General features: G+C 66.2%; 54 protein-coding genes and 1 pseudogene (2 of these 55 cut by a window edge). 34 read left to right on the top strand and 21 right to left on the bottom strand.

All coding sequences use genetic code 11. The features are described 5' to 3' along the window. Positions 1–257, bottom strand: the 5' portion of a protein-coding gene (locus C380_RS22655) for a hypothetical protein (protein WP_015016170.1). It extends 193 nt beyond the left edge of the window; 257 of the gene's 450 nt are visible here — the first part of the coding sequence; its start codon is at positions 255–257; its stop codon lies beyond the left edge, outside the window. Positions 258–496: 239 nt separating this feature from the next. Here C380_RS22655 and C380_RS22650 point away from each other — a divergent pair, with 239 nt between their 5' ends. After that, entirely contained in the window at positions 497–1516 is a 1020-nt protein-coding gene (locus C380_RS22650; protein ID WP_015016169.1) for an aldo/keto reductase, read from the top strand. 193 nt (positions 1517–1709) lie between these two features. On the opposite strand, the gene C380_RS22645 is transcribed toward C380_RS22650, so the two are convergent. Beyond that, positions 1710–2630, bottom strand: a complete 921-nt coding sequence (locus tag C380_RS22645) for an OmpA family protein (RefSeq protein ID WP_015016168.1) — start codon at positions 2628–2630, stop codon at positions 1710–1712. A 121-nt stretch (positions 2631–2751) separates the two neighbouring features. Continuing rightward, positions 2752–3129, bottom strand: coding sequence for a DUF4398 domain-containing protein (locus tag C380_RS22640; RefSeq protein WP_015016167.1), 378 nt, complete (start codon positions 3127–3129; stop codon positions 2752–2754). Between the two features lie 371 nt (positions 3130–3500). Between C380_RS22640 and C380_RS22635 the strand changes: the two genes are divergently transcribed. Further along, on the top strand, positions 3501–4604 hold the full coding sequence (locus tag C380_RS22635) for a mechanosensitive ion channel family protein (protein ID WP_015016166.1): 1104 nt from the start codon (positions 3501–3503) through the stop codon (positions 4602–4604). Positions 4605–4713: 109 nt separating this feature from the next. On the opposite strand, the gene gap is transcribed toward C380_RS22635, so the two are convergent. Further along, positions 4714–5712, bottom strand: a complete 999-nt coding sequence (gap, locus tag C380_RS22630) for a type I glyceraldehyde-3-phosphate dehydrogenase (RefSeq protein WP_015016165.1) — start codon at positions 5710–5712, stop codon at positions 4714–4716. A gap of 88 nt (positions 5713–5800) precedes the next feature. Continuing rightward, complete coding sequence (tkt, locus tag C380_RS22625) at positions 5801–7882, bottom strand: transketolase (RefSeq protein WP_015016164.1); 2082 nt, start codon at positions 7880–7882, stop codon at positions 5801–5803. 123 nt (positions 7883–8005) lie between these two features. Between tkt and speD the strand changes: the two genes are divergently transcribed. From speD to pyk, 5 genes are all read left to right on the top strand, one after another. Continuing rightward, positions 8006–8395: an adenosylmethionine decarboxylase gene (gene speD / locus C380_RS22620; protein ID WP_015016163.1), complete on the top strand. Its 390-nt coding sequence runs from the start codon at positions 8006–8008 to the stop codon at positions 8393–8395. Then, complete coding sequence (locus tag C380_RS22615) at positions 8392–9168, top strand: nucleotidyltransferase family protein (protein ID WP_043565780.1); 777 nt, start codon at positions 8392–8394, stop codon at positions 9166–9168. Before speD ends, C380_RS22615 begins: the two co-directional genes overlap by 4 nt. Next, positions 9165–10562: an aminopeptidase P N-terminal domain-containing protein gene (locus C380_RS22610; RefSeq protein WP_015016161.1), complete on the top strand. Its 1398-nt coding sequence runs from the start codon at positions 9165–9167 to the stop codon at positions 10560–10562. The genes C380_RS22615 and C380_RS22610 overlap by 4 nt, the downstream gene beginning before the upstream one ends. Before the next feature lie 14 nt (positions 10563–10576). Beyond that, positions 10577–11362: a type II CAAX prenyl endopeptidase Rce1 family protein gene (locus tag C380_RS22605; protein ID WP_043567016.1), complete on the top strand. Its 786-nt coding sequence runs from the start codon at positions 10577–10579 to the stop codon at positions 11360–11362. A 107-nt stretch (positions 11363–11469) separates the two neighbouring features. Further along, positions 11470–12906, top strand: a complete 1437-nt coding sequence (gene pyk, locus C380_RS22600) for a pyruvate kinase (protein WP_015016159.1) — start codon at positions 11470–11472, stop codon at positions 12904–12906. Positions 12907–12973: 67 nt separating this feature from the next. On the opposite strand, the gene C380_RS22595 is transcribed toward pyk, so the two are convergent. Both C380_RS22595 and C380_RS22590 read right to left on the bottom strand, forming a co-directional pair. Continuing rightward, on the bottom strand, positions 12974–13537 hold the full coding sequence (locus tag C380_RS22595; RefSeq protein ID WP_015016158.1) for a phosphatase PAP2 family protein: 564 nt from the start codon (positions 13535–13537) through the stop codon (positions 12974–12976). After that, entirely contained in the window at positions 13530–14282 is a 753-nt protein-coding gene (locus C380_RS22590; RefSeq protein ID WP_015016157.1) for a phosphatase PAP2 family protein, read from the bottom strand. Before C380_RS22590 ends, C380_RS22595 begins: the two co-directional genes overlap by 8 nt. Positions 14283–14374: 92 nt before the next feature. Here C380_RS22590 and C380_RS22585 point away from each other — a divergent pair, with 92 nt between their 5' ends. The 8 genes from C380_RS22585 (at position 14375) to C380_RS22550 (ending at position 24434) form a co-directional block, all read left to right on the top strand. Continuing rightward, entirely contained in the window at positions 14375–15079 is a 705-nt protein-coding gene (locus C380_RS22585; RefSeq protein WP_015016156.1) for a response regulator transcription factor, read from the top strand. Next, complete coding sequence (locus C380_RS22580) at positions 15076–16467, top strand: two-component sensor histidine kinase (protein ID WP_015016155.1); 1392 nt, start codon at positions 15076–15078, stop codon at positions 16465–16467. Before C380_RS22585 ends, C380_RS22580 begins: the two co-directional genes overlap by 4 nt. Positions 16468–16558: 91 nt before the next feature. Beyond that, complete coding sequence (gene fba, locus C380_RS22575) at positions 16559–17623, top strand: class II fructose-bisphosphate aldolase (protein ID WP_015016154.1); 1065 nt, start codon at positions 16559–16561, stop codon at positions 17621–17623. Positions 17624–17940: 317 nt separating this feature from the next. Further along, on the top strand, positions 17941–18675 hold the full coding sequence (locus tag C380_RS22570) for a hypothetical protein (RefSeq protein ID WP_015016153.1): 735 nt from the start codon (positions 17941–17943) through the stop codon (positions 18673–18675). A 62-nt stretch (positions 18676–18737) separates the two neighbouring features. After that, on the top strand, positions 18738–20342 hold the full coding sequence (locus C380_RS22565; RefSeq protein ID WP_015016152.1) for a Re/Si-specific NAD(P)(+) transhydrogenase subunit alpha: 1605 nt from the start codon (positions 18738–18740) through the stop codon (positions 20340–20342). A 35-nt stretch (positions 20343–20377) separates the two neighbouring features. Continuing rightward, entirely contained in the window at positions 20378–21790 is a 1413-nt protein-coding gene (pntB, locus tag C380_RS22560) for a Re/Si-specific NAD(P)(+) transhydrogenase subunit beta (RefSeq protein WP_015016151.1), read from the top strand. Between the two features lie 93 nt (positions 21791–21883). Next, on the top strand, positions 21884–23563 hold the full coding sequence (locus tag C380_RS22555; protein ID WP_015016150.1) for a long-chain-fatty-acid--CoA ligase: 1680 nt from the start codon (positions 21884–21886) through the stop codon (positions 23561–23563). A gap of 118 nt (positions 23564–23681) precedes the next feature. After that, positions 23682–24434: a 5'-methylthioadenosine/adenosylhomocysteine nucleosidase gene (locus tag C380_RS22550; RefSeq protein WP_015016149.1), complete on the top strand. Its 753-nt coding sequence runs from the start codon at positions 23682–23684 to the stop codon at positions 24432–24434. A gap of 210 nt (positions 24435–24644) precedes the next feature. On the opposite strand, the gene corA is transcribed toward C380_RS22550, so the two are convergent. The 5 genes from corA to C380_RS22525 all read right to left on the bottom strand — a co-directional run bounded on the left by corA (position 24645) and on the right by C380_RS22525 (position 28957). Beyond that, positions 24645–25631 carry a magnesium/cobalt transporter CorA gene (gene corA, locus C380_RS22545; RefSeq protein ID WP_015016148.1) on the bottom strand — a complete coding sequence of 329 codons (987 nt, stop codon included), beginning with the start codon at positions 25629–25631 and terminating at the stop codon, positions 24645–24647. Positions 25632–25852: 221 nt separating this feature from the next. Next, complete coding sequence (locus tag C380_RS22540) at positions 25853–26641, bottom strand: uracil-DNA glycosylase family protein (RefSeq protein WP_043565777.1); 789 nt, start codon at positions 26639–26641, stop codon at positions 25853–25855. A gap of 53 nt (positions 26642–26694) precedes the next feature. Continuing rightward, complete coding sequence (rimI, locus tag C380_RS22535) at positions 26695–27195, bottom strand: ribosomal protein S18-alanine N-acetyltransferase (protein WP_015016146.1); 501 nt, start codon at positions 27193–27195, stop codon at positions 26695–26697. Positions 27196–27216: 21 nt separating this feature from the next. Continuing rightward, positions 27217–27930, bottom strand: a complete 714-nt coding sequence (tsaB, locus tag C380_RS22530) for a tRNA (adenosine(37)-N6)-threonylcarbamoyltransferase complex dimerization subunit type 1 TsaB (protein WP_015016145.1) — start codon at positions 27928–27930, stop codon at positions 27217–27219. A gap of 46 nt (positions 27931–27976) precedes the next feature. Further along, the gene (locus tag C380_RS22525; protein ID WP_015016144.1) at positions 27977–28957 is read right to left on the bottom strand and encodes a DMT family transporter; all 981 of its coding nucleotides are present in this window, start codon (positions 28955–28957) and stop codon (positions 27977–27979) included. A 90-nt stretch (positions 28958–29047) separates the two neighbouring features. Between C380_RS22525 and dacB the strand changes: the two genes are divergently transcribed. From dacB to C380_RS22500, 5 genes are all read left to right on the top strand, one after another. Further along, a complete protein-coding gene (dacB, locus tag C380_RS22520) occupies positions 29048–30523 on the top strand; it encodes a D-alanyl-D-alanine carboxypeptidase/D-alanyl-D-alanine-endopeptidase (protein WP_015016143.1) in 1476 nt (491 codons plus the stop codon). Positions 30524–30554: 31 nt separating this feature from the next. Next, a complete protein-coding gene (locus C380_RS22515; RefSeq protein WP_015016142.1) occupies positions 30555–30824 on the top strand; it encodes a SemiSWEET transporter in 270 nt (89 codons plus the stop codon). A gap of 133 nt (positions 30825–30957) precedes the next feature. Continuing rightward, the gene (locus C380_RS22510) at positions 30958–32256 is read left to right on the top strand and encodes a lipase family protein (protein ID WP_015016141.1); all 1299 of its coding nucleotides are present in this window, start codon (positions 30958–30960) and stop codon (positions 32254–32256) included. A 163-nt stretch (positions 32257–32419) separates the two neighbouring features. Then, the gene (locus C380_RS22505; protein WP_015016140.1) at positions 32420–33562 is read left to right on the top strand and encodes an SGNH/GDSL hydrolase family protein; all 1143 of its coding nucleotides are present in this window, start codon (positions 32420–32422) and stop codon (positions 33560–33562) included. 25 nt (positions 33563–33587) lie between these two features. Further along, positions 33588–34274, top strand: coding sequence for an OmpW family protein (locus C380_RS22500; RefSeq protein ID WP_015016139.1), 687 nt, complete (start codon positions 33588–33590; stop codon positions 34272–34274). A gap of 77 nt (positions 34275–34351) precedes the next feature. On the opposite strand, the pseudogene C380_RS22495 reads toward C380_RS22500, so the two are convergent. The 5 genes and pseudogenes from C380_RS22495 to purE all read right to left on the bottom strand — a co-directional run bounded on the left by C380_RS22495 (position 34352) and on the right by purE (position 39407). Continuing rightward, positions 34352–35574, bottom strand: a pseudogene (locus C380_RS22495) (IS3 family transposase). A 109-nt stretch (positions 35575–35683) separates the two neighbouring features. Beyond that, positions 35684–36637, bottom strand: a complete 954-nt coding sequence (locus tag C380_RS22485; RefSeq protein WP_015016138.1) for an SGNH/GDSL hydrolase family protein — start codon at positions 36635–36637, stop codon at positions 35684–35686. A 75-nt stretch (positions 36638–36712) separates the two neighbouring features. Continuing rightward, complete coding sequence (locus C380_RS22480) at positions 36713–37729, bottom strand: L-threonylcarbamoyladenylate synthase (RefSeq protein WP_015016137.1); 1017 nt, start codon at positions 37727–37729, stop codon at positions 36713–36715. Between the two features lie 14 nt (positions 37730–37743). Beyond that, on the bottom strand, positions 37744–38916 hold the full coding sequence (locus tag C380_RS22475; RefSeq protein WP_015016136.1) for a 5-(carboxyamino)imidazole ribonucleotide synthase: 1173 nt from the start codon (positions 38914–38916) through the stop codon (positions 37744–37746). Next, complete coding sequence (purE, locus tag C380_RS22470; RefSeq protein ID WP_015016135.1) at positions 38913–39407, bottom strand: 5-(carboxyamino)imidazole ribonucleotide mutase; 495 nt, start codon at positions 39405–39407, stop codon at positions 38913–38915. Before purE ends, C380_RS22475 begins: the two co-directional genes overlap by 4 nt. Before the next feature lie 151 nt (positions 39408–39558). Between purE and trxA the strand changes: the two genes are divergently transcribed. Continuing rightward, complete coding sequence (trxA, locus tag C380_RS22465; protein ID WP_015016134.1) at positions 39559–40467, top strand: thioredoxin; 909 nt, start codon at positions 39559–39561, stop codon at positions 40465–40467. A gap of 74 nt (positions 40468–40541) precedes the next feature. Here the strand turns inward: trxA and C380_RS22460 are convergent, their stop codons facing one another. Then, on the bottom strand, positions 40542–41462 hold the full coding sequence (locus C380_RS22460) for a phosphoribosylaminoimidazolesuccinocarboxamide synthase (RefSeq protein WP_015016133.1): 921 nt from the start codon (positions 41460–41462) through the stop codon (positions 40542–40544). A gap of 223 nt (positions 41463–41685) precedes the next feature. Here C380_RS22460 and C380_RS22455 point away from each other — a divergent pair, with 223 nt between their 5' ends. The 4 genes from C380_RS22455 (at position 41686) to hprK (ending at position 45081) form a co-directional block, all read left to right on the top strand. Continuing rightward, positions 41686–42915, top strand: a complete 1230-nt coding sequence (locus C380_RS22455) for an MFS transporter (RefSeq protein ID WP_015016132.1) — start codon at positions 41686–41688, stop codon at positions 42913–42915. A gap of 242 nt (positions 42916–43157) precedes the next feature. Next, positions 43158–43493 carry a ribosome hibernation-promoting factor, HPF/YfiA family gene (gene hpf / locus C380_RS22450; RefSeq protein ID WP_015016131.1) on the top strand — a complete coding sequence of 112 codons (336 nt, stop codon included), beginning with the start codon at positions 43158–43160 and terminating at the stop codon, positions 43491–43493. A gap of 114 nt (positions 43494–43607) precedes the next feature. Then, positions 43608–44075, top strand: coding sequence for a PTS sugar transporter subunit IIA (locus C380_RS22445; protein WP_015016130.1), 468 nt, complete (start codon positions 43608–43610; stop codon positions 44073–44075). Between the two features lie 49 nt (positions 44076–44124). Continuing rightward, positions 44125–45081, top strand: coding sequence for an HPr(Ser) kinase/phosphatase (gene hprK, locus C380_RS22440; RefSeq protein WP_015016129.1), 957 nt, complete (start codon positions 44125–44127; stop codon positions 45079–45081). Positions 45082–45140: 59 nt separating this feature from the next. Here the strand turns inward: hprK and fur are convergent, their stop codons facing one another. Further along, the gene (gene fur / locus C380_RS22435) at positions 45141–45560 is read right to left on the bottom strand and encodes a ferric iron uptake transcriptional regulator (protein WP_015016128.1); all 420 of its coding nucleotides are present in this window, start codon (positions 45558–45560) and stop codon (positions 45141–45143) included. 89 nt (positions 45561–45649) lie between these two features. Here fur and C380_RS22430 point away from each other — a divergent pair, with 89 nt between their 5' ends. The 6 genes from C380_RS22430 to lptE all read left to right on the top strand — a co-directional run bounded on the left by C380_RS22430 (position 45650) and on the right by lptE (position 51580). Next, the gene (locus C380_RS22430) at positions 45650–46213 is read left to right on the top strand and encodes an outer membrane protein assembly factor BamE (RefSeq protein ID WP_015016127.1); all 564 of its coding nucleotides are present in this window, start codon (positions 45650–45652) and stop codon (positions 46211–46213) included. A 63-nt stretch (positions 46214–46276) separates the two neighbouring features. After that, positions 46277–47116, top strand: a complete 840-nt coding sequence (dapB, locus tag C380_RS22425; protein WP_083871639.1) for a 4-hydroxy-tetrahydrodipicolinate reductase — start codon at positions 46277–46279, stop codon at positions 47114–47116. A gap of 12 nt (positions 47117–47128) precedes the next feature. Next, positions 47129–47809: a MotA/TolQ/ExbB proton channel family protein gene (locus C380_RS22420; protein ID WP_015016125.1), complete on the top strand. Its 681-nt coding sequence runs from the start codon at positions 47129–47131 to the stop codon at positions 47807–47809. Between the two features lie 23 nt (positions 47810–47832). Beyond that, positions 47833–48285 carry a biopolymer transporter ExbD gene (locus C380_RS22415; protein ID WP_015016124.1) on the top strand — a complete coding sequence of 151 codons (453 nt, stop codon included), beginning with the start codon at positions 47833–47835 and terminating at the stop codon, positions 48283–48285. Between the two features lie 99 nt (positions 48286–48384). Continuing rightward, on the top strand, positions 48385–51078 hold the full coding sequence (leuS, locus tag C380_RS22410) for a leucine--tRNA ligase (RefSeq protein WP_015016123.1): 2694 nt from the start codon (positions 48385–48387) through the stop codon (positions 51076–51078). A gap of 4 nt (positions 51079–51082) precedes the next feature. Further along, entirely contained in the window at positions 51083–51580 is a 498-nt protein-coding gene (gene lptE, locus C380_RS22405; RefSeq protein ID WP_015016122.1) for an LPS assembly lipoprotein LptE, read from the top strand. Between the two features lie 24 nt (positions 51581–51604). Here lptE and rocF read toward each other — a convergent pair whose 3' ends face one another. Then, the gene (gene rocF, locus C380_RS22400; protein WP_015016121.1) at positions 51605–52582 is read right to left on the bottom strand and encodes an arginase; all 978 of its coding nucleotides are present in this window, start codon (positions 52580–52582) and stop codon (positions 51605–51607) included. A gap of 188 nt (positions 52583–52770) precedes the next feature. On the opposite strand from rocF, the gene holA reads away from it, so the two are divergent. Continuing rightward, the gene (gene holA, locus C380_RS22395) at positions 52771–53826 is read left to right on the top strand and encodes a DNA polymerase III subunit delta (RefSeq protein ID WP_015016120.1); all 1056 of its coding nucleotides are present in this window, start codon (positions 52771–52773) and stop codon (positions 53824–53826) included. After that, positions 53799–55172 carry an FAD-binding oxidoreductase gene (locus C380_RS22390; protein WP_202950190.1) on the top strand — a complete coding sequence of 458 codons (1374 nt, stop codon included), beginning with the start codon at positions 53799–53801 and terminating at the stop codon, positions 55170–55172. The genes holA and C380_RS22390 overlap by 28 nt, the downstream gene beginning before the upstream one ends. A gap of 377 nt (positions 55173–55549) precedes the next feature. Here the strand turns inward: C380_RS22390 and C380_RS22385 are convergent, their stop codons facing one another. Further along, positions 55550–55834 (bottom strand): hypothetical protein, encoded by a 285-nt coding sequence (locus C380_RS22385; protein ID WP_043567011.1) that lies wholly within the window; start codon positions 55832–55834, stop codon positions 55550–55552. A gap of 100 nt (positions 55835–55934) precedes the next feature. On the opposite strand from C380_RS22385, the gene C380_RS22380 reads away from it, so the two are divergent. Then, on the top strand, positions 55935–56002 hold the 5' portion of the coding sequence (locus C380_RS22380; RefSeq protein WP_015016117.1) for a glutamate-5-semialdehyde dehydrogenase. Its footprint extends 1213 nt past the window's final position; only the first 68 of its 1281 coding nucleotides appear in the window; it begins with the start codon at positions 55935–55937; its stop codon lies off the right edge, out of view.

Raw genomic sequence — 56002 nt, 5'->3', positions numbered from 1 at the left:
GGCGATTCGGTTCGGCTGCTGTAGTGATACCCCTTACCGGATATTTTTCCGTCGGCGGAGAAAAACAGTTCCTCCTCCCCTTGTCGATTGGGCCATTGAGTCTCGATCCGCAGGGGGATTAGTTCCTGCCAGTCAGCTTTGGTGAGGGCGACCCCGCCCTTTTCCGTTAGCTCGGCAACGGTACTTTGAGAAACGGCAAGTCCCGGGATGGCCAGCAAGACCATCGGAAGAACGAGTTTTGTCCAATTGCGCTTCATGGCGACTCCGTAGAGGGTGGGGTGGCAGGGCGTTTCCGTTAGACGGTACCTTTGAATGCCTTGTTCATGGCATGTACAAGATAGCCCATAGTTGGGCGATCTCAAAGCGTCATTTGTTGGCTCGCCCGGCATTTGAGGCTGCTTCTAGCCCGCGCGACCTATTCGTAAAGTCGGAGAGACGAAGGAGGAGAGTTGCTGTACCGTGACCCAGCTTGCCGCGCTTGCCGTAAGCTCGCGGCATGCAACAAAGAAACCTTGGACCTTTCTCCGTCTCGGCCATCGGCCTGGGCTGCATGAACCTCTCACACGCCTATGGCGCGCCGGTGTCTGCCGAGCAGGGCGAGCGCGTGCTGCTGGCCGCGCTGGATGCGGGCGTGACCCTGTTCGACACTGCCACGCTCTATGGCTTTGGCGCCAACGAAACCCTGGTGGGCCGTGTGCTGAAGCAGCACCGCAGCCGTTTCACCCTGGCCAGCAAATGCGGCATGCAGGGCGTGGATGTGAACGGCGACGGCAAGCTGGTGCGCGTGATCGATGGCCGTCCCGCCACCCTGCGCCAGACCTGCGAAGACAGCCTGCGTCGCCTGCAGACCGATGTGATCGACCTGTATTACCTGCACCGCTGGGACAAGAAGGTGCCCATCGAAGACAGCGTGGGCGCACTGGCCGATCTGGTGCGCGCGGGCAAGATCCGCAGCATCGGCCTGTCGGAGGTATCGGCCACCACCCTGCGCAAGGCCCACGCGGTGCACCCCATTGCGGCGGTGCAGACCGAGTATTCGCTGTGGACGCGCAACCCCGAGATCGCCGTGCTGGACGCCTGCCGCGAGCTGGGTGCCGCCTTTGTGGCGTTCAGCCCCGTGGCGCGGGGCTTTCTCTGTGGCGAGCTGCGCGATGTGAGCACGCTCGACGCCAAGGACATCCGCCGCGCCATGCCCCGTTTTGCGCCCGACGCCTATGCGGCCAACCTGGCGCTGCTCGACAGATACCAGGCCATTGCGCGCGATGTGGGCTGCACGCCCGCCCAGCTGGCGCTGGCATGGCTACTGCACAAGGCCGAGCACATCATCCCCATCCCCGGCACCTCCAGCGTGGCGCATTTGCAGGACAACTTGGGCGCCGTCGATGTGCGGCTGGATGCCGCCACCATGGCGCAGCTGGACGCACTGATCAACGAGCGCACGGTGGTGGGCAGCCGCTACAACGCGCAGAGCGCGAGTGAAGTCGATACCGAGACGTTTGAAGACCGCGCAGCGTGAGCGGCGCGGTCTTTGTTGCGTTTATTGATATAGGCCGCAGAAACCGGCGTGGCTCAAGCCAGCGGCCGCCGCGCAAGGGCCGCCAAACCGCATGGGCGGCGCTTCGTTAGCGTGCGATGGCGGCGTCTTCCTGCCCGCAACGCGCAGCGGTGCGAGAGCGGGGGAAGGCGCGCAGCGCCTCAGGGGGTGTGCTTTATCTCCCGCGCAGGATCCCCTTGTCATCTGCAATCACGATCTCCACGCGGCGGTTCATGGCGCGGCCTTCGGGTGATGCGTTATCAGCCACTGGGTGGGCCTTGCCATAGCCGCGTGCGGTGATGCGGCTGCTGTCCACCCCGCGCTGCACCAGCGCATCGCGCACGGCCTGCGCGCGGCGGTCTGACAGGTCCTGGTTGTAGCTGTCGCCACCCACGCTGTCGGTGTAGCCCTCGATCAGCAGCTTGCGGTCGGGGAACTGCTTGAGGAAGTTGGCCAGCTTGTCCAGACGTGGGGCTGCCTGTGCCGACAGTTCGGCCTTGTTGAAGGCAAACAGCACATCGCCCAAGGTCACCAGCAGGCCGCGTTCGGTTTGCTGGGCTTCCATGTCGCGCAGCTGGGCTTCGAGTGCGCGCACACGGTCCTGCGCGGCGTTGGCCTGGGCCATGGCGGCGGTGGCTTGTGCCTGCTGTTGTGCGGCGCGCTGCTCGGCGCTCATCGCCTGTTGCTGGGCCTGTTGTGCGCGCAGGCGGGCGGCATCGGCCTCTTGGGTGCGGGCCTGCAGGCGGATGCGATCCGCTTCGCTTCCGGCCTGTTTGATGTTGGCATCGAGCTGGCGCGCGCGGGCCGTGTTGGTGGCGATCTCGGCACGCTGGCGGGCGATGTACGCTAGGTGGTTGGTCTCAGACGTGTCCTTGTCATCGGCCCACACGCGGTCGGCCTGGGCCAGTGCATCGGTAGCCTGCTTGAGTTCGAGCTGGGCGTACTGGTTGACGGCCGGGTCGCCTGCCGCAGTGCTCACGGCAGTGCGGGCCTCTTCGAGGGCGGGCGACGGGGTGGTACTGGCGCAGGCGGCCAGCAGGCCCACAGCAATCAGGCTGGTGCACAGGGCGGTGGTGCGGTGAAAAAAGCGTGGCATGGTCGGGTGTTCCTTGGGTGTTGGGTGAATTCAATCGCGGGGCCATCGCGGGCCTTGGCGCCGGTGCGCGAGAGGCGCAGCCGCCAGGTGGGGCGCACTGGGCACCGCGCAGGGCGATGGGCTAGCGGGGGGATCGGCGGTTGATTTCTTCCTGCAGTGCGCGGATGCTGTCCTGCACCTGGGCCAGGGTGGCGGCATTGCCCGCGGCGTCGGCGCGGGTCTCGGCCACGCGGGCATCGACCTCGGCCTCTGCGGCCAGGCGGCGCGCGGCCACATAGTCCTTTTCTGCCATGGCCTTCTCGGCCTGGATGAGCTTCTCGCGGGCCTGCTGCAGCTGCACGGGGGCGCTGGTGGCCACTGCCGGTGCCGCCGCCACGCGGTTCACGGTGGTGCGGGTGACCGCCATCTGTTCAGTAGGGGCGGGGGTGGACGAGCAGGCGGCCAGTGCGCCCAGTGCGAGTGCCGCTGTGGCAGTGCGGATCAGTGCAGTTGAATGCATGGTGTGTGGGACTCCTCTGGAGGTTGTTGGAGACGCCGCACCCGTGTGGGGTGGGCAACCAGTGGGTTCTGCTGTTGATGCATTGTTGGGCCCCGCTCGGCGAGCGGGCGTAGGTCCCGCCTCTGTATCGCTGTCGGGCATGTCTTACGAACATTTGCACGCCGGGCGCTGACACTGTGAGTGCGACGGATGTGAAGGCCCGTTGGGGAACTCTCGCTTTGCAGGGGTCTCGATCAAGGGCAATACGCACGCACACCGCGTTGTCCCCAGGCCGCGCCATCTGCTGCCGATGCTTTTGCGCGGACTGCGCGCGCACGCCGTACGCCCGCGTTCACCTATCCCCATTGCACAACGAAGAGGAGAGTTACTGCATGCCGCCATCCACGTTTTTCACCTGGGTCCAGGAGACCACTTTTGCGGGTGTGCCGCTATGGAGCCTGTGTGTGGCCCTGGCGGCGGCTGTCGCTACCTACGCCGCCATCCTTGTGGTGTTGCACTTGCTGACCCGCCGCGCCAAAGGGTGGGCCACGCAGTCACACAGCGGTATGGCACTGACCCTGGTGGACGTGCTGGAAGGCACGAGCCGCACGCTGATGCTGGTGGTGGCACTGCTCGTGGGCGCCAGCCTGCTGGACCTGCCGGGCCGCTGGGAGAGCCGTCTGAGCCAGCTGTGGTTTGTGGCCGTGGCGCTGCAGATGGGGCTGTGGGGCATGCGCGCGATCGGCATCGGCGTGCGCCGCTATGTGGAGCGGCACTCGTCCAGCGGCATGACGCAGGTCAGCGCTTCGGCCACGCTCATGTCGTGGGGGCTGCGCACGCTGCTGTGGAGCGTGGTGCTGCTGGCCATCTTGTCCAACGTGGGGGTGAACATCACGGCCTTCATCGCCAGCCTGGGGGTGGGCGGTATTGCCGTGGCGCTGGCGGTGCAGAACATCCTGGGCGACTTGTTTGCCTCGCTGGCGATTGCGGTGGACAAACCCTTTGAGGTGGGCGACTTCATCGTGGTGGGTAACGTGTCGGGCACGGTGCAAGTGATCGGTCTCAAGACCACGCGCATCCGCAGCTTGCAGGGCGAGCAGATCGTGATGTCCAACACCGACCTGCTCAAGCAGACCATCAGCAACTTCCGCATGCTGGAGCGGCGGCGCATCGTGTTCACCTTTGGCGTGGCCTATGACACCACCCCCGAGCAGGCGGAGGCGATTCCAGGCGTGGTGCGCAAGCTCATCGAGTCGCACCCGGAGCTGCGCTTTGACCGTGCGCATTTCAAGGCGCTGGGCACCAACTCGCTGGACTACGAGGTGGTCTATATCGTCGAAGACCCGGCCTACAACCTCTACATGGACCTGCAGCAGTCCATCAACCTGGGGCTGCTGCGCGAGTTCAAGGCCATGGGGGTGGAGTTTGCGTTCCCCACCCGCACGGTGCACATTGCCAGCACGCCGCCGCAGGCATCCGCAGTGGCCGCGACCTGATTCTGCGGACCAGCGCCGCGCAGGCGAAAAAAAAGCCGGCAGCCTTTGCAGGCGGCCGGCTTGAACAGGGTAGTTACCTCTAGCGCTTTTTCAACTTCTCAAAGAACGCTTACTTGGCGACCACGCGCACCATTTCCAGGCACTTGTTCGAGTAGCCCCATTCGTTGTCGTACCAGCTCACGACCTTGACGAAGGTGCCGTCCAGCGCGATGCCGGCGTCCGCGTCAAAGATCGAAGTGCGGGTGTCGCCACGGAAGTCGGTGGCCACCACCTTGTCTTCGGTGTAGCCCAGCACGCCCTTCAGCGCGCCTTCGGACTGGGCCTTCATCTCGGCCTTGATTTCTTCGTAGGTGGCGGCCTTTTCCAGCTCCACTGTCAGGTCCACCACCGACACGTCGGAGGTGGGCACGCGGAAGGACATGCCGGTCAGCTTCTTGTTGAGGGCTGGGATCACCACGCCCACGGCCTTGGCAGCGCCAGTGCTCGAAGGAATGATGTTTTCCAGAATGCCACGGCCACCGCGCCAGTCCTTGTTCGAAGGGCCGTCCACGGTCTTTTGCGTGGCGGTGGCGGCGTGCACGGTGGTCATCAGACCGCGCTTGATGCCCCACTTGTCGTTCAGCACCTTGGCCACGGGGGCCAGGCAGTTGGTGGTGCACGATGCATTGGAGATGATGGCCTGGCCCGCGTAGGTGTCGTGGTTCACGCCGAACACGAACATGGGGGTGTCGTCCTTGGAGGGGGCCGACAGCACGACCTTCTTGGCGCCTGCGTCGATGTGCTTCTGTGCCGTGACCTTGTCCAGGAAGAGGCCGGTGGATTCGATCACGATGTCGGCGCCGACTTCGTTCCACTTCAGGTTGGCAGGGTCGCGCTCTTGCGTCAGGCGGATCTTCTTGCCGTTGACGATCAGGGTGTTGCCTTCCACGGCCACGGTGCCGTCGAAGCGGCCGTGCACCGAGTCGTACTGCAGCATGTAGGCCAGGTAGTCGGGCTCCAGCAGGTCGTTGATGCCCACGACTTCGATGTCGCTGAAGTTCTGGATGGCCGAGCGCAGCACGTTGCGGCCGATGCGGCCGAAGCCGTTGATACCAATCTTGATCGTCATAGGGAGCCTCTTCAAAGTTGCAAAGTCGAAATCGGGAATCTGCCGCTGCGCGCCCGCTGGCAGCGGGGCACAGCGGGCAGAAGAAGTTTTAGCGGACCTTCTTGGCGGGCTTCAGGCGCGCAGCACCGGTGGCCACCAGCACGGCATCGGCCACGTTCTCTTCGGTGAAGCCGAAGTGCTTGAACAGCACGGGCGCGGGGGCCGATTCGCCGTAGGTGTCGATGCCCACCACGGCGGCGCAGCCGTATTTCCACCAGCCGTCGGTCACGCCCATTTCCACGGCCACGCGCGGTACGCCGGCAGGCAGCACGCTGCTCTTGTACTTGGCGTCTTCACGGTCGAAGGTGGTGGTGCTGGGCATGGAGACCACGCGCACCGGCACCTTCTTGTCGGCCAGCAGGCGCTGGGCCTTCAGGGCGAGCTGCACTTCGGAGCCGGTGGCGATGATCACGGCCGCGGGCTTCTTCTTGAGGCCCACATCGGCAGGCTCGCTCAGCACGTAGGCACCGCGCGAGATGTCGCCCAGGTCGCGCTTGGGCGCGTACGGAAGGTTCTGGCGCGACAGGGCCAGCACGGTGGGCTTGTTGCGGTTGGACAGGGCCACGCTCCAGGCCACGGCGGTTTCGGCCGTGTCGGCAGGGCGCCACACATCGAGGTTGGGGATCAGGCGCAGGCTGGCCACATGCTCGATGGACTGGTGCGTGGGGCCGTCTTCGCCCAGGCCGATGGAGTCGTGCGTGAACACGTGGATCACGCGCTGCTTCATCAGCGCGGCCATGCGGATGGCATTGCGGCTGTAGTCGCTGAACGTGAGGAAGGTGCCGCCGTAGGGGATGAAGCCGCCGTGCAGTGCCACGCCGTTCATGATGGCGGCCATGCCGAACTCGCGCACGCCGTAGTTGATGTGGCGGCCACCGATCTTCTGGCCTTCGGCCACTTCGGTCTTGACCACGTTGCCCTGCATGTCGAAGCGCAGGTTGGGCGTGCTCTTGGTGTTGGTGAGGTTGGAGCCGGTCAGGTCGGCGCTGCCGCCCAGCAGTTCGGGCAGGGCTGCGGTGAAGGCTTCCAGCGCCAGCTGGCTGGCCTTGCGGCTGGCCACGGTTTCGCCCTTGGTGTGGGCGGCCACCACGGTGTCCACGGCCACCTGGGCAAAGTTGGCGGGCAGGTCGCCCTTCATGCGGCGGGTGAATTCGGCTGCCAGCTCGGGGAAGGCCTTGCTGTAGGCGGCAAAGCGGTCATTCCAGGCTGCTTCGGCTTGTTGGCCGCTGGCCTTGGCGTCCCAGCCGGCGTAAACGTCTTCGGGGATGGCGAAGGGCTCTGCCGTCCAGCCCAGGGCTTCGCGGGTGAGCTTGATTTCTTCAGCGCCCAGGGGCTCGCCGTGGGCCTTGGAGGTGTTGGCGCGGTTGGGGCTGCCCTTGCCGATGTGCGTCTTGCAGATGACCAGCGTGGGGCGCTCGGTCTGCTTCTTGGCTTCGGCAATCGCGTCCGCCACCTTGTCGGCATCGTGGCCGTCGATGGGGCCGATCACGTTCCAGCCGGCGGACACAAAACGCAGGGCGGTGTTGTCGGCAAACCAGGGCGTCACCTGGCCGTCGATGGAGATGCCGTTGTCGTCGTACAGGGCGATCAGCTTGTTCAGCTTCCAGGCGCCGGCCAGCGAAATCGCTTCCTGGCTGATGCCTTCCATCAGGCAGCCGTCGCCCAGGAACACGTAGGTGTTGTGGTCCACCACGGCATGGCCTTCGCGGTTGAACTCGGCGGCCAGCAGCTTCTCGGCCAGCGCAAAGCCCACGGCGTTGGTGATGCCCTGGCCCAGCGGGCCTGTGGTGGTTTCCACGCCGGGGGTGATGCCCACTTCGGGGTGGCCGGCGGTCTTGCTGTGCAGCTGGCGGAAGTTCTTCAGCTCGCTCATGGGCAGGTCGTAGCCCGTGAGGTGCAGCAGCGAATAGATCAGCATCGAACCGTGGCCGTTGCTCAGCACAAAACGGTCGCGGTCAAACCACTGGGGGTTGGTGGGGTTGTGCTTGAGGTGGCGAGCCCACAGGCCCACGGCCATGTCGGCCATGCCCATGGGGGCGCCGGGGTGGCCGGAGTTGGCTTGTTGAACGGCGTCCATGGCCAATGCGCGGATCGCATTTGCCATCTGTTGGGATTGCTGGGTGTTGGCCATGGGGGAGTGGTTCAGGGTGGGAGGTTCAGGGGAAACCCGGCATTTTACCGGCGCGGCTTTCACCCGCCTGAATCGGCCAGCAGCGCGCAGGGCGCAGGGCGTCAATGCACTACAGTGCGGGCCATGCAAGGACTGCACCTCACTGCCGATCTCCAGGGCTGCCGCTGCGCCAGTGCCTGGCTGCTGGACGCCACCGCCCTGGGCCGGGCCTGTACCGATGCGGTGCGCGCCGCCGGGCTGCAGGCCGTGGGGCAGTTGTTTCATGAATTTCCGGCCACAGCGCATGGCCCTGGTGGGGTGACAGCTACTGTTTTGCTAGCGGAGTCGCACCTGTGTGTGCACACCTGGCCCGAGCAGCGCGCGGTGACGCTGGATGTGTATGTGTGCAACTTCGGCGCCGACCATTCGGCCAAAGCGCACGCGCTGATGGACACGCTGCTGGCCTTGTTCCGGCCCACGGCCGTGGATCGCCACGCGCTGCAGCGGGGTGCGGTGAGCGGGGTGGCGGCATGAGTCCTGTTCACCACCAGGTGCCCGCCCTGCTGCTGGCCGCCGGCCGGGGCGAACGCATGCGCCCGCTGACCGACACCACGCCCAAACCCCTGCTGCAGGTGCAGGGCCAGCCGCTGCTGCAGTGGCACTTGCAGGCCTTGCTGGACGCGGGTGTCGAGAGGGCGGTGATCAACACCGCATGGCTGGGCGAACAGATCAGCGGGTATTTTTTTAGCGTTTTTGCCTCCAAGCGCAGGAAGAATATGCCTGAGCAGCTATCAATTTCATACTCCCACGAAGGAGTGGACTTTGGTGGCGCCCTGGAAACTGCGGGCGGCATTGCCCGTGCGTTGCCCCAGCTCGGCCCGGTGTTCTGGCTGGCGGCGGGCGATGTGTTTGCGCCCGACTTTGTGTTCGACCGCGCGGCGGTAGCGGCCTTCGAGGCCAGTGACCATCTGGCCCACCTGTGGCTGGTGCCCAACCCCGCCCACAACCCGCGGGGCGACTTCGGCCTGTCGGCCGACGGCCTGGCGCTGAACCTGCCCGCCGACGACCCCGCACCGCGCTACACCTACAGCACCATCGCGCTGCTGCGCGCCGAGCTGTTGGCGCTGCCCTGGTGCGACATTCCGCCGGGCAACCCCGGCGGCATCAAAGCCCCGCTGGCGCCGCTGCTTCGCCGGGCCATGGACAATGGTCGCGTCAGTGCGCAGCTCTACACCGGCCGCTGGACCGATGTGGGCACGCCCGAGCGGCTGGCCGAACTCAACACCCTTTCTTCCGACGCGCCATGAATACCACCGTGCCTGCCTCCGTCTATGCCCAGCGCCGTGCGCACCTGGCTGCCCAACTGGGACCCGGGGGCATTGCCATCATCCCCACGGCGCTGGAGCGTCCGCGCAACCGGGACAGCGACTTTCTGTTCCGCCACGACAGCTACTTCTATTACCTGACCGGTTTCACCGAGCCCGGCGCCTGCCTGGTACTGGCCCACGATGGTCGCAGCACGCTGTTCTGCCAGCCCAAGGACCTGGAGCGCGAAATCTGGGACGGCTACCGCCTGGGCCCGGCCGCTGCACCCGCAGCCTTGGGCGTGGAGGCTGCACATTCGATGGCGGAGCTGGACAGCAAGCTGCCGCGCCTGCTCGAAAACACGGCCTGCGTCTGGTACCCGTTTGCTACGCACAGCGGTCTGGCTGCACGCGTGGAGGGCTGGCTCAACGTGGTACGCGGACGGGTGCGCTACGGCGCCATCTGCCCTGCCGAGCAGAACGACCTGTGCACCTTGCTCGACGAGATGCGCCTGTTCAAGGACGCGCATGAGCAGGACATCATGCGCCGCGCCAGCGCCATCAGCGCGCAGGCCCACATCCGCGCCATGCAGCGCTCGGCCCGCATGTTGCGCGCCGGTGAGGATGTGCGCGAATACCACCTGGATGCCGAGCTGCTGCACGCGTTCCGCGACGCGGGCTCGCAGTACCCGGCCTACAGCTCCATCGTGGCCGCGGGGGCCAACGCCTGCGTGCTCCACTACCGCGCCGACGCGGCTCCCGTGCGCGATGGCGAGCTGGTGCTGATCGACGCAGGCTGCGAGCTGGACAGCTACGCCAGCGACATCACCCGCACTTTCCCGGCCAACGGCAAATTCACCGGCCCGCAGCGCGCGCTGTATGACCTGGTGTTGGCCAGCCAGGATGCGGCTGTGGCGGCCACCAAGGCAGGCGCACGCTTCAGCGACCCGCACGACGCCACGGTGGCCGTGCTGGCCCAGGGCATGCTGGAACTGGGCTTGCTCGACAAGAACAAGGTGGGCACCGCACAGGACGTGATCGATCAGCGCGCCTACTTTCAGTTCTACATGCACCGCACCAGCCATTGGCTGGGCATGGACGTACACGACTGCGGCAGCTATGTGGAGCCCGGCGAGGTGGGCCAGACCAGCGAACGCAAAGACCCGCTGTCGGGCGAAACCATCACCAACCGCCCCAGCCGCATCCTGCGGCCCGGCATGGTGCTGACCATCGAGCCCGGCATCTATGTGCGCCCCGCCGAAGGGGTGCCCGAGCAGTTCCACAACATCGGCATCCGCATCGAAGACGATGCCATCGTCACCGAGACGGGTTGTGAGCTGATCACGCGCGGCGTGCCGGTGAAGGCCGACGAGATCGAAGCGCTGATGCGCGCCTGAGCGTGGGCAAAACCATGGCCGTGGACACCGCTGCCAGAGCCGATGCGGCGCATGCTCCGGCTCAGCCCGGCAAGTGGCGGCTGGGCGGCGCGCTGTGGCTGCTGGGCATGCCCGGCGTGGTGGCGGTGGTCTGGACGCTGCTGCCCACCCTGAAGGCCAACGCAGCCCTGCTGCCGCTGCCGCCAGAGGTTGTGCTGTTGCTCAGCGGGTTGCAGACTTCGGCGCTCCTGGCGCTGGCCGTAGCGCTGGGGGTGTGGCTGGCGCCCCGCGTGGGCCTGCAGGCGCCCGCCGTGTCTTCCTGGTTGACCGGCCGACCCGCAGGGCCTGCGCTGCGGGCCCAACTGCTGCCCGGCATCGTGGGCGGTGTGGCAGGCGCTGCGTGGCTGTGGGTGCTGTCCCGGCTGGCGCCCACGGCGCTCCAGCCCTCCGATCCTGCCAGTGCCATGCCGTTGGTGGTCAAGCTGCTCTACGGCGGCATTACCGAAGAGCTGATGGTGCGCTGGGGTGTGATGACCCTGCTGCTGTGGCTGGGCTGGCGCCTGTTGCAGCGCGGGCAGGGGCGGCCTGGCAAGGGATTGGTGGCTGCGGCGGTGCTGCTCAGTGCCGTGTTGTTTGCCGTGGGGCATATGCCTGCCGCGCAGGCGCTGGCCGGCGTGTTGACCGTGCCGGTGGTGGCGTTCGTCCTGGTGGGCAATACGGTTTTTGGCCTGGTCGCGGGCTGGCTGTTTGCGCGCTACGGCCTGGAGGCCGCGATCATTGCGCATGTGCTGGCGCATTGGTTGTCATCCCCGCTGCTCTGACGCGCTCAGCCGTCCTGCTGTGGAACGGGTAACTCGCATGTAACCGCTTCGTGTGAGAATTGAAACTCGATTACATCCCCAACGACCGAGAGAAAAGAGACATGTCCATGCCTACCCGCCGCGCCACCAAGATTGTTGCCACCCTGGGTCCTGCGTCGAGCGACCCGACGCTGCTGGAGGCGATGATCCGAGCGGGGGTGAACGTGGTGCGGCTGAACTTCAGCCACGGCAAGGCGCAGGACCACATCGACCGCGCTGCCACCGTGCGCGCCGCCGCCCAGCGCGCAGGCCGCGAAGTGGCCATCATGGCCGACCTGCAGGGCCCCAAGATCCGCGTGGGCAAGTTTGCCGAGGGCAAGGTGCAGCTGGAGCCGGGCGCCAAGTTCGTGCTGGATGCCTCGCGCACCGAGCTGGGCGATATCGATGGCGTGGGGCTGGACTACAAGGAGCTGCCGCGCGACGTGAAGGCGGGCGACCTGTTGCTGCTCAATGACGGCCTGATCGTGCTCACCGTGGATGCGGTGCGCGGGGAAGAAGTGCATACCACCGTCAAGGTGGGCGGCGAGCTGTCCAACAACAAGGGCATCAACAAGAAGGGTGGCGGCCTGACGGCGCCGGCCCTCACGGCCAAGGACATGGAAGACATCCGTACGGCCATGAGCTTCCAGGCCGACTATGTGGCCGTGAGCTTCCCCAAGAACGCGACCGACATGGAAATGGCGCGCCAGCTGTGCAACGTGGCGGCTTCCGAGTACCGTCACAAGCCCGGCCTGATCGCCAAGATCGAACGCGCCGAGGCCATCCCGCACCTGGAGGCCATCCTGCGTGTCTCCGACGGCATCATGGTGGCGCGTGGCGACCTGGCAGTGGAAGTGGGCAACGCGGCCGTGCCTGCCCTGCAAAAGAAGATGATCCGCATGGCGCGAGACCTGGACAAGGTCGTCATCACCGCCACGCAGATGATGGAGAGCATGATCACCAACCCCGTGCCTACGCGCGCCGAGGTGAGTGACGTGGCCAACGCCGTGCTGGACGGCACCGACGCCGTGATGCTGAGCGCCGAAACGGCCGCTGGCCGCTACCCGCTCGAAACCGTGGAAGAGATGGCCACCATCTGCGCGGCAGCCGAGGCGGCGGAAGACCACCAGCTGGATGCTGACTTCACCGGCCAGACCTTTGGCCGCATCGACCAGTCCATCGCCATGGGCGCGCTGTTCACTGCCCACCACCTGGGCGCCAAGGCCATCGTCGCCATGACCGACAGTGGCGCTACGGCCCTGTGGATGAGCCGGCACAGCATCCGCATCCCTATCTACGCGCTCACCCCCAAGGTGGCCACGCAACGCAAGATGGCCATGTACCGCAACGTGCGTCCCTTGCTCATGGACACCAGTGCCGACCGTGACACTGCGCTGGACCAGGCCGAGCGCCACCTCAAGAGCCGCAACATCGTGCAAAAGGGTGATGTGTACGCCATCACCTGTGGCGAGCCTATGGGCGCACCCGGCGGCACGAACATGCTGAAGATCTGCGTGGCCAGCTGACTGGCAGAGGGGGCGCTCCCTCACCACTCCTGCGCCACGCCCTCTAGGCGATAGCGCCGGACGGCGGTCAGTGTGCGTTGCCCTGTGGCGACTTGTGCAGCAGCGCTGCCTGCCAGCGGGACGCCCGCGCGGCCAGGGCATGGATGGCCGCTGCGGCCAGCCCCCCGGTGAGCAGGCCCGCCAGCACATCGGACGGAAAGTGCACGCCCAGGCATACGCGGCTCCACACCATGGCGGCCGTGACCGCAGCGGCCAGCCAGGTGAGCCCGCGAACCGGCCGCAGTGCGAGGCTGGCCGCCAGTGCGGCGGCGCCTGCCACATGCATGCTGGGAAAGCCTGCGCGCGCCGCGTGCTCGATCCACTGCACGCCAATGCCCAGTTGCGCAGGTCGCGGCGCCGGTACGGCCAGCCGCAGCAATTGCACCCCTAGCCAGGCCAGGGCCATCGACGCGAGCGCCAGGGCCAGGGCGCGCCGCTGCGCTGCATTGCCCAACACCAAGCTGCCGAGCAGCAGGCCGCCCATCGCAGTGGGCAGTTGCTGCGACACCCACCGTGCCACCGTTACCACGGCAGGCAAGGTGGCGGCGTCGGCATTGAGGGCCTGAAACAAGACCAGATCGATTTCAAGCATGGGAGCCGTTCGCTGGCGTGGTGGTGTTGGCGAAATGCGGAAAGCGGGGCCGCAATGCGGTGGCGGCCAGGTCGCAGAGCCAGCCGGTGGTCCAGCACAGCCAGCCTGTCCATAGCGTATGGCTCATGAAATGGGCGCCACGCACCTGCTGGGCGGCACCCAATACAAACCCTGCCAGCAATGCGCCCGCCAGCCACCAGCGCGCAGCCGTCGGCGCCTTGTGGCGCAGTGCGAAGTAGCCGCCCAGAAAGGCGAATCCCGCCGATGCATGGCCCGCCGGAAAGCAGCGGCCGCTGCCGCCATCGAGCACGCCCAGCGCCCAGTGCGACACATGGCGCGCCACGCCGCCAAACTGCGCCAGGTCCCAGGGGCAACTGGTGGCGCTGAGGTTCTTGGTAATGCTGACCACGGCCAGCGAGAGCAGGGCGCTCACGGCCATTTGCAGGCGCTCGCTGGCGTCCAGCTTGCGCAAAAAGCCGCGCGGCCACCACACGCTCAACGCCAGCAGCAGCACCAACAGCCATCCCAGGCGGCGGGCGCCTTCATGCAGCACCTGCACAAAAAACCACTGGTCCCGCATCGGAAACCCATTGGAGGACCCGAACACCTGCGCAAAGGCCAGGTCTTGGCCCGCCGCATCCCAGGCCACGACACAGGCTAGGGCCCCCAGGGTCCAGAAAAGCAGTGTGTGGCGGTGTAAGGAGGCCTGGGGCGCGGTGGACGGCGGGACGGACGAAGGCTGCATGGGCCGGAAGATAGGCGGCCGTACTTAACGCCGTCTTAAAGTTGGCATCGTCACTGTCACTCCCCTGTCTGATGGGCTGCGACAATGCCCGCATGCGAATACTCGTGGTCGAAGACGATGCGGGCATAGCCAGTGGCCTGCGCAGTAACCTGCAGCAGCGCGGCTATGCGGTGGATGTCAGTGATGGCGTCGCCAGCGCCTGGAGCGCCCTGCGCGCCGAGCGTTTTGACGCGGTGCTGCTGGACCTGGGGCTGGTGGACGGTGACGGCAGCGAACTGCTCAGGCGCCTGCGCCTGACCCCTCCCGCCACCGGGGGTGCATCGGCAACCTTGCCGGATCCCGCCACGCCCGTCCTCATCGTCACTGCGCGCGACCAGGTGCACCAGCGCATTGCGGGGCTGGACCAGGGGGCTGACGACTATCTGACCAAGCCGTTTGATGTGGATGAGCTGGACGCGCGCCTGCGTGCCCTGTTGCGACGCGCGGCGGGGCGGGCGTCGCCCACCATCCGCCTGGGCGATATCGAGCTGGACCCCGCCACCCGCACGGTGCGCCAGCAAGGCAAGCCGGTGGAAACGTCTCCGCGCGAGTTTTCGGTGCTGCTGGTGCTGCTGGAGGCGCGCGGCCGGGTGCTGTCGCGCCAGCAGATCGAGGAGCGCCTGTACAGCTGGGACGCTGCCGTGGAGAGCAATGCGGTCGAGGTGCACATCCACCACCTGCGCCGCAAGCTGGGCAGCGCCGCCATCCAGACCATGCGCGGAGTGGGCTATTTCATGCCGCAGGAAAAGCCCGCGTGAACGCGCCCGCTGCCCCTCGCCCGGCGCCGGGGAGTCGCCCCTCACTCACCCGGCAACTGTTGCTCTGGTCCCTGGGGGCGCTGGCCATTGTCTGGGGCAGCTTCGTCTTCATTGGCTACCAGACCGGTGTGCATGAGGCCGACGAGCTGACCGACGGTCACCTGGCCAGCGTGGCCGCGCTGCTGCTCAACCTGCGGGCCACCGAGGCGATGGAAGGCCCACAGCGGACCGAGCGCACCCCCACGCCCTGGCTCAAGACGCACGACTATCAGCAGACCATCAGCGTGGTGCAGTGGGATGCGCAGGGGCGGGTGCTCTCGCTCACGGGCTCGGTGCCCGAGCCGCCTTTCAGCGATGCCGAGGGGTTTGCCGACCTCACGCTGGGCCCCGACAAGGTGGCCTGGCGCAGCTTTTCGCAATGGGATGCGGGGCGCACCCGCAAGATCATGGTGATGCTGGAGCTGCGCGAGCGTGACGAGCTGGCGGATGACATCGCGGGGCAGCTCATCGAGCCCGGTCTGTGGTTGCTGCCGGTGGTGTCTTTGGCCCTGGGGCTCGCGCTGTGGCGCGGCTTGCGGCCGTTGTACGCGCTGTCGGCCGATGTGGCGGCACTGGACCCCACCAGCGCCCAGCGCCTGGCCTCGCGCCATGCCTGGAGCGAGTTCGAGTCGGTGGTGGCGTCGATCAACACCTTGCTGGACCGCCAGCAGGTCGCCATGGTGCGCGAGCGTCGGCTGGCCAACGAGGTGGCGCACGAGCTGCGCACGCCGCTATCTTCCATCGCCCTGCAGGCCAGTGCCCTGGCGGGGGAGCTGACAGAAGAGGCCCGGGCCCAGGCGCTGGCGCGCATCGGCCAGGATGCCCTGCGCGCAGGACATGTGCTCAACCAACTGCTGGCCCTGGCCCGCGCCAGCCGGGCAGAGCTGCACGAAGCCAAGGAGCCCGTGGACCTGAGCGCCCTGGCGCGGTCGGTGTGCGCCGACTATGCACAGGCAGCGTGGAAGCGGGGTGATGACCTGGGCCTTTCGGCCCCGACCGCGCTGACCGTGCCCGGTCATGCGGTGCTGCTGGACATTGCGGTGCGCAATCTGGTGGAAAACGCGCTCAAGCACACGCCCGAGGGCACCCAGATCGCCGTCCAGCTGGGCACGGCGGACGCTGGTGGCGCCTGGCTGCAGGTGTGTGACGACGGGGCGCGTCCGCAGGCCGGCGGCGCACCGGGCCGCGCGGCGGCGGTGCCGGTGGACAGCCTGCATCTGGGGCATGAAATCCTGCGCCGCGTGGCGGACATTCACGGGGGGCACTTTGGCGCAGCCCCTGCGCCCGCGCCCTTTACCACCTGCTACCGGTTGGATTTGCCATCGCCCTCCGTACCGGCCGCCGGTTAAAATTGCGAGTTACCAAGCGGTTACCACCGCATTGCCGGGCGCTACAGCGCCTCGCCCCCTCCTTCATCAACCCACCACGGACCCCACGACCATGCCCCTCGTTTCGATGCGCGAACTGCTCGACCATGCCGCTGCCAACAGCTATGGCATCCCTGCCTTCAACGTCAACAACCTGGAGCAGGTGCAGGCCGTGATGGCGGCTGCGGACGAAGTGGGCGCTCCCGTCATCCTGCAGGCCAGCGCTGGCGCACGCAAGTACGCGGGCGAGCCCTTCATCAAGCACCTGATCCAGGCGGCGGTCGAGGCTTTCCCCCACATCCCGCTGGTCATGCACCAGGACCACGGCACTTCGCCCAAGGTCTGCCAGGGCGCTATCGACCTGGGCTTTGGCTCGGTGATGATGGACGGCTCGCTGATGGAAGACGGCAAGACTCCTTCCTCCTTCGACTACAACGTCGAAGTGACGCGCAAGGTGGTGGACATGGCGCACAAGGTGGGCGTCACGGTAGAAGGTGAACTGGGCTGCCTGGGCAACCTCGAAACCGGGGATGCGGGCGAAGAAGACGGCATTGGTGCCGTTGGCAAGCTCGACCACAGCCAGATGCTGACCGACCCCGAAGAAGCCGCCACCTTCGTGAAGGCCACCCAGCTGGACGCCCTGGCCATTGCCATCGGCACCAGCCACGGTGCCTACAAGTTCAGCCGCAAGCCCACGGGCGATATCCTGGCCATCAGCCGCGTCAAGGAAATCCACAAGCGCATTCCCAACACCCACCTGGTGATGCATGGCTCCTCGTCGGTGCCCGCTGAACTGCTGGCCATCATCAACCAGTACGGCGGCAAGATGAAGGAAACCTACGGCGTGCCGGTCGAGGAAATCCAGGAAGCCATCAAGCACGGCGTGCGCAAGATCAACATCGACACCGACATCCGCCTGGCCATGACCGGCGCGGTGCGCAAGTTCCTGTTTGAAAATCCCGACAAGTTCGACGCCCGCGAATGGCTCAAGCCTGCCCGCGAAGCGGCCAAGCAGGTGTGCAAGCAGCGCTACCTGGAGTTCGGCTGCGAAGGCCAGGGCAGCAAGATCAAGGGCCTGAGCCTGCAGGCCGTGGCGGCCCAGTACGCTTCGGGTGCGCTGGCGCAAGTGGTGAACTGACTATTGGCACCAGGCCCTCAGGGGCCGTTGCCCAGCCTGGCTGCGTTGTGCTGCCAGGCTTTTTTTTGCCTGTTTGCAGGCGGAGACTGGGGAGTTCTCTCTACAGCAGACAAAGGCGACAGCGCAAAGATTTTCTTCATGTAAGCTCGCGGTCAGCTTGCCCACCGGCAGCGCCGCAAGAAGTGTCCGATACCAGGGCGCTTTCAACACATTTTTCACCAGCGACACCGAGCTGGTTGTTGCATGGCAGGAGCCGTCGAAAGACGGACCCGGGTGCCGTGGGATGATTGAAGGCGAATTCGTATGAACCTTTCTCTATGACTCTGACCATTTCAAAGTTCCGGCGGCTGCTGCCTCTCTTGCCCGTGTTGGCTGTGACGGTGTTCACGGCTGCCTGCGCGCCCCTCACTGTTCCTCCCCAATTCGAATACCCCGTGGGCCGCGCCCGCCTGGTGTTGCCGGCGGGAGCGTGGCAGGACCTGGGTACTTCCGGGGAAGCCGTTACAGGCTCCGGAGGACGTACCTCGCTTCAAACTCGCGACGTAGCGCTGCGTGGTGCGCAAGGTGAATGGCTGGCTGTGCTGCGCGTGCAGACCAACGTCACCAGCGACCTGCGCGGGTCTCCGCAAGGGGTGGGGTACTGCCCGGCTCAACAGGACGTCATGGTGAAGGACGCTGCCGATGGCAGCCCCGTGCGTGCCGACTGTCTGCGTTTCAAACTGTGGGCGAGCAGCCCCAAGTGGCTCGAAAAGAACCGGCCCGACCTCGTTCAATGGATGTCCAGCCGCCAGATCGCACTAAAAGCTCCCTATTCGCATGTGGGGTATCGCTACGTCACCGAAGCGGGTGTCTGGGTGGTGGTGGATGCCTTGGTAGATCAGCGGCTGTTGAGTACACGGCCGCGCAACAACGAAGAACTCCTGGTGGCGGGCCGACCCGCGCAGCAATGGGCCTATGACCTGGCCCAGGCCGTGCGCCAGAGCGCCGGCATGGTGGACGGTCATCTGGCCATCCCGCAGTTCCCCTTCCCCATACCCACCTCCAGGCCTTAGCGCTCAAGACCTCCCTGTCTGGCGGCCTGGCATAACGATTACGAAACTTGAGGAGACCTCTGATGCAGACAAGCCCCGTCCCGCAGCCGCAGCGTATCGGCGTGCCCAGGGAAACCTTCCCTGGCGAAAAGCGCGTGGCCACCGTGCCCGATGTGGTGGAGAAGCTGATCAAGCTGGGCTTTGCCGTCGCGGTGGAGTCCGGGGCTGGGGATGCCGCCAACTTCAGTGACGATGCCTACCGCGCTGCAGGCGCCGAGATCGTCAGCGACGCTGCGGCACTGTGGGCGGCATCCGACATCGTCTTCAAGGTGCGCCCGCCCAGCAGCGATGAAGTGGCGCGGATGCGCGAGGGCACCACCCTCATCGACTTCATCTGGCCCGCCCAGAACCCCGATCTGATGCAGCAGCTGGCCGCCAAGAAGGCCACGGTGCTGGCTATCGACTGCCTGCCCCGCACCCTGTCACGCGCCCAGAAGATGGACGCGCTCACCTCCACCGCCGGGGTCAGCGGCTACCGTGCCGTGATCGAAGCCGCCAACGCTTTCGGCCGCTTCTTCAACGGCCAGATCACGGCCGCAGGCAAAGTGCCGCCCGCCAAGGTGTTCATTGCGGGCGCTGGCGTGGCAGGCCTTGCCGCCATTGGCACCGCTGCCAACCTCGGCGCCATCGTGCGCGCCAACGACACGCGCGCCGAGGTGGCCGACCAGGTCAAGTCGCTGGGCGGCGAGTTCGTCAAGGTGGACTACGAAGAAGAAGGATCGGGCGGCGGCGGCTATGCCAAGGTCATGAGCGAAGGCTTCCAGGCCGCGCAGCGCAAGATGTACGCCGAGCAGGCCAAGGACGCGGACATCATCATCACCACCGCGCTGATCCCCGGCAAACCCGCGCCCAAGCTCATCACCGCCGAGATGGTGCAGAGCATGAAGCCCGGCAGCGTGATCGTGGACATGGCCGCCGAGCAAGGCGGCAACTGCGAGCTCACCGTGCCCGGCGAGGCCGTGGTGCGCCATGGCGTGACCATCGTGGGCTACACCGATCTGGCCTCGCGCCTGGCCAAGCAGTCGTCCACGCTGTACGCCACCAACCTGCTGCGTCTGACCGAAGAGCTGTGCAAGGCCAAGGACGGCGTGGCGGTGGTCAACATGGAAGACGACGCGATCCGGGGCCTCACCGTGGTCAAGGACGGCGCCATCACCTGGCCCGCCCCGCCGCTCAAACAAGCACCGGCGCCCGCACCCAAGGCAGCGGCCCCGGTGGTCGAGAAGAAATCGGGCCATGGCCATGGCACGGGCGCGCCCATGTCCGCCAAGACGCTGACCATCGTTTTTGCCGTGATGGCCGTGCTGTTCTGGGCCGTCGGTGCCTACGCGCCCGTGGCCTTCCTGGGACACTTCACCGTGTTCGTGCTGGCCTGCTTCATCGGCTACATGGTGGTGTGGAACGTGACGCCCGCGCTGCACACGCCGCTGATGAGCGTGACCAACGCCATCTCCAGCATCATCGCCATCGGTGCGCTGGTGCAGATCGCGCCGCCCGATGCGGGTGTGAACGGTCGGCCTGACGGGCTCATCCTGTGGCTCGCCTTTGCCGCCCTGGTGCTCACGGCCATCAACATGTTTGGCGGCTTTGCGGTCACGCGCCGCATGCTGGCGATGTTCCGCAAGTAATCCGATAACGACAAGAACAACGAGGAGCAAAGAACATGTCCCAAAGTCTCGCTACCGTCGCCTACCTGGGCGCGGCCATTTTGTTCATCCTGAGCCTGGGTGGGCTTTCCAATCCTGAAACCTCCCGCCGGGGCAACCTGTTCGGCATGGTCGGCATGGCGCTGGCCGTGCTGGCCACCGTGTTTGGCCCCCGCGTCAGCCCGGCGGGCGTGGCCTGGATCATCGGCGCGCTGGTCATTGGCGGCGGCATTGGCCTGTATGCGGCCAAGGTCGTCAAGATGACGCAGATGCCCGAGCTGGTTGCGCTCATGCACAGCTTGGTGGGCTTGGCGGCCTGCCTGGTGGGGTTTGCCAGCTATGTCGATACCTCCATCCAGCTGCAGGGCGCGGAAAAGATCATCCACGAGGTGGAGATCTATGTCGGCATCCTGATCGGGGCGGTCACCTTCAGTGGCTCGCTGATTGCCTTTGGCAAGCTCAACGGCAAAATCGGCGGCAAGCCGCTGTTGCTGCCCGGCCGCCACTGGCTCAACCTGGTGGCGCTGCTGGTGGTGATCTGGTTTGGCCGCGAGTTCCTGCGCGCCGAGACCGTCGAGCAAGGCATGGTGCCGCTGATGGTGATGACGGTGATTGCGCTGCTGTTCGGCATCCACATGGTCATGGCCATTGGCGGGGCCGACATGCCGGTGGTGGTGTCCATGCTCAACAGCTACTCGGGCTGGGCGGCGGCGGCCACGGGTTTCATGCTGTCCAACGACCTGCTGATCGTGACCGGCGCGCTCGTGGGCTCCTCGGGCGCCATCCTGTCTTACATCATGTGCAACGCGATGAACCGCAACTTCATCAGCGTGATCGCCGGGGGTTTTGGCTCCGGTGCTGGTGCGCCCGCCAAGAAGGGCGACGCTGCCGAGCCGCAGGGCGAAGTGGTACCCGTGGCTGCCGCCGAGACGGCTGAGCTGCTGCGCGATGCCAAGAGCGTGATCATCGTGCCCGGCTACGGCATGGCGGTGGCCCAGGCGCAGCACACGGTCAACGACATCGTGAAGACCCTGCGCGACAAGGGCGTGCAGGTGCGCTTTGCCATCCACCCGGTGGCGGGCCGCATGCCGGGCCACATGAACGTGCTGCTGGCCGAAGCCAAGGTGCCCTACGACATCGTGATGGAGATGGACGAGATCAACGAGGACTTCCCGGACACCGACGTGGCCATCGTCATCGGCGCCAACGACATCGTGAACCCCGCCGCGCAAGACGACCCCACCAGCCCCATCGCCGGCATGCCGGTGCTGGAGGTGTGGAAGGCCAAGACCTCCATCGTGATGAAGCGCTCGATGGCCTCGGGCTACGCGGGGGTGGACAACCCCTTGTTCTACAAGGACAACAACCGCATGCTGTTTGGCGATGCCAAGAAAATGCTGGACGAGGTACTGACCGCGCTCAAGAGCTGACGGGCATAATCCCTCCACAATAAAAGCACGACCGTGCTGAAAACATCGGCGTGCTTGCAGGACCCCCATAAAACCTACCAGGAGACAATCCCAATGACCGACCGCCCGTGGCTGGCCGCCTATCCACAAGGTGTTCCCGCAGACATCGACACCACGCAGTACAGCTCCCTTGTGGCGCTGATGGACGAGGCCTTCAAGAAGTACGCCAACCGCGTGGCCTACAGCTTCATGGGTAAGGACGTGACCTACGCCCAGACCGATTCGCTCTCGAGCGCGTTTGCGGCCTACCTGCAGGGCCTGGGGCTGGTCAAGGGCGACCGCGTGGCCATCATGATGCCCAACGTGCCCCAGTACCCGGTGACCGTGGCGGCCGTGCTGCGCGCGGGCTTCGTGGTCGTCAACGTGAACCCGCTGTACACGCCGCGCGAGCTGGAGCACCAGCTCAAGGACTCGGGCGCCAAGGCCATCGTCATCATCGAGAACTTTGCCACCACGCTGGAGCAGTGCATTGCGCACACGCCCGTCAAGCACGTGGTGCTCTGCGCCATGGGCGACCAGCTCGGTCTGCTCAAAGGGACCCTGGTCAACTACGTGGTGCGCAACGTCAAGAAGATGGTGCCCGCTTACAACCTGCCGGGTGCGGTGCGCTTCAATGACGCCGTGGCCCAAGGCACGCGCGGCACCCTCAAGAAGCCCGACATCAAGCCGGACGACATCGCGCTGCTGCAGTACACCGGCGGCACCACGGGCGTGAGCAAGGGCGCGGTGCTGCTGCACCGCAACGTGATTGCCAACGTGCTGCAGTCCGAGGCCTGGAACGAGCCCGTGATGAAGAAGGTGCCGGCGGGCGAGCAGCCCACCAGCATCTGCGCGCTGCCGCTGTATCACATCTTCGCGTTCACCGTGAACATGATGCTGAGCATGCGCACGGGCGGCAAGACCATCCTGATCCCCAACCCGCGCGACCTGCCTGCGGTGCTGAAGGAGCTGTCCAAGCACACCTTCCACAGCTTCCCGGCCGTCAACACGCTGTTCAACGGCCTGGCCAACCACCCCGACTTCAACACCGTCAACTGGAAGAACCTCAAGGTCTCGGTGGGCGGCGGCATGGCGGTGCAGGGCGCCGTGGCCAAGCTCTGGCTCGAAAAGACGGGTTGCCCCATCTGCGAAGGCTATGGCCTGTCGGAGACCAGCCCTTCGGCCAGCTGCAACCCCACCACCAGCACCGAATACACCGGCACCATCGGCGTGCCGCTGCCCAGCACCTCCATGAAGCTGCTGGACGACGAGGGCCGCGAGGTCACCACGCTGGGCGAGCCCGGCGAAATCGCCATCAAGGGCCCGCAGGTCATGGCCGGCTACTGGCAACGTCCCGATGAAACTGCCAAGGTCATGACCGAGGACGGCTACTTCAAGTCCGGCGACATCGGCGTGATGGATGCGCGCGGCTTCTTCAAGATCGTGGACCGCAAGAAGGACATGGTGCTGGTCAGCGGCTTCAACGTGTACCCCAACGAGGTCGAAGAAGTGGTGGCCAACTGCCCGGGCGTGCTCGAATGCGCCGTGGTGGGCGTGCCCGACGACAAGACCGGCGAGGCCGTGAAGCTCGTGATCGTGAAGAAGGACCCGGCGCTCACCGAAGCGCAGGTCAAGGAGTTCTGCCGCCACGAACTCACCGGCTACAAGCAGCCCAAGGTGATCGAGTTCCGCACCGAGCTGCCCAAGACCCCCGTGGGCAAGATCCTGCGCCGCGAACTGCGCGACAAGAAGTGACGCGGCCTGCCGGCACGTCACAATCCCCAGGCGGCTTCGGCCGCCTTTTTTGCGACCGCGCGGCCCCGGGTGGCGCGGGTGTTTTGTGGCCCCATGACATGACCCCAAGGACTTTTGCATGAGCACTGCCATCCTGAGTGCACTGCCCGAAGAACAAAGCTCGCTGGTACAACAGCTGGCGCACCCGCAGCGGCTGATGCACGCTGGCCGCGCGTTCTGGCGCGGAGAGCTGCACGACCGCCCGGTGGTGCTGGCGCTGTCGGGCATCGGCAAGGTGGCTGCTGCCACCACGGCCACGGCCTTGATCGAGCATTTTGGCGTGGCGCGCATCGTCTTCACGGGCGTTGCGGGCGGGGTCGGCGATGGGGTGCACCGGGGGGATGTGGTGGTGGCCCAGGACTATGTGCAGCACGACATGGATGCCTCGCCGCTGTTCCCTCGGTGGGAGCTGCCGGGCTATGCGCGCACCCGGCTGGCGTGTGATCCGGTGCTGACAGCTATGCTTTTGGAAGCTGCCAGCCTATGCGTCACTAGCGCAAGCAGCCTCTGGGGCTTGAAAAACATCCATGGAGGTGCCCACCGGGCACACCAGGGCCTGGTGGCCAGCGGTGACCGTTTTGTCTCCACCGCCCAAGAGTCCGAGCGCCTGCGCTCCGCCTTGCGCGCGGCCGGGCACGACGTGCTGGCGGTGGAAATGGAGGGCGCTGCCGTCGCCCAGGTGTGCCATGACTACGGCCTGCCCTTTGCCGCCGTGCGCACCATTTCTGACCGCGCCGACGATGCCGCCCATGGTGACTTTGCCCAGTTCGTACAGACCGTGGCCAGCCGGTACGCTGAGCACATGGTGCTGTCGTTTCTGCGGAAACTATGAAATTGATAGCGGCCAGGGCATATTGCACTAGCGCTTGTGGCAGATTTTCCCTCTAAAGAGGACTCCGCCGCATCCCATTGGCTGTTCGCCACGCCACGCTGCGCTGCAACCGGCGCTATGTATCCACCAGCGCCACCGCGGAGCCGGCTTTGCCGGGCCGCTGGAGGCGTCCCCCCGTCGGGGGGAAGGCGCGCAGCGCCACAGGGGGGGCTACTTCAACCAGCCGCGCTTGCGGAAGTACCACATGGGCCCGAGCGCGCTCGCCAGCATCAGGCCCAGCGCATACGGGTAGCCCAGCGACCAGTCCAGTTCGGGCATGAACTTGAAGTTCATGCCGTACACGCTGGCGATCAGTGTGGGTGGCAGCAAGGCGACGCTGGCCACCGAGAAGATCTTGATGATCTTGTTCTGGTTGATGTTGATGAAACCGACCGTGGCGTCCATCAAGAAGTTGATCTTGTCGAACAGGAACGCCGTGTGGTTGTCCAGCGACTCGATGTCGCGCAGGATCTGGCGGGCTTCCTCGAACTGCTCGGAGTTGAGCATCTTGGAGCGCATCATGAAGCTCACGGCGCGGCGGGTGTCCATCACGTTGCGGCGGATGCGGCCGTTCAAGTCTTCCTGGCGCGCGATGGCGGCCAGCACCTCGCCAGCGCGGGTGTCCGTCACGTCGCCGGCCAGCACCTGCTTGCTCACGGCCTCCAGCTCGTCATAGATGTTCTCCAGCGTGTCGGCCGAGTATTCGGCGTCGGCGTCGAACAGCTTGAGCAGCACTTCCTTGGCGTCTTCAATCAGCCCGGGCGCGCGGCGCGCGCGCATGCGCAGCAGGCGGAACACGGGCACGTCTTCGTCGTGGATGGAGAACAGCACGCCCCGACTTTTCAGGTTGGTGTTGTGCTGGTTCAGGATGAAGGCCACGCGCACCGAACGGGGGTCTTCGTCGTCATCGATCAAGAAGTCGCTGCGGATGTGCAGCTCGCCGTTGTCTTCCTCGTAGAAGCGGGCGGATTCCTCGATGTCCTCGTCCATCGCATCCTCGGGGATAGACAGGCCGTAGTGCTGCTTGATCCAGCGCTTTTCTTCGAGCGTGGGGGCTTCCAGGTCCACCCAGATCGGCTGGAACTTGGTCAGCTCCTCCAGGGACTCGATTTCTTCCTGGAACAGCCGGCCATTGGCGAGCGTAAAGATGTTGAGCATGGGCTCACTCCCTTGTTTTTTGGCGTCTGCGGTGTGGGGGTAGGGGTGCTTTCAACCCCACAGCAGTCAAATGCGCCGGGAGCTGAAAGCTACCAACTCGGGTAGGTTTCCAAGGAGCTGTCTCCGTAAAAATTAGGCAAGCGGCGGATTATGGCACCGGGCGACGGTCTCGCCGGTCCGGCGGGGGGCATGGAAGGGACTGGGATCCTGCCAACAGGCTCTCAGCCCTCGGCCTCGGCACTGCGCACCATGGCCAGCGCCCGGCACAGGTCAGCCCAGGCGGCGGCCTTGTTGTCTTGGGAGCGCAGCAAAAAGGCGGGGTCGTAGGTCACCACCGCCGGGCAACCGGCCAGCACATGCGGGCCCGCGCGCAGGCGACCCAGCGGCTCGGTGCGGCCCAGCGCCGCGCGTGCCGCCACATGGCCCAGCACCAGCACCATGGCGGGCTGCAGCTGGGCCACAGCGTCGGCCAGGGCTGCAGGAATATCGGCGCTGGCTTCCGTGCCGGGCGCAGACCGCTCCAGAGCCGCCAGGAACACGCGCGGGTGCCGGTGCAATTGCATGGCCCGCAGCATGTTGTCGAGCAAGCGGCCCGCATCGCCACCCAGGGGCTCGGCGGGGGTCAAGCTCTCGGCCACGATGAGCCAGCCCCGGCCCAACCCGGCGGGCGTTTGCGCCGGGTCGGCGGTGGGGTAGAGCGTCTGGGGTGGGTGCAGCCGCAGGGCGGGCGCGGCCGCGCCTGTGGTGGCAGGTGCAGGGGTCGGAGCCGGCGGTGCGCTGCGGCTGGTGGTGTGGGCTGGTGGCGCTTGAGGGCGCTCGGCGAGCGCAGGGGCCGGGGTCTGTGGTTGTGCGCGCGCCGGCGCCATGGCAGGTGCCGCCACGGCCGCAGGATCTGCTGAGGCGGTTGCCGGGGGCTGGGCGCTGGCCTCCTGGGCGGGGGATGGGCCCCACACGGTGACGCCCATTTCTTGCAGCATGGCGCGCTGTCGCGCATCGAGGTGGAGGCTCATACAGAAAGAAAACAGGCCATCGGTGGTTCAGCAGGGTCGGGTGCGGCGTGGGGTCAGAGCGCCAGGCTCATGACCACAGCGTCTTCGCGTTGGCCGTGCGCGGCGGGGTAGTAGCGCTTGCGGTCTCCCACGCGGCGGAATCCGTGGGTCTGGTAGATCTGCTGGGCGCGCAGGTTACTCGCCCGCACCTCCAGCCACAGCCATTGTGCACCGCGCCCGCGTGACCACAGGGCCAGGGCGTCCAGCAGCACGCGGGCCCAGCCCTGGCGCTGGTATTCGGGGGTGACGGTGATGTTGAGCAGGTGCACTTCATCCACCCCCATCATGGCCACAAAGTAGCCCAGCAGGTGGTCGTCCGCCATCAGCAGCTGCGCCTCGTAGCCAGATGCCAGCGCGTCGGTGAAGTTGCCACGGGTCCAGGGGTGCGAATAGGCGCGCTGTTCCACCGCCAGCACGGCATCCAGCCGGGCCAGGGTCAGCGTCTCGAAGCGCGCCTCGGGGCGGGCGGTGCTGGCGCCGGGCGGCAATGCAGAAGAAGTAGGCAGTGCGCTCATGGGGGATTCATTCACCACATCTCAGGGAGTGGCCGCCGCCTGGGCGGCGCGCAGCGCGGCCCGTTCGGCGGTGGTTTGCGCCACTTTATCGCGGATGTAGCGCGGCAGGGCATCGCCCGCTGCCACGGCTTTACCCGCAGCGATCAGGGCGGGTGCCAGGCGCAGCAGGGCCGTGGCGGTGGGCAAGGCCGCGACGTGTGGCGCGGTGGGCGCCAGCCGGTCGCCATAGGGCGCGCGGGCATTGCCTGCCACCGTCCAGCCTGTGGGCGGCTGCACCGACTCGGGGGCGCCCAGGCCGAAGTCCTCGTCGGTCTGCCAGCGAGCCTCTCCCGGCAACCATTCGCAGCGCGCGTGGTAGACCTCGTCCATGCGTGCATCCAGCACCGCCACCACCTGCGTGCAGCCGTGTTGCTGGCGGGCCTCCTCGGCCACGGCCAGCAGGGTGTCCACCGGCAGCACGGGCACTCCTTGCCCGCCCTTGGCACCAAAGGCCAGGCCCTGGGCCACGGCGCAGGCGGTGCGCAGCCCGGTGAACGAGCCGGGGCCGCGCCCGAACACCACCGCATCCAAGGTGTCGAACGTCAGGCCCGCCTGCGCCATCAGCGCGCGCACCGCTGGGATCAGCGCCGCCGAGGCCTGCGCGCCCCCGGGCCCCTGGTGCTGCCAGACCCCATCGCCATGCTGCACAGCGATGGAGAGGGTGTCGGTACTGGTGTCAAAGGCAAGCAGATTCATGGGCAGGGTCGGGAGGTATGGGGTGGCGCGGCGGGGACAAAGGCGCTCAGGACGCCGCTTTGGCAGCGGCTGCGGGTGCCTGGCTTTTGCGCAGCACCCCCACGAGGATACCGGCGGTGACCAGCAGCAGGCCGGCCACCAGGTTCCAGTGCATCGGCTCATCCAGAAAAACAACTGCGCCTACGGCCGACAGGCCGGGCACCAGGGCTGTGATCATGGTGGAGCGCACGGGGCCATAGTGCTGGATCATGCGTGTGAAGCCAATGCCCGAGACCACCACGGAGCCCCCGCCCTGGAACAGCATCTGGAACGCGATCTCGCTCCACGGTGCCTGGGCCAGATGGCTGGTGACTGCACCCAGCCAGACCAGCAGCGCATAGCTGGGCAGGTACACCATGCAGGCAAACGCGGTGATGGCGATGGTGGCCTGCACCGCGTCGACCGCGTGGCGCCGCGCCAGCACGCTGTAGGTGGCCCAGGACGATGCGGCCAGCATGAACAGCAGGTCGCCCTTCCACACGTCCCCGCCCGAAAACGCCGCCAGCAGGCTGCGCCCGCCCACCAGCAGGTCGCCCGCCACGATCAGCGCCAGGCCGGTGGCGCGCAGCGGCGTGATGTGGTCGCGCAGCAGCCAGGCGGCCAGCAGCGCCGTCCACAGCGGCAGGCTGCCCGGCATGAGCACCGCCGCATGGGTGGCCGGTGCATGGAAGAACCCTGAATAGGCCAGCAGCGCGTACAGCAGCCCGCCAAAGCTGCCCAGCAGCGCCGTGGTGCGCAAGGGCAGGGGCGAGATGCCCGCCAGGCTGGACGCCGGTGCCGAGGCCCCCAGCGCCGCGTGGCGCCGTCGCACCATCCACCAGCCCCAGGGCAGCAACACCAGGCTGGCGCCCACGATGCGCAGCAGCGCAATGTCGAACGGGGTGAGCGTGCGCTGGGCTGAGGCGCGGGCGATGATGATGAAGCCCGTCCAGATGGTGACGGTGACCACGGCCGCCAGCAGGCCGATGGTGCGGGGAGAAAAACGCATCGGTCGATTATCGGCGCCCGCCGCAGGGCGTGCTGGCGTGGGGCACAGTGCGGCGCCTAGTGCAGGTGTGTGGGCGATAGACTCCCCGCCATGTTGTCTGTTTCTGCTCTTTGGCGCCGCCGTGTGCTGCGTGGTGTGGTGGGTTGGGGTGCTGCGTGGCTGATGGCTGCGGGTGGGGTGGGCTCGGCGGGGGCGCAGACGGCGGCACCCGCCGCAGGCACTCTGCCGCCCGAGGTGGAGGCCGCCCTGGCGCGCGCCAAGCTGCCGCGCGAGTCCCTGTCGGTGATGGTGGTGGACGCGCAAGCTGTAGGCAAGGCCAGCCCGCGCCTTGCGCACCGTGCCCAGGTGCCCGTGAACCCCGCGTCGGTGATGAAGCTGGTGACCACCTATGCAGCGCTGGAACAGCTGGGCCCCGCCTATGTCTGGAACACGCCGGTCTATGTGCAAGGTACGGTACAGGACGGCAGCCTGCGCGGCAATGTGTACATCCAGGGCCAGGGCGATCCCAAGCTGGTCATGGAGCGACTGTGGCTGCTGATGCGGCGGCTGCAGGGCCAGGGCATCCAGGTCATCGTGGGCGACATCGTGCTGGACCGCACGGCGTTCGATGTGCCCGACCAGGACCCGGCGCGGTTTGATGGCGAGCCGCTGCGGCCCTATAACGCATCCCCCGACGCGCTGCTGCTGAATTACAAGTCGTCGGTGATGACCTTTGTGCCCGATGCGGCTGCCGGCTTGGCCCGTATCCAGTACGACCCGCCACTGGCCGGAGTGCAGCGCCAGCCCACCGTGGCGCTGGCGGCGCCGGGCGCGGATTGTGGGGACTGGCGTACTGCCCTGCGTGCGGAGTTGTCGGACCCCTCGAAGGTGTCGTTCCAGGGCGTGTACCCTGCTGCCTGTGGCGAACGCGTGTGGCCGGTGGCGGCGGCCGACCCGCGCGGCTTTGCGGCGCGGGCGGTGGAGGGTATGTGGCGCGATCTGGGCGGCAAGCTCACGGGCAGCGTGCGAGACGGCAAGGTGCCCCCGGGCCTCAAGCCCGCGTTTGTGGTCACATCCCCCGCACTGTCCGAGGTGGTGCGCGACGTGAACAAGTACAGCAACAACGTGATGGCGCAGCAGGTCTTTCTGACCCTGGCGCTGCAAAAAAACGGCGTGGCCACGTTCGACGGCGCCCGCGAGGTGCTGCGCCAGTGGTGGCAGGCCCGCATGGGCGATGCGGATCTGCCGCAAGTAGACAACGGCGCCGGGCTCAGCCGCGATGCGCGCCTGACTGCGCAGGCCCTGGCCCGCATGCTGCAGGTGGCCTGGGTATCGCCCGTGATGCCGGAACTGGTGGCGTCGCTGCCGATCACGGGGGTGGATGGCACGCTGCGCCGCAGCCAGAGCCGGGCGGGCACAGCCCACCTCAAGACGGGCAGCCTGCGCGACGTGATGGCTGTGGCAGGCTATGTGCATGCCGCCAGCGGGCGCCGCTATGTGCTGGTGGCGGTGGTCAACCACCCCAACGCAGGGGCGGCGCGGCCCGTGCTCGACAGCCTCATCGACTGGACGGCACGTGAGCAGTGAATAATCGCTGCTGCCCTGCGTTTTCCCCACCATGCAACTCCATGAACTGATCGGCTATCTGGCCGCGTGCCTGACCACCTGCAGCTTTGTGCCGCAGGCCCTGCACACCTTTCGCACGCGGGACGTGAGCGGTATCTCGCTGGGCATGTACAGCGTGTTCACGGTGGGGGTGGCACTGTGGCTGGCCTACGGCCTGGCGCTGGCGGCCTGGCCCATCGTGGTGGCCAATGCCATCACCTTGGCCCTCGCGGGCACCATCCTGGGCATGAAGGTTTTGTACGGCGTGCGCCGTCCCGACTGACTGGTCTAACAGGCCTGCGCGCGCTGTCGCCTAGGTGTCTGGCGGCGCCCGTCCTCCCGCGTTATCCCCTATGGATGCTGCAGCGCAGGTGCGCGCACGATGCGTCGTTCTTCACTGACCGAGGTATCCATCCATGACCTATTTCCGCCTTACCTGTGTGGCCGCTGCGGCGGTCCTGCTTGTCGCCTGCGGTGGCTCTGACGACCCGGCGCGCGGCGCACTGATCGACCCACCTGCCACGCTCACCACGCTCACCGTGGCGCAGATCGACGCGGCCACGGCCAGCAGCGGCCTGCAGGCGATCAGCGGCAAGGCCAAGTGCGATGTGAAGGTGGTGTCGCTGAACTATGCGACCGTGGGGGCCAAGAGCGGCGAAAACACCAACGCCTCGGGCGTGATGCTCGTGCCGGCCGGCAGCTGCACCACCGCAGCCCCGCTGGTGGCCTACGCCAAGGGCACCGATGTGCAAAAGCCCCGCACCCTGGCCAACCCGCAGGACAGCGAAACCTTCCTGCTGGCGGCCATGTACGCCGCGCAGGGCTATGCCGTGGTGGCCACCGACTACCTGGGCTTTGCCAAGTCGGGCTACAGCTACCACCCCTACCTGCATGCGGATTCAGAAGCCACATCGGTCATCGACTCGGTGCGCGCTGCACGCAATGCGGCAGGCACGGTGGGGGCTACGCTGTCGGGCAAGGTGATGTTCACCGGTTACTCGCAGGGCGGCCACTCGTCCATGGCGGCGCAGCGCGCGGCCGAGCGGGACTACGGCAACGAATTCAACGTGGTCGCGGGCGCGCACTTGGCCGGCCCCTACAACCTGTCGGGTTCGCTGCGTATTCCCGACGCGATCGCGGGCGTGCAGTTCTTTGTGCCCTACCTCGTCACCGCCTGGCAGAAGGTCTATGGCAACGTCTACACCGACGTGAAGGACGTGTTCAAGGCGCCGTACTCCGGCTACATCGAGAACCTGCTGCCCAATCCCACGCTCAACTACACCACCCTGGTGACCACGGGTACGCTGCCCTCGGGCACACCCAACCAGGCGCGTGACGCGCTGTTCCAGTCGGCGTTCATTACCGGCTCGCAGACCAGCACCACCCACCCGCTGTACCTGGCCGCCAAAAAGAACGACTTGCTGGGCTGGACCCCCAAGGCGCGTGTGATGCTGTGCGGCGGCGCTGGCGACCCCACGGTGCCCCCAGCGGTCCACATGGCCGTCATGAAAGCCGACTTTGATAGCCGGGGTGTGACGAACGTCAGCACAGTTGATGTGGATGCTGCCATCCAGGCCACCTACGGCCCCGGCGGCAAGGCTCCCACCGACCCCACCTCGGCAGCTTTTGCCACCTACTACGGCAGCTACCACGGCACCTACGAGCCACCTTTCTGCCACGCGCAGGCCAAGGCGGTGTTCGACACGGTCAAGTGACAGCTGTGATGCCTGCGTGAAGCCCCAAAGGGTTCGCAGGCTTTTAGAACCCCACCCCTAAGCCCCACCGGTGTTTACCCGGTGGGGCTTTTTTGCGTTGGCGAATATGATTTGCGAGGAATAGCACGGTCGTTCTATTTTTACGATAACAGGAGTGATACCGATGGTTTTTCAGCGCAAGGCTTTGTGGGTTTCTCTGGCGGCAGCGTCGCTGCTGGTGGCGTGCGGGGGCGGCGGTGCCGACACCTCGCCGGTGGCGCCCATCAAGACCGTCAAGGTCATGGGTGACAGCATCGCCGACAGCGGCACGTTCGGCTTCAAGTTCACGGTGCAAGGCAGCGCACCTACAGGCCCGGCGTCCACGCCCATCTGGCCCGAACTGGTGGCGAGCAACTACGGCAGCACGCTCTGCCCCCGCTATGTGTCCACCGGCAGCGCGTTCAACAACGCGGCGGGCTGCACCAACTACGCCATTGGTGGCGGTCGCATCAACAACTTCACGGCGCCTGCGTCGCCTGTCTCCATCGTCAAGCAGCTGACCGACGCAGGGGCTGACGGCTTCAGCGCGGGGGACCTGTTGCTGATCGACGGCGGCGGCAACGACGCTGCAGACCTCATCGGTGCCTACCTGTCGGCCTCCAAGGATGGCGGCAAGGCTTTCGGCGCGCTGCTCTCCACCCTGCTGCCTGCGGCCACGGTGAACGCCGGCCTTGCGGGCGGTGCCACGGGCCAAGCCCAGGCGGGTGGCGCCTATATGGTGGCGCTGGCCGACAAGTTCCACGACGCGATCGAGGCCAATGCCTTGAGCAAGGGCGCGCAGCGTGTGGCGGTGCTGAACATGCCCGCCATCGACAAGACGCCGCGCCTGCAGCAGGTGCTCGGCGGCATCACGGCGTCTGCGGGCGCTGCCGCCAGCGCGCAGGTGCAGGGCCTGCTCAAGGCCTGGCTCGAAGCCTTCAACGCCCAGCTGGCCAAACGTTTTGCGGGCAACAGCAAGGTGGTGGTGGTGGACTTCTACACCTCGTTCAACGACCAGGTGGCCAACCCCGCGCAGTTCGGGCTGACCAATGCCAAGAACACCGCATGCCCCATCACCGGCCAGGGTGCGGACGGCCTGCCCAGCTATACCTTCCCCACCTGCACGGCCGCCGCCCTGTCGGCGCAGACACCCCCTGCCGGCGCCACGGGGGGCGCGGACTGGTGGAAGACCTATGCGTTCTCCGACAGCTTCCACCCCACGCCGTATGGCCACCAGCTGGTCAGCCAGCTGGTTTCGCGTTCGCTGGCCCGCGCGGGCTGGCTGTAATCGGCAGTTGAAGGGTTCATACACCATGCAAAACAAAACCATCACCCCTTCCCTGGCTGGCGCTGTGGCTGCACTGGCGCTCACCCTGTCCGGCGGCGCGCAGGCCCAGACCGCTGGCAGCTGGCTGGTGCGCGCGGGCGCCACGCAAATCGCGCCCCAGGTCACCAGTGGCGACCTGTCCGCGCCCAGCTTCACGGGCACCAAGGTGGACGTGCATGCCGACACCCAGCTGGCTGGCGGTATCACCTACATGCTCACCGACCACTGGGCGGTGGACGTGCCCCTGGCCCTGCCTTTCAAGCACAACATCATGGGCGCCGGAGCCATCGCCGGCGTGGGCAAGATCGGCGAGGTCAAGGTGCTGCCCATGACCGTGTTCGCGCAGTACCGCTTTCTGGAGGCCAATGCGCGGGTGCGCCCCTACGTGGGCCTGGGCGTGACTTACGCCAAGTTCTTCAAGGAGCGCGGCACCGCAGCGCTGACGGGGCTCACCGGCGGCAGCCCTTCGCGTCCCACCACGCTGAGCGCTGAATCCCGGTTTGGCCTCACGCCGCAGGTGGGTGTGAGCATTGCGCTCAACGACCAGTGGTCGCTGGACTTGGCGTATTACAAGACCTTTGTGAAGACCCGCAACACCCTGTCCACGGGCCAGACCATCGACGTCAAGCTCAACCCCAACGTGGTGGCGCTGGGCGTGGTGTATCGGTTCTGATCTTCATCCGGGGCAGATCGATGGTGACCCGTCCTGAATAGCGTTGACACCCAGGACGGTTAAAAACTCCAGCCGGACTATCCGGCCAATGACGCCCGATGCACTGCATCGGGCGTTTGCATTTTCAGCGACAGATGCGGTCGCTCGCAGTTATAGATGTCGACTGACTGCTCGACCATGCGTCTGGCCTGCCCCAGATCGGCGGGGCGCTGCAGCAAGAACTCACTCTTCAAGATGCCATTGACCCGCTCGGCCAGCGCGTTCTGGTAGCAGTCGTAGCCGTCCGTCATCGAGCAGATCACGCCGTGGCGCTTGTGCAGGGCCTGGTAGTACGTCGCGCAGTACTGGATACCCCTGTCGGAGTGGTGCACCAACTGTCGGCTGCTCTGTCGCCCCGAGAGCGCCATCTTCATGGCCTGCGCCACCTCTTCGGTCTGCAGGCTCTCATGCACGTGCCAGCCGACGATCTTCCTGGAATACGCATCCGTGACCAGGCTCAGATAGACGAACTTGCCGTGTGTGGGCAAGTAGGTGATGTCAGCCACCCAGACCTGCTCGCTGCCGCTGGCGTGGATCTGTTGCGGCCCTACCTTGAGAAGGTTCGGATGGTGCCTGAAGCGGTGGTGACTGTCTGTTGTCTTGTGATACGCCCGCCGGGGTGCCACCAGCAGCCTGGCATTGCGCAGGACGTCGAACATTGCATCGCGGCCCAAGTCGATGCCTCGGCGCTGTAGCGGCTCCTGCAATAAGTGGTGCAGCTTGCGCGTGCCTATGCGTGGTTGGCGCATGCGCTGCTCGCGCACCAACTCCACCACCGTCTGCGCATTCGCCAAGCGATCGGCCTCGCGGCGCCTACCCTGGTAATACGCCTGACGGCTGTGGCCCATATGCTGGCAAGCCCTCTTCACGCTCAACCCTGCGATGAGGTTTTGCGCGAGGACTTGCCCAAAGGCTTTTTTACGATGCGCACCCCATAGTCCTTGCGCAGCACGTCGATGACGGCTTCGAATAGCCTGGCCTTCTCCTGCGCCTGTGCGAGCTGCACCTGCAGCGCCTTGATCTGCTGCTCGGGCGTGCGGTCCTTTGGTCTTGTCTAGCGGCATGATGCAGATGATGCCGCAGGACTCCAGCCCAGGCGACCGTGCTTGCGCAGCCAGACCAGAACCGTCGAGCGACCCTGGATGCCGTAGTGCTGCTGCGCCTGTTTGTACGTGAGCTCGCCTTTTTCCACCTGCTCCACCACCGCCAACTTAAAGGCCAGTGTGTAGTCGCGCTGCGTGCGTTTGACACTTGATTCCATGACACATACCCTTTTTGAAAGGTCCTCGTGTCAACGCCAGGCAGGACGGGTCATGGCCCACAAAAAAGCCGCCCAGTGGGCGGCTTTTTGCTGGGCGGAGCGCGCCGGCTTACCAGCGTGCGCGCAGGCGGTCGTAGGCGTAGGTGCCAAACTGGCGCTGGGCCGATGGCGTGAGGTACACGCTGTCGGCAAACACGAACGAGGTGACATTGGCACCCGACAGCAGCGTGGACGACGTGCACAGGGCCGAATTGACCTGGCCCGCGCCGATGCCGATACCGTTGTTCGCGTCCACCGACGTGCACACTGCCGCCGTGGAGTTGTTGAAGCCATAGTTGCCCGGCACGCTGGTGTACAGGTTCACGTAGTAGGCCGAGTCCACGTACAGCACGTTGGCGCCCAGGTCCACGATGCCGACCAGCAGGCCTTCGTTGAAGCGGCTGCTGGCGTTGCTCAGCAGGGCTTCGCGGCCGATGGTCTTGGCCCAGGGGGTCTTGCTCAGGTCGTAGGTGCCGGTCACCACCACGTACTTGGCGCCCGCCGTCACCAGGCGGCGCACCTGGGCCGCGAGGTCCTCACCGGCCTTGCGGGCGGCGGCCACCATGGCGTCCTGGGTCAGGGTGCCTGCGTTCACAGCGGCCATGCCGGCGATCACGTCGCTGACACCGCCGCTCACCATCACCACATCAGTGGCTGCAAAGCTGCCGCTGGCCAGGAAGGCGTCGATCTGTTCGGTGACGGTGCGGGTGCTGGCATTGCCGGCCGCATCGGGTTTGGCACTGACGCGGGCATTGCCGGTGGCGTAGCTCAGGCCGCCTGCAGAGACCGGGGTGAGCGATTTGCCGTAGTTGGCCACCACCTGCAGGGTCCAGTTGTTGACGCTGCCGTCATTGACTGTGTAGCGCGAGCCGTTTTGCCCCACATCGTTCATGGCGTCGCCGAACGCAATGAAGCGCTGGGGCGTGATGGCCGATTCGGTGGTGCTGGAACCGCAGGCCGCGAGCAACGCGGCCGACGCACATGCGGCGACCATGAGGGTGCGGCGCATCCAATTTGCTGCCATGTATTTCTCCAGAAAAGTGGGGGGTAGTTTAACGACGCAAAGTCAACGGATGTAAAGCGGCGCCATCGCGCAGGCTCAGGCGGCGGATGCGCGCTGCAGGCGGTCGCGCACGCCTTCCCAATCGGGGCTGGCGGGCGGGGTCTCGATCCAGATCAGCTTCACGCCTTCGTCGTCAAAACTGCGCAGCACGGCGAAGAGCTGCTGTGCCGTGGCCGCTGCGTCATCGGGCATGCGCCGCATGACCAGCTTGGACGACTGGGTGCGCAAGGCGGCGCGGGCGTAGACCGCGATGTGGGCCGCGTCGGCCCCCAGCACATCCAGGCTTGTCTGCAGCGCCTTGGCATCCATCAGCCGCACTTTGGCGCTGGGCGCGTAGTGGGCTTCCAGCGTGCCCGAGGCGCGGGGCGTGGCCGTGGGCAGGTCTTCCTTGGACAGGGGGGCGATGCCGCAGGCCGCTGCAATCTGAGCCCGCGTGATGGCGCCGGGCCGCAGCAGCACTGGCACACCGCGCGTGCAGTCCACGATGGTGCTTTCAATGCCCACGTCGCAGGGCCCGCCGTCCAGCACCAGCAGGTCGTCGCCCAGCTCGTCCTGCACGTGCTGGGCGGTGGTGGGGCTCACGCGGCCAAAACGATTGGCGCTGGGGGCCGCCACGCCCCAGACGGGCGGGCCACCGGCTTCGTCGCCATCGCTGGGGGCCGCGCAGGCCAGCAGCAGGGCGTGGGCTACGGGGTGTGCGGGGCAGCGCAGCCCCACGCTGTCCTGCCCGCCGGTGGCGGCGGTGGCCACGCCAGGAAGGCGCGGCAGGATGAGCGTGAGCGGGCCGGGCCAGAAGGCATCGACCAGCTTTTGCGCAAAGTCGGGCACTCGGCTGGCGAAGTGCGCAATGCCCTCGGCATTGGCCACATGCACGATCAGCGGGTGGTCGCTGGGCCGCCCCTTGGCGGCAAAGATCTGCGCCACGGCGGTATCACTGCTGGCATCGGCCGCGAGGCCATACACCGTTTCGGTGGGCAGGCCGAGCAGGGCGCCGCTGCGCACCGCGCGTGCCGCGGCGGCGATGGCCTGGGGGTCGTTGCCGTCAAGGATCATGGAAACAGCCCGGCTCAGAAGGGCTCGATGCCCAGCAGCGCTGCGGCCTGCAGGGCCGTGGCGCGCGCCGCCTCAGGGGAGGCGGCGGTGATGTTCAGGTGCCCCATCTTGCGGCCGCGCTTGGCGTCGCGCTTGCCGTACAGGTGCAGGTGGGTGCCGGGCAGGGCCAGTACCTGGGCCCAAGGTGGGGTCTGCGCCGCCTCGCCGTGGGCAAACCACAAGTCCCCCAGCAGATTCAGCATGACGGCGGGGCTGTGCTGGCGAGGCTGCGTCAGCGGCAGGCGGGCCATGGTGCGCACCTGCAGCTCGAACTGCGACACGTCGCAGGCGTTCTGGCTGTAGTGGCCGCTGTTGTGCGGGCGCGGGGCGATCTCGTTGACCACGAGGCTCCCGTCCTGCAGCACAAAGAACTCCACGCACAGCACACCCACGTACTGCAGGCCTTTTGCTACAGATTTCGCAGCATTCACCGCTTGATCCACTAGCGCTTGCGGCAGATTTCCCTCATAAACCTCGGTCACAGCCAGGATGCCGTCGCGGTGCAGGTTGCGCTGCACGGGCAGGTGCACCATGGCCCCATCGGCACCGCGCGCCACGATGACGGAGCATTCCAGCTGCAGCGGCAGCATCTTTTCCAGCACGCAAGGCACTTTGCCGACAGACTCCCACGCGGCAGCCAGCTCGGCGGGCGTCTTCACGCGCACTTGGCCTTTGCCGTCGTAGCCCATACGGGCCGTTTTCAGAATGCCTGGCAGCAGGTCGGGCGATACAGCGGCTAGTTGTTCTGCCGTTTCGATCACCGCATACGGCGCGCAGGGCACGCCGCAGGCCACAAAGTGCGCCTTCTCGCGCGCACGGTCTTGCGCCACCGACACAGCGCTGGCCGCGGGCGACACGGGGCGTTGCGTGGCCAGGGCGGCCAGTGCAGCGGCGGGTACGTTCTCGAACTCGGTGGTTACCGCATCTGACAGGCGGGCCAGCTCGGCCAGGCCCTGCGGGTCTTCGTAGCCCGTCTGGATGTGGTGGTGGCTCACCAACCCGGCGGGACTGGTCGGGTCGGCATCAAGCACGGCCGTAAAGTAGCCCATGGCCTGCGCCTGGTGCACGAACATGCGGCCCAGCTGGCCGCCGCCCAGCACGCCCAGGGTTGCACCAGGGAGCAAAGGCTTCAGGTCACTGGCGGTCATGCGGCGGGCGGCAGGGTCATGTTGCGGGCCACTTCCGTCTGCTCGGCGCGGAAGGCTTCCAGGCGCTGGCGCAGTTCGGGGCTCTCGTTGGCCAGCAGGGCCACGGCAAACAGGGCCGCGTTGGCCGCACCAGCGGTGCCGATGGCAAACGTCGCCACCGGGATGCCCTTGGGCATTTGCACAATGCTGTGCAGCGAGTCCACACCCTGCAGGTGGCGGCTGGCCACGGGCACGCCCAGCACGGGCACAGGGGTCTTGGCAGCAATCATGCCGGGCAGGTGGGCGGCGCCGCCGGCCCCGGCGATGATGGCCTTCAGCCCCCGGCTGGCGGCGGCCTCGGCGTAGGCAAACATGTCATCGGGCATGCGGTGTGCCGACACCACGCGGGCCTCGTGCGCGATGCCGAACTGTTCAAGGATTTGCACTGCATGCTGCATGGTGTCCCAGTCGCTGCTGGAACCCATGACCACGCCGATCTGGATGGGTTTCATGGTGTGGAGGGTGCTGGCGGGCAGGCTTTGTCTGCCCAGCCGCTGTAGGTGGAACCCGCGATTTTACTTTTTGCGCCCCCCTGGCAGGTGTGGGGCTGTTTCGATGGGCCAAAATAGCGCGGAAACCGCTCCACTCTAAGCCCCACACATCATGATTGACGTCACCGTAGAGAACTTTGAAGCCGAGGTGGTTGCCGCCTCGATGAATGTGCCCGTGCTGGTGGACTTCTGGGCGCCCTGGTGTGGCCCCTGCAAGTCCCTGGGGCCGGTGCTGGAGAAACTGGAGACGGAATACGCCGGCCGCTTCAAGCTCGCCAAGATCGACTCCGACCAGGAGCAGCAGCTGGCGGGCATGTTCGGCATCCGCAGCATCCCCACCTGTGTGCTGTTGATGAATGGCCAGCCTGTGGACGGCTTCATGGGCGCCTTGCCCGAAGGCCAGGTGCGTGCCTTCCTCGACAAGCATGTACCCACCGCCGAAGAAATGGTGGCCGAGGCCGAGGAAGAAGAGGCGCAGGAAGCCCTGGCAGAAGGCGACACCGGCACCGCGCTGGAGAAGCTGCAGCATGCCGTTGTGACCGACCCCGCCAACGATGACGCGCGCTTTGACTACGTCAAGCTGCTGCTGCAGCTGGGGCGCGAGGACGATGCCAAGGTGGCGTTTGCGCCCGTGATCGCCAAGGCCGCCATGTCGCGCAAGCTGGGCGCCCTCAAGGCCTGGATGGATGCTCTGGATTTTGTAGCGTCTGGCGCATACGACGCCTCCGCTGAGGCCGGATTCGAAGCAAAAATCGCAGCCAACAAACGGGATTTCGACACCCGCTATGCCCGCGCCCGCTGGCTCATCACCCAGCAGCGCTGGACCGACGCCATGGACGAGCTGCTCGAAATCCTCATGCGCGACAAGGCCTGGAGCGAAGAGATCGCCCGCAAGACCTATGTTGCCATCCTCGAACTGATCGAGGCTCCCAAGCCCAAGGTCGCCGAGGGCCAGATCCCGCCCGAAGACCCGGTGGTGGCCACGTACCGCCGACGGTTATCCAGTGTGGTGCTGAGCTGAGGGCCCATCCCCCCAAAGAAAAAGGCCCGTTAGGGGCCTTTTCTTTCGTGAACCGACGTGGGTGATGGCTCTAATCAGCTTGTCAGCCGCTCCAGCGCCTCGCGGTACTTTGCGGCTGTCTTCTCGATCACTGCCTGGGGCAGGCGGGGCGAGGGCGCTGTCTTGTCCCAGGGCTTGCCGTTGACCTGGGCCTGCTCCAGCCAATCCCGCACAAACTGCTTGTCGTAGCTAGGGGGGTTCTCGCCCTTGGCCAGGGCTTCGGCATAACCTTCCACCGGCCAGTAGCGGGAGCTGTCGGGCGTGAGCACCTCGTCCATCAGCACCAGCGTGCCGTCAGGGGCCAAGCCGAATTCAAATTTGGTGTCGGCAATGATCATGCCCTTGGCCAGGGCGATCTCGGCAGCCGCTTTGTAGATGGCAATGCTCAGGTCGCGGATGCGCGTGGCCAAGTCCAGGCCAATCATCTCCACCGTGCGTTCGAACGTGATGTTCTCATCGTGCTCGCCCATGGCAGCCTTGGCGGCGGGCGTGTAGATGGGCTCGGGCAGCTTGGCGGCGTTGGTCAGGCCTTCGGGCAGGGGCACGCCGCAGACCGAGCGAGACTCCTGGTATTCCTTCCAGCCGCTGCCGGCCAGGTAGCCGCGCACCACGGCTTCGACCGGGATGGGCTGCAAGCGCTTCACCAGCATCGAGCGGCCACGGATCTGAGGGGCTTCTTCGGGGCTCACCACGCTCTCGGGGGCGTCGCCGGTGAGGTGGTTGGGGCAGATGTGGCCGAGCTTGTCGAACCAGAACAGGGCCATCTGGGTGAGCAACTCGCCCTTGCCAGGAATGGGTTCGCCCATGATCACGTCGAAGGCCGACAGGCGGTCGCTGGCCACCATCAGGATGCGGTCGTCGCCCACGGCGTAGTTGTCGCGCACCTTGCCGCGTGCCAGCAGGGGCAGCGAAGTCAGGGCCGAAGTGTGCAGGGCGGTGGAGCTGGGCTGGGTCATGGTGTCGGTGTGGGCGGTGGGTGTCCGCTGCGGGCAATCCGAAGAACGTGGGGGGAGGTGCATGCGGCAGGCAGGGCCTAGGCGCAGCCGATAGATTTTACGCGCCGGTCTGGGGCGCGGCGGTTTTCGTGGGCCCACACTGAGGAGTTGGTCACGCGCCCCACGCAGGCTTGCGGCACACTGGGCGGCCCTGAACCTGACCAGGCCTTAATGGCCGCTTGCTGTGTCTTCCTCTACCCCTGAGCTTTCTCCCCGCCGTGAACTGTGGCTGCTGCTGACGCTGGCCGGCATCCAGTTCACACACATCCTGGACTTCATGATCATGATGCCGCTGGGCCCGCAACTCACGCAGCTGTTTGCGATCACGGACGCGCAGTTTGGCTTGCTGGTGTCGGCCTACACGCTGTCGGCGGGGGCATCGGGCCTGCTGGCCTCCACCTACATCGACCGCTTTGGGCGTAAGCGGCTGCTGCTGGTGCTCTATGGTCTGTTCGGGCTGGCGACGCTGGCCTGCGGCCTTGCGCCTACCTATGGCACGCTGATGGTGGCGCGCATTCTTGCGGGCACTTTTGGCGGCGTGCTGTCGGCTCTGTCGCAGACCATCGTGGCGGACGTGGTGCCCTTTGAGCGGCGCGGGCGTGCCATGGGTATTGTGATGACGTCGTTTTCCGTCTCCACGGTGGCGGGCGTGCCCCTGGGGCTGATTCTGGCGCAGTACGGGGGCTGGCACCTGCCGTTCATCGGCATTGCCGCCATGGTGGGTATGCTGGCTGTGCAGGCGGCCCGCACGTTGCCGACCATGGCGGGGCATGTTCAGGCCGCCAGCGGTCGGTCGGTGCTGGGCGGTATCCGGCAGGTGCTGGCGGATGGCAACCACCGGTGGGCGTTCCTGTTCTCGGCGTTGCTGATGTTTACGGGTTTTACCGTCATCCCTTACATCACCATCTACATGCAGACCAATGCCGGTGTGCGTGCCGATCAGGTGCCGCTGGTGTACCTGTGCGGCGGGGTGGTGACGTTGTTCACTGCGCGCCTGTTCGGACGCATGACCGACCGGCATGGCAAGGTGCCCACCTTCCGGTGGCTGGCGATCGCGGGGCTGCCGTGCATTCTCGGCATCACGCTGGTACAGGGCTTGCCGCTGTGGGGGGTGTTGGTGGTGTCCACCCTGATGTTCACCTTTGTCAGTGGCCGCATGATTCCTGGCATGGCCATCATCGCCTCAGCGGCACATGCGCCCTTGCGGGGAACCTTCATGACGCTGAACGCCTCGGTGCAATCGGCGGCGATGGGCGTGGCGTCTTTTGTGGGTGGGGTCCTCATCAGCCGTGATGCGCAGGGGCTGGTGCAGAACTACTGGGTGGCCGCGCTGGTGGGCATCAGCGCCAGCCTGCTGTCGATGCTGGTGGTGGGGCGTCTCACGCTGCATGGCGCGACGCCGTCGGCTCGGTGAAGAAGAAGGGGCTCGTGCTGACGTTGGCCAGCCCCTTCAATCCGCCCATTGTGCGCGCTTTTCGGGCGCTTGGCACCTTGCCGGGCATAACCCAGCGGCCTGCGGCGGTATGGGATTGCATTTCGGGGAGGGCGGGGGCATAGTGAACCCACGACGTCAACAAAAGATGCATCCAAGTTCGCCGAGCCGCTCCTCTGATCCAGGACGGCGTTTTTCCACCGAGAGCCACAGGAGACTTATTTATGAACTTGACGATCAGCGGTCACCACCTCGAAGTTACTCCCGCCTTGCGCAACTACGTCACCACCAAGCTGGACCGGATCACCCGCCATTTTGACCAAGTTGTCGATGTCAAGGTACTGCTGACGGTAGAGAAGCAAAAGGAAAAGGAAAAGAGACAGCGAGCGGAATGCAACATTCACGTCAAGGGCAGCGACCTGTTTGCCGAAAGCTCCCACGCCGACCTGTACGCCGCCGTGGACGAACTGGTCGACAAGATGGACCGTCAGGTTGTGCGCCACAAGGACCGTTTGCAAGACCATCACCACGAAGCCGCCAAGCGCGAACTGCACGCTTGATGCGCCAGCCCTGAGCCTGGCACAGCAGCCGCCCCTACCCGGGCGGTTTTTTTGTTGCCTGACGCGCCGCGCTCAGGGTTTTCGCCAATATGTGCATAATTGTTACCCTTGACCATGAACCGACTCGCCTCCATCCTGCCCTCCGCTCAAGTGCTTGTGAGCGTGGACGCCACCAGCAAGAAGCGTGCTTTTGAAGAAGCGGGTCTGCTGTTCGAGAGCCAGCACGGCCTCTCCCGGGCGCTGATCACCGACAGTCTGTTTGCCCGTGAACGCCTGGGCTCCACTGGGCTCGGCCATGGCGTGGCCATTCCCCACGGACGCATCAAGGGCCTCAAGGCGCCGATGGCGGCTGTGTTCCAGCTGCTCAACCCCATCGGATTCGATGCGCCGGACGAGCTGCCGGTGGGCCTGCTGATCTTTCTGCTGGTGCCCGAGGCGGCCACCCAGAAGCACCTGGAAATCCTGTCCGAAATCGCCGAGCTGCTCAGTGACTCGGCCTTGCGCGAGAAGCTCAAGGCCTGCACCGACGCCACGGAACTGCACGGCATGATTGCAGGCTGGCAGTCCACGCAGGCTGCCTGAGCCCTGGCACACACATTCCCCACGCCGCCTTTGCACTGACTGAACCGCCGTGAAGCCCAATGTTGTCAGTGCCGACGTCCTTTTCGAAGAATTTCGTGGCCTGCTGAAGTGGGAGTGGGTGGCGGGCCTGGGGGCCTCCGAGCGCCGCTTCGATGAAGTGGCAGTGCGTTCCGCGCGTTCCGGCGCCGACCTGGTCGGCTACCTCAACTACATCCACCCCTACCGGGTCCAGATCCTGGGCGAGCGCGAGATTGCGTACTTGAGCAACGCATCCCCCGACGATTGCAAGCGCCGCATTGCCCGCATCGTGACGCTGGAACCACCGGTGCTGGTGCTGGCCGACAACCAGACCGCACCCGATGCGCTGGTGTCGATGTGTGAGCGCGCGCAAATCCCGATGTTCTCCACGCACGAGTCGTCGGCGTTTGTCATCGACGTGCTGCGCGCTTACCTGTCCAAGCACTTCGCCGACCGCACCACCATGCACGGCGTGTTCATGGACATTCTGGGTCTGGGCGTGATGATCACCGGCGAATCGGGTCTGGGCAAGAGCGAGCTGGGTCTGGAGCTGATCTCGCGTGGCAACGGCCTGGTGGCCGACGATGCCGTGGACCTGTTCCGCATCAACCAGACCACCATTGAGGGCAAGTGCCCCGAGCTGCTGCAGAACCTGCTGGAGGTGCGCGGCATCGGCCTGCTCGATATCCGTGCCATTTTTGGCGAGACGGCAGTGCGACGCAAGATGCGCCTCAAGCTCATCGTGCATCTGGTGCGCAAGGAGACGCTGGAGCGCGACTACGAGCGTCTGCCCTACGAGCCGCTGACACAGGACGTGTTGGGCGTGCCGGTGCTCAAGGTGGTGATCCAGGTGGTCGCCGGCCGCAACATCGCCGTGCTGGTCGAGGCCGCCGTGCGCAACACCATCCTGCAACTGCGCGGCATTGACACCTACCAAGAGTTTGTCGAACGCCATCGCCGCGCCATGGAGCGCGATACGGGTGGCTAGTCTGCTCTGTATTTGATAGCTATTGCGCTTGAGGGACGGGCGCAACGGGCCTCAGAGAGTTACCCTTTCTTGGCGCAGTCCGCGCACTGTCCGTACAGCGCCATGGTGTGGTCCTGCACCAGCCAGCCCTTGGCCTTGGCCACGGCATGCTGCCGCTTCTCGATCTCGGGGTCGTAAAACTCTTCCACCTTGCCACACGAAGTGCAGATGAAGTGGTCATGGTGCTGCCCTTCATTGAGCTCGTACACCGCCTTGCCGCTCTCGAAGTTGCTGCGGATCAGGATGCCGGCCTGCTCGAACTGCGTGAGCACCCGGTACACGGTGGCTAGGCCGATGTCCGACCGCTCTTCCAGCAGCACACGGAACACGTCTTCGGCCGTCATGTGGCGCTGCGCACCCTTCTGGAAAATCTCCAGAATCTTCAGGCGGGGCAGTGTGGCCTTGAGTCCCGTGCTTTTGAGTTCGTCGATATTGGTCATGGCTGGCTCTTTCGGGGGCAGGCAACCGGCCCAGGGGCTGGAGGGGCTGCCGCTACAATGGGACGATCATATCCTTTGGCCTTTTACCCATGCCCGTCCAAGCCCGTTACAGCGCCCGTCTGGGCCTGGTTGTGTTGATCGGTGCCAGCATGGCCGCCCTGACCGGTTGCGGCAGTCTGGATGGCGCCAGCAGCCGCATCGCCAACATCGTCAAACCCTACCGGGTGGACGTGGTGCAGGGCAATTTCGTGTCCCGCGAACAGGTCGAAGCCCTGCAGCCCGGCATGAGCCGCCAGCAGGTGCGCGAGATTCTCGGGACGCCGCTGGTCACCAGCCTGTTCCATGCAGACCGCTGGGAGTACGTGTTCACGCTCAAACGCCCCGGCGAAGAGGTCCAGACCCGCAAGCTGACCGTGTTCTTCAAGGGTGATGCCCTGGAGCGCTCCGAAGGCGATGAAATGCCGACCGAGACCGAATTCGTCGCCACCCTGGGGGCGCGCGACAACGCCAAGGGCAAGGTGCCGGTGCTGGAAGCCACGCCGGAGCAACTGGCCAAATACCCGGTCAAGGAGCGCCCCGCGCCCGCCGCGACCACGACCCCGGCATTGCCCGCCACCACCAGTTACCCGCCGCTCGAAGCGCCTGCGCGCTGACCCTTGCGGCTCTGGCAGTGAGCCCGGTGCGCTGGCTGCCCTTTCATTGAACAGGACTTCTTCATGACCGCGACTTCCTCGCCTGCGGCTCCCGCGGCATCTCCCCTTCGTGTAGCCGTTGCAGGGGCTTCAGGCCGCATGGGCCGCATGTTGATCGAAGCCATCCGCGCCAGCGACGACTGCGTGCTGGCTGGTGCGCTGGACGTGGCCGCCAGCCCCGCGGTCGGCTCTGACGCCACCGCCTTTCTGGGCTATGCCAGCGGCGTGGCCATCACGGCCGATGTGGCGGCAGGCCTCAAGAACGCCGAGGTGCTCATCGACTTCACCCGCCCCGAAGGCACGCTGGCCCACCTGGCCGTGTGCAGCCAGCTGGGCGTGAAGGCCGTCATCGGCACCACCGGCTTCACCGATGCGCAAAAGGCCGAACTCGACGCCTACGCACAGCGCACCGCCATCATGTTCTCGCCCAACATGAGCGTGGGCGTGAACGTCACGCTCAAGCTGCTGCAAATGGCCGCCAAGGCCATGGCCACGGGGTACGACATCGAAATCATCGAAGCCCACCACCGCCACAAGGTCGATGCACCCTCGGGCACTGCGCTCAAGATGGGTGAGGTGATTGCCGAAGCCCTGGGCCGCGATCTCAAGGACTGCGCCGTGTACGCCCGCGAAGGCGTGACGGGCGAGCGCGACCCTTCCAGCATCGGCTTTGCGGCCATCCGGGGCGGCGACATCGTGGGTGACCACACCGTGCTGTTTGCCGGCATCGGCGAGCGCATCGAGATCACGCACAAGTCCTCCAGTCGCGCCACATATGCGCAGGGCGCCTTGCGCGCCGTGCGTTTCCTGGCGACCCACAAGACTGGCATGTTCGACATGTTCGACGTGCTGGGCTTGCACTGATCCGCCGACCCCATGGACGCGCTCCACTGGTGGCGCCAAGGCGATGCCGTCACGCAAAGTGCGGCACTGGTCTTGCTGGCCATGTCGGTGGCGAGCTGGGTGGTCATTGTGTGGAAGCTGCGGCTCATGCGGCGTGCCAGTGCCGACGTGGCCCGCTGCACGGCCGCGTTCTGGCAGGCGCCGTCGCTGGCCCTTGCGCAGCAGCGTTTGCAGTCTTTCGACCGGGATGCGCTAGTGCTTCCTTTGGTGGCTGCTGCAAATTCAATAGCAAATCACGACAACGTTACCCCACCCACGCTGGCCACGGCCGGCAGCCTGTCGCAGCGGCTCACCCGCGTGCTGCGCGATGCCCTGCACGATGTACTGGGGCGCTTGCAGTTTGGCCAGGTGCTGCTGGCCACGGTGGGCTCCACGGCGCCGTTCGTAGGGCTGCTGGGCACCGTGTGGGGCATCTACCATGCGCTCACCGCCATGGCAGGCGCGGGGCAGATCACCATTGACCGCGTCTCCGGTCCCGTGGGCGAGGCCCTGGTCATGACGGCGGCCGGGCTGGCCGTGGCGATCCCTGCCGTGCTGGCCTACAACGTTTTTGGCCGCCTGCTCGGGCGCATTGAGGCGGATCTGGAAGGGTTTGCGCGCGATCTTCGCGAGCTGGTCATCGACACCTCTGTCCCCGCCGATCCTCGGCCTTGAGCTCCAGAAAGCTTGACCGCGCCATGGCCTTCGGAAGACTCGAACGCACCACCGGGCCGCAGCCCATGAGCGACATCAACATGACGCCGCTGGTGGACGTGATGCTGGTGCTGGTGGTGATCTTCATCCTCACGGCGCCGCTCCTGGCCAGCTCCATCCGGCTGGACCTGCCGCGCACCGAAGGCGCCACGCCCGGCACGGCCCCGCAATTCGTCACGCTGGTGGTCGACGCCTCGGGCCAGGCCTTTCTGGATGATCAGCCCCTGTCGCAGGCTGCGCTGGCCGAGCGCCTGCGCCGCATTGGTGCTGAGCGGCCCGACACAGAGGTGCAACTGCGCGCCGACGCTGCCGTGCCCTATGGCCGCGTGGTCGAAGTCATGGGCGCGGCCCACCTGGCCGGGCTGCAGCGCATCGGATTTGTGGCCGAACCTGCGGCGAACCCGGTGTCGCCTGCACCCCTCGCTCCGTCCCGCTGACGCGCCCGGACGGCTGGGCCGCCAGCGCCAGCCCCTGACCGCCTAAAATCCCTGCAGCGCGGCCCTGCGGCTGCACTCTTCTCTCACCCCCGAGCCCCCATGCAAGACAAATACTCTCCCCAAGACGTCGAACGCGCGGCGCACGACCACTGGACCGCCACCGACGCCTACCGCGTGACGGAAGACACGAGCAAGAAGAAGTTCTACGCCTGCTCCATGCTGCCCTACCCCAGCGGCAAGCTGCACATGGGCCACGTGCGCAACTACACCATCAACGACATGCTCACGCGCTATCTGCGCATGAACGGCCACAACGTGTTGATGCCCATGGGCTGGGACGCTTTCGGCCTGCCCGCCGAAAACGCGGCGCTCAAGAACGGTGTGCCCCCGGCCAAGTGGACGTACGAGAACATCGCGTACATGAAAAAGCAGATGCAGGCCATGGGCCTGGCCATCGACTGGAGCCGCGAAGTCGCCACCTGCGACCCTGAGTACTACAAGTGGAACCAATGGCTGTTTTTGAAGATGCTGGAAAAGGGCATCGCCTACCGCAAGACCCAGGTCGTGAACTGGGACCCGGTGGACCAGACCGTGCTGGCCAACGAGCAGGTGATTGACGGCAAGGGCTGGCGCACCGGTGCCGTGGTCGAGAAGCGTGAGATCCCTGGTTACTACCTCAAGATCACCGACTACGCCGAAGAGCTGCTGGGCTTTGTGACCGGCGACCAGCTGCCCGGCTGGCCCGAGCGCGTCAAGCTGATGCAGGAAAACTGGATCGGCAAGAGCGAAGGCGTGCGCTTTGCATTCACGCACGACATCGCTGGCGACGACGGCGCATTGATCGGCGACGGCAAGATGTACGTGTTCACCACGCGCGCCGACACCATCATGGGCGTGACCTTCTGCGCCGTGGCGCCAGAGCACCCTCTGGCCACGCACGCCGCCAAGAGCAACCCGGCGCTTGCAGCCTTCATTGAGGAATGCAAGACCGGCGGCACCACCGAGGCCGAGCTGGCCACGCAAGAGAAAAAGGGCGTGCCCACGGGCCTGTACGTCACGCACCCGCTCACCGACGAAAAGGTGCAGGTCTGGGTCGGCAATTACGTGCTGATGGGCTATGGCGACGGCGCCGTGATGGGCGTGCCCGCGCACGACGAGCGCGACTTTGCCTTCGCCCTCAAGTACGGCATCGAGATCAAGCAGGTGGTGCTGGTGGACGGCGAAACGTTCAACTACCACCAGTGGCAGGACTGGTACGGCGACAAGCAGCGCGGCGTGACCATCAACTCTGACAGCTTCAGCGGCCTGTCGTACAAGGAAGCCGTGAACGCCGTGGCCCATGCGCTGGAGCAAAAGGGCCTGGGCGAGAAGAAGACCACCTGGCGCCTGCGCGACTGGGGTGTGAGCCGCCAGCGCTACTGGGGCACACCGATCCCGATCATCCACTGCGACGAGCACGGCGCCGTGCCGGTGCCGGAAAAAGACCTGCCCGTGGTGCTGCCGCAAGACTGCATTCCCGACGGCTCGGGCAACCCGCTGCACAAGCACGAAGGCTTCCACGCGGGCGTGACCTGCCCCGTGTGTGGCAAGGCTGCCCGCCGCGAGACGGACACCATGGACACGTTCGTGGACAGCTCGTGGTACTTCATGCGGTACTGCGACCCCAAGAATGCGGACGCCATGGTGGCCGGTGGTGCCGACTACTGGATGCCGATGGACCAGTACATCGGTGGTATCGAACACGCCATCCTGCACCTGCTGTACGCCCGCTTCTGGACCAAGGTCATGCGTGACCTGGGGCTGGTGAAAGTGGACGAGCCCTTTACCAAGCTGCTCACGCAGGGCATGGTGCTCAACCACATCTACAGCCGCCGCACTGCCAAGGGCGGCAAGGACTACTTCTGGCCGCACGACGTGGAGCATGTGCTCGATGAAGGCGGCAAGATCATCGGTGCCAAGCTCAAGAACGAAGCCACCAGCGGCGACGGCATGTTGCCCGTGGGCACGCCCATCGACTACGAGGGCGTGGGCACCATGTCCAAGTCCAAGAACAACGGCGTGGACCCGCAGGACCTGATCGAGAAGTACGGCGCCGACACGGCCCGCCTGTACACCATGTTCACCGCGCCGCCCGAAGCCACGCTGGAGTGGAACGACGCTGCGGTGGAAGGCAGCTACCGCTTCCTGCGCCGGGTGTGGAACTTCGGCCTCAAGCTCGCCGCCATCGACCGCGATGCCGCCATGGCCAGCGTGGCCGGTGCCAGCAGCCTGCAGGACGTGCAGTTTGGCAAGGAGGCCAAGGCCCTGCGCCTGGAGATCCACAACGTGCTCAAGCAGGTGGACTACGACTACCAGCGCATGCAGTACAACACCGTGGTCTCCGGCGCGATGAAGATGATCAACGCGCTCGAAGATTTCAAGGCCATGGACTCGGCCGGTGCCCAGGTGGCGCTGATCGAAGGCTTTGGCATCCTGCTGCGCTGCCTCTACCCCGCCACGCCCCACATCGCCCACAGCCTGTGGACGGGCCTGGGCTACGCCGGTGCGTTGGGCGACCTGCTCGATGCGCCCTGGCCGCAGGTGGATGCCGGCGCCCTGGTGCAGGACGAGATCGAACTCATGCTGCAGGTCAACGGCAAGCTGCGCGGATCCATCCATGTGCCCGCCCAGGCCGACAAGGCCGAGATCGAGCGCATTGCGTTGGCCAGCGAGGCCTTTGTGGCCCAGGCCGCAGGCGCTCATCCGAAACGCGTGATCGTGGTGCCAGGTCGTCTGGTGAACGTGGTGGTCTGACCCCATGAACAAACGCACACTGCTCAGTCTGGCCCCGGTGGCCCTGTTGTCTGCCTGCGGATTCCGGCTGCGTGGCGTGCCGGAGTTCGGGTTTGGCTCGCTCTACATCGTGGCACCAGCCAGTTCGCCGTTGGCGCGGGAGCTGCAGCGCACGCTCGACGGGTCTGGTAGCCAGCTCAAGGTGCTGCGCGACCCGGCTAGCATGCCGACGGCAGAGGCCATTTTCGACCTGCTGCAGGAGCAGCAGGAGCGCGTGGTGGTGGGCCTCAACGCGTCGGGCCAGGTGCGCGAGCTGCAGCTGCGCCTGCGTATCAAGTTCCGCCTGCGCACGCCCACGGGCGTGGAGCTGATTCCCGACACGGAGCTGCTGCAGCAGCGCGACATCAGCTACAACGAAACCATTGCGCTGGCCAAGGAGGCCGAAGAGGCGCTGCTCTACCGCGACATGCGGACCGATCTGGTGCAGCAGCTCATGCGCCGTCTGGCCGCTGCCAAGCGTTAGGAGCGGCTCTGAGCGTCTGCGCGCTCAGGCGCTCAGCGTCGGTCCCTGGCCGTGCGAGGGCACGCGCATCAGCGTGCTCTTGCCAAACAGCGACTCCACCAGGTCCACCGCCAGCACGGCAGTGCGGTTGCGCACATCCAGCGCGGGGTTGAGCTCCACAATGTCCAGCGAGGCCAGGCGCCCGCTGTCGGCAATCATCTCCATGCACAGCTGTGCCTCGCGGTAGGTGGGGCCGCCGGGCACCGTGGTGCCCACGCCAGGGGCAATGTCGGGGTCCAGAAAATCCACATCAAAGCTCACATGCAGGTGGGTGTGTGCATCCAATCCGGCCAGCGCCTGCTGCATGGTCTGGCGCATGCCCACCTCGTCGATGTAGCGCATGTCGAACACCTCCAGGCCCTGCTCGTGCACAAAGCGCTTTTCGCCTGCGTCCACGCTGCGGATGCCAATCTGCCGGATCTGTGACGGGTGCAGCGCCGGGCCACCGCCCGGCATGCGGGCCAGCCCGGTCAGTGCTTCAGGGCCAAACCCGCACAGGCAGGCCACGGGCATGCCATGCACATTGCCGCTGGGCGTCAGGGCACTGGTATTGAAGTCGGCGTGGGCATCCAGCCATAGCACCCGCAGCTTCTTGCCCACCTCCGCGCAATGGCGGGCCACGGCGCTGATGCTGCCCAGGCCCAGGCAGTGGTCACCCCCCAGCAGAATGGGCAGGTGGCCCAGCTGCAGCTCGGCATACACCGCGTCGAACACGCGCTGGTTCCACTCCACCACCTCGGGCAGGTGGCGGTAGCCGTCCATCGGCGGCTGCCACGGGTTGGCCGGACCGCTCAGGTTGCCCCTGTCAAACACCTGCAGCCCGTGGGACTCCAGCGCTGCCTGCAGGCCCGCCACACGCAAGGCCTCGGGCCCCATGGAGGCGCCACGTGCACCTGCGCCGATGTCGGTAGGGGCGCCGATCAGGCTGGTGGGCTGGGCGCTGCGCAGGGCGGTGGGAGGCATGGCAATCTGACTTTCTGGGGTATGGCAGTGAGCGGCAAGGGCGTGGGCGCCGGGGGGAATTCTCAGGGCTTTGGGCGCCAATGAACAGCGCCGCAGCTGATCGGTTCGTGGCCTCCCTTGTGCACTGTGAGGGTATCCGCTGGCAATTTGCGCAATGCCGGGTCTGCCCAGGCGATAAACTTTGCCGCATGCAAGTCGCCCTGGCCCAACTCTCTCAGCATCTTCAACGGGGCCTGTCGCCGCTGTATGTCCTGCATGGCGACGAGCCCTTGCTCCAGCAAGAGGCGGCCGACGCCATCCGCGCCACAGCCCGCACGCAGGGCTACACCGAACGCAGCAGCTACACCGTGGCAGGAGCCCACTTTGACTGGAGTGCGGTGCTGGCAGCTGGTGGCTCGCTCAGCCTGTTTGCCGACAAGCAGATCGTCGAGATCCGCATCCCCTCGGGCAAGCCCGGCAAGGACGGCAGCGTGGCGCTGCAGCAGATCGCTGAATCAGCCCGGGGCAACGACAGCACCCTCACCATGGTCATGCTGCCGCGCCTCGATAAAGCCACCAAGACCGGCGCCTGGTTTGCCGCGCTGGAGGGCAACGGCGTCTCCATCCAGATCGACCCCATCGAACGCGGCCAGCTGCCGCAGTGGATTGCCCAGCGACTGGCCCAGCAAGGCCAGCGCGTGGTGGCGGGCGAAGAAGGCCAGCGCACCCTGCAGTTTTTTGCCGACCGCGTGGAAGGCAACCTGCTGGCCGCGCACCAAGAGATTCAAAAGCTCGCGCTGCTGCACCCGGCGGGTGAATTGACGCAAGCCCAGGTCGAAGCCGCCGTCCTCAACGTGGCGCGCTACGACGTGTTCAAGCTGTCCGAATCCGTGCTGGCCGGGCAGACGGCCCGCGTGCAGCGCATGCTCGACGGCCTGCAGGCCGAGGGCGAGGCCGAAGTGCTGGTGCACTGGGCGCTGGCCGAAGACATCCGCGCCCTCAAGCGCGTAAAGGATGCGATGAACGCCGGCCGCCCTCTGCCCATGGCCCTGCGCGAGAACCGCATCTGGGGCCCCAAGGAGCGGCTGTTTGAACGCATCCTGCCCAAGGCCAGCGACGCCGCCCTGGCGCGCCTGCTGCAGTCGGCGCACACGGTGGATGGCATCGTCAAAGGCCTCAAGCAGCCCGACTGGCCGCAAGACGGCTGGCAGGCGCTGCAGCGCCTGGCGCTGCAACTGTGCCGCTTGACCAGCGCGGCCCGGTGATGGCGGCCGCTGCGGCCCCGCTGCCTTTGCGCCTGCCCCACGACGACGCCACCAACGGCTGGTCCGCCATCCTGCCCTCACGCACGCCGCGCCCCGCGCTGCAGGGCGATGTGCAGGCCGACTGGCTGGTGCTGGGCGCGGGCTTTGCGGGCCTGGCCGCTGCGCGCCGCCTGGCCGAGCTGCGCCCGCACGCCCACATCGTGGTGGTGGACGCAGGCACCGTGGGCAACAACGCCTCGGGCCGCAACTCGGGCTTTGCCATCGATGTGCCGCACAACATTGGCAGCTCGCTCGAAGAACTGCGCCAGGCCGCGCACTACCAGGCCCTGCTCACGGCGGGCATGAACGACCTGGAGGGGCTGGTGGCGCAGCACCGCATCGACTGCCAGTGGCGCCGCGCAGGCAAGTACCACTGCGCCGTCTCGCCCGCCGCCGAGCGCACGCTGCAGCACCATGTGGACGAGCTGCGCGCCCTGGGTGCTCCGCACGCGCTGCTGGACCGCAATGCTCTGGCCGCCCGCCTGGGCACCCGCTACTTTGCCGCCGGGCTCTACACGCCGGGCACCGTGCTGCTCAACCCCGCCGCGCTGTGCCGGGGCCTGGCCGACGCGCTGCCTGCCAACGTGACCTTGCATGAGCAAACGCCGGTGCAACGGCTGGATTTTTCGGGCGGCAAGGTCGTGGTCCACACCCCGCAAGGCTGCGTGCGTGCGCCGCAGTTGCTGCTGGCGGCCAATGGCTTTGCGCAGCAGCTGGGCTTGTTCGGCAGTGCCTGGGGCGCGGAGACGTTTCCGCTGGTCACCTTCGGCTCGCTCACCGCGCCGCTCACGCCCGAGCAGCGCAGCCGCCTGGGCGCGCCCGAGGGCTGGGGCGTGACGCCTGCGAGTGCTGTGACCGGGGCCACGCTGCGCTACACGGACGACCACCGCATTCTGGTGCGCCAGGGCTTTGAATATGCGCCGCATTTCCGCGTCAGCCCTGCGGTGCGCGAGCGGGTGCGACGCGAGCACGCTGCCGTGTTTGCCGCGCGTTTTCCGCAGCTGAGTGATGTGGCGCTGGAGCATTTCTGGGAAGGCTCGATTGCCATCACCCGCAATGGTGCGCCGCGCTGGGGGCGGCTGGCGCCGCAGGTGCATGGGGTGGCGGGGTGCAATGGGGCGGGGGTGGTGAAGTTCACGGCACTGGGGGCGTTGGCGGCGGATTTGGCACTGGGGCAGGACCATCCGTTGTTGGCGCATGCCTTGGCCTTGGGTGGGCCGACGCGGATGCCGCCCGAGCCGTTCATGGGGCTGGGGGTGCGGGCTTATATTGCGCGGGAGAAGTGGTTGGGGCGGGCGGAGGTTTGATTATTTTTGGCTTCTAGTGCTTGTGAGATAAGCGCTGGCAGCTATCAAATTGGTAGTGGTTGTCGGGGCTTGCTCGCTGATTTGGTGGCATGCCTGTGCGCGCGGCGGGAGCCGGGTTGTCGCCCCGGCGGGCGAGGTACTTTTCTTTGCTTCGCCAAAGAAAAGTACCCAAAAGAAAGGCGACCCCACTGTCTGCGTCCCTGCGCTTCGCTTCGGGCAACCTGCGGTGCTCGCGTCCAGCGGGGTCTCGCTCGAACTCGCTGCGCTCAGACAATCGCGAGCCCTGATCCGCTGGCCGCTGCGCTCCTCGGCGCCTACAGAGGGGAGGGGAAACCAACAGCCACTCGGGCCATCGCTGCGCTCGGCCCTTGGGCGTGTCAGAGGGCGTTCAATATGCCCTGTGCTTTTTCTGCCCACATCGTCAGGTTCGCTACCAAATCCTTCTGGCTGAACGAGCAGCTTTCCTCTGAAAACAACGCACTCGATTCCAACCGGTCCAGCAGGTTCAGCAGCACTTCGCTGTAGCGCGGGGGCAGGGCGGCGAGCAGGGTGGTTTGCTGGCGGGCCAGGGTGCTGAGGGTGGCGGCGGTGTGGTCGCCGCGGTCAAAGGCTTGCAGGGCCTGGGTGAAGGTGGTGAGCTGGGTGTGGGCGGTGTCGGTCATGGCGTAGCCGGGCGGATCGATGGTGGGTGACAGGCCCGAGGGTAAAGCAGCCATGGGCCCGCGCCCACCGGGCCGATACCAAGTGCGGCAAAATCGCTGGATGAACGCCCTCAACGTCGCTGAATACACGCACTCTCTCGGTCTCCAGGCAAAAACGGCCTCTGCGCT

The organism is Acidovorax sp. KKS102 (genome assembly GCF_000302535.1).
Classification (GTDB): Bacteria; Pseudomonadota; Gammaproteobacteria; order Burkholderiales; family Burkholderiaceae_C; genus Acidovorax.
This window is presented reverse-complemented; position numbering and strand designations above follow the sequence as displayed.

Coding starts and splice junctions, on each gene's coding strand:
- C380_RS22555 (WP_015016150.1), top strand. CDS start 21,884: ATGACCGACCGCCCGTGGCTGGCCGCCTATCCACAAGGTGTTCCCGCA.
- C380_RS22505 (WP_015016140.1), top strand. CDS start 32,420: ATGGTTTTTCAGCGCAAGGCTTTGTGGGTTTCTCTGGCGGCAGCGTCG.
- C380_RS22460 (WP_015016133.1), bottom strand. CDS start 41,462: ATGACCCAGCCCAGCTCCACCGCCCTGCACACTTCGGCCCTGACTTCG.
- C380_RS22645 (WP_015016168.1), bottom strand. CDS start 2,630: ATGCCACGCTTTTTTCACCGCACCACCGCCCTGTGCACCAGCCTGATT.
- C380_RS22540 (WP_043565777.1), bottom strand. CDS start 26,641: ATGAGCCTCCACCTCGATGCGCGACAGCGCGCCATGCTGCAAGAAATG.
- hpf (WP_015016131.1), top strand. CDS start 43,158: ATGAACTTGACGATCAGCGGTCACCACCTCGAAGTTACTCCCGCCTTG.
- trxA (WP_015016134.1), top strand. CDS start 39,559: ATGATTGACGTCACCGTAGAGAACTTTGAAGCCGAGGTGGTTGCCGCC.
- C380_RS22595 (WP_015016158.1), bottom strand. CDS start 13,537: ATGCTTGAAATCGATCTGGTCTTGTTTCAGGCCCTCAATGCCGACGCC.
- C380_RS22570 (WP_015016153.1), top strand. CDS start 17,941: ATGACTCTGACCATTTCAAAGTTCCGGCGGCTGCTGCCTCTCTTGCCC.
- dacB (WP_015016143.1), top strand. CDS start 29,048: ATGTTGTCTGTTTCTGCTCTTTGGCGCCGCCGTGTGCTGCGTGGTGTG.
- speD (WP_015016163.1), top strand. CDS start 8,006: ATGCAAGGACTGCACCTCACTGCCGATCTCCAGGGCTGCCGCTGCGCC.
- C380_RS22640 (WP_015016167.1), bottom strand. CDS start 3,129: ATGCATTCAACTGCACTGATCCGCACTGCCACAGCGGCACTCGCACTG.
- holA (WP_015016120.1), top strand. CDS start 52,771: ATGCAAGTCGCCCTGGCCCAACTCTCTCAGCATCTTCAACGGGGCCTG.
- C380_RS22650 (WP_015016169.1), top strand. CDS start 497: ATGCAACAAAGAAACCTTGGACCTTTCTCCGTCTCGGCCATCGGCCTG.
- C380_RS22605 (WP_043567016.1), top strand. CDS start 10,577: ATGGCCGTGGACACCGCTGCCAGAGCCGATGCGGCGCATGCTCCGGCT.
- C380_RS22430 (WP_015016127.1), top strand. CDS start 45,650: ATGCCCGTCCAAGCCCGTTACAGCGCCCGTCTGGGCCTGGTTGTGTTG.
- C380_RS22590 (WP_015016157.1), bottom strand. CDS start 14,282: ATGCAGCCTTCGTCCGTCCCGCCGTCCACCGCGCCCCAGGCCTCCTTA.
- pntB (WP_015016151.1), top strand. CDS start 20,378: ATGTCCCAAAGTCTCGCTACCGTCGCCTACCTGGGCGCGGCCATTTTG.
- C380_RS22445 (WP_015016130.1), top strand. CDS start 43,608: ATGAACCGACTCGCCTCCATCCTGCCCTCCGCTCAAGTGCTTGTGAGC.
- C380_RS22500 (WP_015016139.1), top strand. CDS start 33,588: ATGCAAAACAAAACCATCACCCCTTCCCTGGCTGGCGCTGTGGCTGCA.
- tsaB (WP_015016145.1), bottom strand. CDS start 27,930: ATGAATCTGCTTGCCTTTGACACCAGTACCGACACCCTCTCCATCGCT.
- C380_RS22510 (WP_015016141.1), top strand. CDS start 30,958: ATGACCTATTTCCGCCTTACCTGTGTGGCCGCTGCGGCGGTCCTGCTT.
- C380_RS22635 (WP_015016166.1), top strand. CDS start 3,501: ATGCCGCCATCCACGTTTTTCACCTGGGTCCAGGAGACCACTTTTGCG.
- gap (WP_015016165.1), bottom strand. CDS start 5,712: ATGACGATCAAGATTGGTATCAACGGCTTCGGCCGCATCGGCCGCAAC.
- C380_RS22550 (WP_015016149.1), top strand. CDS start 23,682: ATGAGCACTGCCATCCTGAGTGCACTGCCCGAAGAACAAAGCTCGCTG.
- dapB (WP_083871639.1), top strand. CDS start 46,277: ATGACCGCGACTTCCTCGCCTGCGGCTCCCGCGGCATCTCCCCTTCGT.
- corA (WP_015016148.1), bottom strand. CDS start 25,631: ATGCTCAACATCTTTACGCTCGCCAATGGCCGGCTGTTCCAGGAAGAA.
- rocF (WP_015016121.1), bottom strand. CDS start 52,582: ATGCCTCCCACCGCCCTGCGCAGCGCCCAGCCCACCAGCCTGATCGGC.
- C380_RS22385 (WP_043567011.1), bottom strand. CDS start 55,834: ATGACCGACACCGCCCACACCCAGCTCACCACCTTCACCCAGGCCCTG.
- purE (WP_015016135.1), bottom strand. CDS start 39,407: ATGAAACCCATCCAGATCGGCGTGGTCATGGGTTCCAGCAGCGACTGG.
- C380_RS22485 (WP_015016138.1), bottom strand. CDS start 36,637: ATGGCAGCAAATTGGATGCGCCGCACCCTCATGGTCGCCGCATGTGCG.
- pyk (WP_015016159.1), top strand. CDS start 11,470: ATGCCTACCCGCCGCGCCACCAAGATTGTTGCCACCCTGGGTCCTGCG.
- leuS (WP_015016123.1), top strand. CDS start 48,385: ATGCAAGACAAATACTCTCCCCAAGACGTCGAACGCGCGGCGCACGAC.
- tkt (WP_015016164.1), bottom strand. CDS start 7,882: ATGGCCAACACCCAGCAATCCCAACAGATGGCAAATGCGATCCGCGCA.
- C380_RS22525 (WP_015016144.1), bottom strand. CDS start 28,957: ATGCGTTTTTCTCCCCGCACCATCGGCCTGCTGGCGGCCGTGGTCACC.
- C380_RS22480 (WP_015016137.1), bottom strand. CDS start 37,729: ATGATCCTTGACGGCAACGACCCCCAGGCCATCGCCGCCGCGGCACGC.
- C380_RS22475 (WP_015016136.1), bottom strand. CDS start 38,916: ATGACCGCCAGTGACCTGAAGCCTTTGCTCCCTGGTGCAACCCTGGGC.
- rimI (WP_015016146.1), bottom strand. CDS start 27,195: ATGAGCGCACTGCCTACTTCTTCTGCATTGCCGCCCGGCGCCAGCACC.
- C380_RS22415 (WP_015016124.1), top strand. CDS start 47,833: ATGGCCTTCGGAAGACTCGAACGCACCACCGGGCCGCAGCCCATGAGC.
- C380_RS22615 (WP_043565780.1), top strand. CDS start 8,392: ATGAGTCCTGTTCACCACCAGGTGCCCGCCCTGCTGCTGGCCGCCGGC.
- C380_RS22565 (WP_015016152.1), top strand. CDS start 18,738: ATGCAGACAAGCCCCGTCCCGCAGCCGCAGCGTATCGGCGTGCCCAGG.
- C380_RS22515 (WP_015016142.1), top strand. CDS start 30,555: ATGCAACTCCATGAACTGATCGGCTATCTGGCCGCGTGCCTGACCACC.
- fur (WP_015016128.1), bottom strand. CDS start 45,560: ATGACCAATATCGACGAACTCAAAAGCACGGGACTCAAGGCCACACTG.
- C380_RS22610 (WP_015016161.1), top strand. CDS start 9,165: ATGAATACCACCGTGCCTGCCTCCGTCTATGCCCAGCGCCGTGCGCAC.
- C380_RS22585 (WP_015016156.1), top strand. CDS start 14,375: ATGCGAATACTCGTGGTCGAAGACGATGCGGGCATAGCCAGTGGCCTG.
- C380_RS22420 (WP_015016125.1), top strand. CDS start 47,129: ATGGACGCGCTCCACTGGTGGCGCCAAGGCGATGCCGTCACGCAAAGT.
- fba (WP_015016154.1), top strand. CDS start 16,559: ATGCCCCTCGTTTCGATGCGCGAACTGCTCGACCATGCCGCTGCCAAC.
- lptE (WP_015016122.1), top strand. CDS start 51,083: ATGAACAAACGCACACTGCTCAGTCTGGCCCCGGTGGCCCTGTTGTCT.